Source organism: Bradyrhizobium jicamae (assembly GCF_001440395.1).
Taxonomy (GTDB): Bacteria; Pseudomonadota; Alphaproteobacteria; order Rhizobiales; family Xanthobacteraceae; genus Bradyrhizobium; species Bradyrhizobium jicamae.
Window position 1 is genome coordinate 1 of the sequence record NZ_LLXZ01000156.1, and the last position, 53,842, is coordinate 53,842.

At 62.2% G+C, this 53,842-nt stretch carries 57 protein-coding genes and 4 pseudogenes; 30 read left to right on the forward strand and 31 right to left on the reverse strand.

Translation table 11 applies throughout. The features are described from left to right. Positions 1–43 precede the first annotated feature (43 nt). From CQ12_RS25225 to CQ12_RS25230, 4 genes are all read right to left on the reverse strand, one after another. Positions 44–298 carry a LysR family transcriptional regulator gene (locus tag CQ12_RS25225; RefSeq protein ID WP_245310140.1) on the reverse strand — a complete coding sequence of 85 codons (255 nt, stop codon included), beginning with the start codon at positions 296–298 and terminating at the stop codon, positions 44–46. Further along, on the reverse strand, positions 220–492 hold the full coding sequence (locus CQ12_RS46660) for a hypothetical protein (RefSeq protein WP_245310145.1): 273 nt from the start codon (positions 490–492) through the stop codon (positions 220–222). Before CQ12_RS46660 ends, CQ12_RS25225 begins: the two co-directional genes overlap by 79 nt. Positions 493–851: 359 nt before the next feature. After that, the gene (locus CQ12_RS44180) at positions 852–995 is read right to left on the reverse strand and encodes a hypothetical protein (RefSeq protein ID WP_157088489.1); all 144 of its coding nucleotides are present in this window, start codon (positions 993–995) and stop codon (positions 852–854) included. A gap of 233 nt (positions 996–1,228) precedes the next feature. Further along, entirely contained in the window at positions 1,229–1,432 is a 204-nt protein-coding gene (locus tag CQ12_RS25230; protein WP_057838096.1) for a hypothetical protein, read from the reverse strand. A gap of 278 nt (positions 1,433–1,710) precedes the next feature. On the opposite strand from CQ12_RS25230, the gene CQ12_RS25235 reads away from it, so the two are divergent. Beyond that, on the forward strand, positions 1,711–1,950 hold the full coding sequence (locus CQ12_RS25235; protein WP_057838097.1) for a hypothetical protein: 240 nt from the start codon (positions 1,711–1,713) through the stop codon (positions 1,948–1,950). Positions 1,951–2,185: 235 nt separating this feature from the next. On the opposite strand, the pseudogene CQ12_RS25240 reads toward CQ12_RS25235, so the two are convergent. From CQ12_RS25240 to CQ12_RS46670, 5 genes and pseudogenes are all read right to left on the reverse strand, one after another. Further along, positions 2,186–2,646 (reverse strand): annotated as a pseudogene (locus tag CQ12_RS25240) (DUF2269 family protein). Further along, the gene (locus CQ12_RS47475) at positions 2,646–3,083 is read right to left on the reverse strand and encodes a DoxX-like family protein (RefSeq protein ID WP_347337445.1); all 438 of its coding nucleotides are present in this window, start codon (positions 3,081–3,083) and stop codon (positions 2,646–2,648) included. Before CQ12_RS47475 ends, CQ12_RS25240 begins: the two are co-directional and overlap by 1 nt. Beyond that, positions 3,002–3,919, reverse strand: a complete 918-nt coding sequence (locus CQ12_RS25245) for an NAD(P)H-binding protein (RefSeq protein ID WP_347337446.1) — start codon at positions 3,917–3,919, stop codon at positions 3,002–3,004. Before CQ12_RS25245 ends, CQ12_RS47475 begins: the two co-directional genes overlap by 82 nt. A gap of 3 nt (positions 3,920–3,922) precedes the next feature. Then, positions 3,923–4,261 (reverse strand): hypothetical protein, encoded by a 339-nt coding sequence (locus CQ12_RS46665; RefSeq protein ID WP_245310129.1) that lies wholly within the window; start codon positions 4,259–4,261, stop codon positions 3,923–3,925. Between the two features lie 8 nt (positions 4,262–4,269). Beyond that, positions 4,270–4,845, reverse strand: coding sequence for a hypothetical protein (locus CQ12_RS46670; RefSeq protein WP_245310130.1), 576 nt, complete (start codon positions 4,843–4,845; stop codon positions 4,270–4,272). A 433-nt stretch (positions 4,846–5,278) separates the two neighbouring features. On the opposite strand from CQ12_RS46670, the gene CQ12_RS25260 reads away from it, so the two are divergent. Then, on the forward strand, positions 5,279–6,547 hold the full coding sequence (locus tag CQ12_RS25260) for a DUF892 family protein (protein ID WP_057838008.1): 1,269 nt from the start codon (positions 5,279–5,281) through the stop codon (positions 6,545–6,547). Positions 6,548–7,514: 967 nt separating this feature from the next. On the opposite strand, the gene CQ12_RS25265 is transcribed toward CQ12_RS25260, so the two are convergent. The 5 genes and pseudogenes from CQ12_RS25265 to CQ12_RS46675 form a co-directional block, all read right to left on the reverse strand. Then, on the reverse strand, positions 7,515–7,745 hold the full coding sequence (locus CQ12_RS25265) for a hypothetical protein (protein WP_430642268.1): 231 nt from the start codon (positions 7,743–7,745) through the stop codon (positions 7,515–7,517). Positions 7,746–7,773: 28 nt separating this feature from the next. Further along, positions 7,774–8,094 (reverse strand): hypothetical protein, encoded by a 321-nt coding sequence (locus CQ12_RS25270; protein WP_057838009.1) that lies wholly within the window; start codon positions 8,092–8,094, stop codon positions 7,774–7,776. A 72-nt stretch (positions 8,095–8,166) separates the two neighbouring features. After that, entirely contained in the window at positions 8,167–8,625 is a 459-nt protein-coding gene (hspD, locus tag CQ12_RS25275) for a small heat shock protein HspD (RefSeq protein ID WP_057838010.1), read from the reverse strand. A gap of 934 nt (positions 8,626–9,559) precedes the next feature. Then, positions 9,560–9,697, reverse strand: a complete 138-nt coding sequence (locus tag CQ12_RS44185; protein WP_157088490.1) for a hypothetical protein — start codon at positions 9,695–9,697, stop codon at positions 9,560–9,562. A 296-nt stretch (positions 9,698–9,993) separates the two neighbouring features. Next, positions 9,994–10,147, reverse strand: a pseudogene (locus CQ12_RS46675) (dephospho-CoA kinase); the annotation flags it as partial. Between the two features lie 2 nt (positions 10,148–10,149). On the opposite strand from CQ12_RS46675, the pseudogene CQ12_RS42710 reads away from it, so the two are divergent. Beyond that, positions 10,150–10,376, forward strand: a pseudogene (locus tag CQ12_RS42710) (kinase/pyrophosphorylase); the annotation flags it as partial. A gap of 226 nt (positions 10,377–10,602) precedes the next feature. Beyond that, positions 10,603–10,833: a hypothetical protein gene (locus CQ12_RS25285; RefSeq protein ID WP_057838012.1), complete on the forward strand. Its 231-nt coding sequence runs from the start codon at positions 10,603–10,605 to the stop codon at positions 10,831–10,833. 143 nt (positions 10,834–10,976) lie between these two features. Here the strand turns inward: CQ12_RS25285 and CQ12_RS46680 are convergent, their stop codons facing one another. The 5 genes from CQ12_RS46680 to CQ12_RS25310 form a co-directional block, all read right to left on the reverse strand. Further along, positions 10,977–11,603, reverse strand: coding sequence for a DUF4142 domain-containing protein (locus CQ12_RS46680; protein WP_057838013.1), 627 nt, complete (start codon positions 11,601–11,603; stop codon positions 10,977–10,979). Between the two features lie 609 nt (positions 11,604–12,212). Continuing rightward, positions 12,213–12,590: a DUF6894 family protein gene (locus CQ12_RS47755; RefSeq protein WP_430642269.1), complete on the reverse strand. Its 378-nt coding sequence runs from the start codon at positions 12,588–12,590 to the stop codon at positions 12,213–12,215. Positions 12,591–13,581: 991 nt separating this feature from the next. Then, positions 13,582–15,348, reverse strand: coding sequence for an adenylate/guanylate cyclase domain-containing protein (locus CQ12_RS25300; protein WP_057838015.1), 1,767 nt, complete (start codon positions 15,346–15,348; stop codon positions 13,582–13,584). Positions 15,349–15,505: 157 nt separating this feature from the next. Continuing rightward, the gene (locus tag CQ12_RS25305; protein WP_057838016.1) at positions 15,506–15,976 is read right to left on the reverse strand and encodes a hypothetical protein; all 471 of its coding nucleotides are present in this window, start codon (positions 15,974–15,976) and stop codon (positions 15,506–15,508) included. A 67-nt stretch (positions 15,977–16,043) separates the two neighbouring features. Then, entirely contained in the window at positions 16,044–17,756 is a 1,713-nt protein-coding gene (locus CQ12_RS25310; protein ID WP_057838017.1) for an FAD-dependent oxidoreductase, read from the reverse strand. 182 nt (positions 17,757–17,938) lie between these two features. Between CQ12_RS25310 and CQ12_RS44190 the strand changes: the two genes are divergently transcribed. Then, a complete protein-coding gene (locus CQ12_RS44190) occupies positions 17,939–18,418 on the forward strand; it encodes a hypothetical protein (RefSeq protein WP_157088491.1) in 480 nt (159 codons plus the stop codon). 423 nt (positions 18,419–18,841) lie between these two features. On the opposite strand, the gene CQ12_RS25315 is transcribed toward CQ12_RS44190, so the two are convergent. Beyond that, complete coding sequence (locus CQ12_RS25315) at positions 18,842–19,333, reverse strand: hypothetical protein (protein ID WP_157088492.1); 492 nt, start codon at positions 19,331–19,333, stop codon at positions 18,842–18,844. Between the two features lie 240 nt (positions 19,334–19,573). Between CQ12_RS25315 and CQ12_RS25320 the strand changes: the two genes are divergently transcribed. The 4 genes from CQ12_RS25320 (at position 19,574) to CQ12_RS25335 (ending at position 22,881) form a co-directional block, all read left to right on the forward strand. Next, positions 19,574–20,635 (forward strand): amidohydrolase family protein, encoded by a 1,062-nt coding sequence (locus tag CQ12_RS25320; protein ID WP_057838018.1) that lies wholly within the window; start codon positions 19,574–19,576, stop codon positions 20,633–20,635. 18 nt (positions 20,636–20,653) lie between these two features. Then, positions 20,654–21,766, forward strand: a complete 1,113-nt coding sequence (locus CQ12_RS25325; RefSeq protein ID WP_057838019.1) for an amidohydrolase family protein — start codon at positions 20,654–20,656, stop codon at positions 21,764–21,766. 29 nt (positions 21,767–21,795) lie between these two features. Further along, complete coding sequence (locus CQ12_RS25330) at positions 21,796–22,209, forward strand: Rieske (2Fe-2S) protein (RefSeq protein ID WP_057838020.1); 414 nt, start codon at positions 21,796–21,798, stop codon at positions 22,207–22,209. A gap of 162 nt (positions 22,210–22,371) precedes the next feature. Continuing rightward, the gene (locus CQ12_RS25335) at positions 22,372–22,881 is read left to right on the forward strand and encodes a hypothetical protein (RefSeq protein ID WP_057838021.1); all 510 of its coding nucleotides are present in this window, start codon (positions 22,372–22,374) and stop codon (positions 22,879–22,881) included. Positions 22,882–22,969: 88 nt separating this feature from the next. Here CQ12_RS25335 and CQ12_RS25340 read toward each other — a convergent pair whose 3' ends face one another. Beyond that, complete coding sequence (locus CQ12_RS25340) at positions 22,970–23,578, reverse strand: TetR/AcrR family transcriptional regulator (RefSeq protein WP_083519479.1); 609 nt, start codon at positions 23,576–23,578, stop codon at positions 22,970–22,972. Positions 23,579–23,679: 101 nt separating this feature from the next. On the opposite strand from CQ12_RS25340, the gene CQ12_RS25345 reads away from it, so the two are divergent. From CQ12_RS25345 to CQ12_RS25375, 7 genes and pseudogenes are all read left to right on the forward strand, one after another. Continuing rightward, positions 23,680–24,375: a PspA/IM30 family protein gene (locus tag CQ12_RS25345; RefSeq protein ID WP_057838022.1), complete on the forward strand. Its 696-nt coding sequence runs from the start codon at positions 23,680–23,682 to the stop codon at positions 24,373–24,375. 44 nt (positions 24,376–24,419) lie between these two features. Further along, positions 24,420–24,695, forward strand: coding sequence for a YiaA/YiaB family inner membrane protein (locus CQ12_RS25350; protein ID WP_057838023.1), 276 nt, complete (start codon positions 24,420–24,422; stop codon positions 24,693–24,695). Between the two features lie 156 nt (positions 24,696–24,851). Next, positions 24,852–25,247: a hypothetical protein gene (locus CQ12_RS25355; protein ID WP_157088493.1), complete on the forward strand. Its 396-nt coding sequence runs from the start codon at positions 24,852–24,854 to the stop codon at positions 25,245–25,247. Positions 25,248–25,466: 219 nt separating this feature from the next. Next, positions 25,467–25,741 (forward strand): annotated as a pseudogene (locus tag CQ12_RS25360) (YiaA/YiaB family inner membrane protein). Positions 25,742–25,949: 208 nt separating this feature from the next. Next, positions 25,950–26,990 (forward strand): hypothetical protein, encoded by a 1,041-nt coding sequence (locus CQ12_RS25365; protein WP_057838025.1) that lies wholly within the window; start codon positions 25,950–25,952, stop codon positions 26,988–26,990. Then, positions 26,987–28,186, forward strand: coding sequence for a hypothetical protein (locus tag CQ12_RS25370; protein WP_057838026.1), 1,200 nt, complete (start codon positions 26,987–26,989; stop codon positions 28,184–28,186). Before CQ12_RS25365 ends, CQ12_RS25370 begins: the two co-directional genes overlap by 4 nt. A gap of 92 nt (positions 28,187–28,278) precedes the next feature. Then, on the forward strand, positions 28,279–28,485 hold the full coding sequence (locus tag CQ12_RS25375) for a hypothetical protein (RefSeq protein ID WP_057838027.1): 207 nt from the start codon (positions 28,279–28,281) through the stop codon (positions 28,483–28,485). Positions 28,486–28,620: 135 nt separating this feature from the next. Here the strand turns inward: CQ12_RS25375 and CQ12_RS25380 are convergent, their stop codons facing one another. Further along, entirely contained in the window at positions 28,621–29,472 is an 852-nt protein-coding gene (locus CQ12_RS25380; RefSeq protein ID WP_057838028.1) for an SDR family NAD(P)-dependent oxidoreductase, read from the reverse strand. A 194-nt stretch (positions 29,473–29,666) separates the two neighbouring features. On the opposite strand from CQ12_RS25380, the gene CQ12_RS25385 reads away from it, so the two are divergent. Further along, positions 29,667–31,163: an aldehyde dehydrogenase family protein gene (locus CQ12_RS25385; protein ID WP_057838029.1), complete on the forward strand. Its 1,497-nt coding sequence runs from the start codon at positions 29,667–29,669 to the stop codon at positions 31,161–31,163. A gap of 134 nt (positions 31,164–31,297) precedes the next feature. Here the strand turns inward: CQ12_RS25385 and CQ12_RS25390 are convergent, their stop codons facing one another. Beyond that, on the reverse strand, positions 31,298–31,678 hold the full coding sequence (locus CQ12_RS25390; protein WP_057838101.1) for a winged helix-turn-helix domain-containing protein: 381 nt from the start codon (positions 31,676–31,678) through the stop codon (positions 31,298–31,300). Positions 31,679–31,784: 106 nt separating this feature from the next. On the opposite strand from CQ12_RS25390, the gene CQ12_RS25395 reads away from it, so the two are divergent. From CQ12_RS25395 to CQ12_RS25405, 3 genes are all read left to right on the forward strand, one after another. Continuing rightward, positions 31,785–32,909, forward strand: a complete 1,125-nt coding sequence (locus CQ12_RS25395) for an alkene reductase (protein WP_057838030.1) — start codon at positions 31,785–31,787, stop codon at positions 32,907–32,909. A gap of 203 nt (positions 32,910–33,112) precedes the next feature. Then, positions 33,113–33,628, forward strand: coding sequence for a GFA family protein (locus tag CQ12_RS25400; protein WP_083519480.1), 516 nt, complete (start codon positions 33,113–33,115; stop codon positions 33,626–33,628). Between the two features lie 264 nt (positions 33,629–33,892). Then, a complete protein-coding gene (locus CQ12_RS25405) occupies positions 33,893–35,557 on the forward strand; it encodes a thiamine pyrophosphate-binding protein (RefSeq protein ID WP_057838031.1) in 1,665 nt (554 codons plus the stop codon). Between the two features lie 95 nt (positions 35,558–35,652). On the opposite strand, the gene CQ12_RS25410 is transcribed toward CQ12_RS25405, so the two are convergent. Next, positions 35,653–37,041 (reverse strand): LLM class flavin-dependent oxidoreductase, encoded by a 1,389-nt coding sequence (locus CQ12_RS25410; protein ID WP_057838103.1) that lies wholly within the window; start codon positions 37,039–37,041, stop codon positions 35,653–35,655. Positions 37,042–37,218: 177 nt separating this feature from the next. Here CQ12_RS25410 and CQ12_RS25415 point away from each other — a divergent pair, with 177 nt between their 5' ends. After that, positions 37,219–38,601 (forward strand): M20 family metallopeptidase, encoded by a 1,383-nt coding sequence (locus CQ12_RS25415; RefSeq protein WP_057838032.1) that lies wholly within the window; start codon positions 37,219–37,221, stop codon positions 38,599–38,601. A 94-nt stretch (positions 38,602–38,695) separates the two neighbouring features. On the opposite strand, the gene CQ12_RS25420 is transcribed toward CQ12_RS25415, so the two are convergent. From CQ12_RS25420 to CQ12_RS25440, 4 genes are all read right to left on the reverse strand, one after another. Next, positions 38,696–40,204 carry a tripartite tricarboxylate transporter permease gene (locus CQ12_RS25420; RefSeq protein ID WP_057838033.1) on the reverse strand — a complete coding sequence of 503 codons (1,509 nt, stop codon included), beginning with the start codon at positions 40,202–40,204 and terminating at the stop codon, positions 38,696–38,698. A 7-nt stretch (positions 40,205–40,211) separates the two neighbouring features. Then, positions 40,212–40,697, reverse strand: a complete 486-nt coding sequence (locus tag CQ12_RS25425) for a tripartite tricarboxylate transporter TctB family protein (RefSeq protein ID WP_057838034.1) — start codon at positions 40,695–40,697, stop codon at positions 40,212–40,214. A gap of 150 nt (positions 40,698–40,847) precedes the next feature. Then, a complete protein-coding gene (locus CQ12_RS25430; protein ID WP_057838035.1) occupies positions 40,848–41,828 on the reverse strand; it encodes a tripartite tricarboxylate transporter substrate binding protein in 981 nt (326 codons plus the stop codon). Between the two features lie 232 nt (positions 41,829–42,060). Beyond that, positions 42,061–43,311, reverse strand: a complete 1,251-nt coding sequence (locus CQ12_RS25440) for an FAD-dependent oxidoreductase (protein WP_063799817.1) — start codon at positions 43,309–43,311, stop codon at positions 42,061–42,063. Positions 43,312–43,732: 421 nt separating this feature from the next. Here CQ12_RS25440 and CQ12_RS25445 point away from each other — a divergent pair, with 421 nt between their 5' ends. The 6 genes from CQ12_RS25445 to CQ12_RS25470 all read left to right on the forward strand — a co-directional run bounded on the left by CQ12_RS25445 (position 43,733) and on the right by CQ12_RS25470 (position 49,081). After that, the gene (locus CQ12_RS25445) at positions 43,733–44,710 is read left to right on the forward strand and encodes a LysR family transcriptional regulator (protein ID WP_083519482.1); all 978 of its coding nucleotides are present in this window, start codon (positions 43,733–43,735) and stop codon (positions 44,708–44,710) included. A 103-nt stretch (positions 44,711–44,813) separates the two neighbouring features. Continuing rightward, the gene (locus CQ12_RS25450) at positions 44,814–45,665 is read left to right on the forward strand and encodes an amino acid ABC transporter substrate-binding protein (RefSeq protein WP_157088500.1); all 852 of its coding nucleotides are present in this window, start codon (positions 44,814–44,816) and stop codon (positions 45,663–45,665) included. A gap of 185 nt (positions 45,666–45,850) precedes the next feature. Beyond that, entirely contained in the window at positions 45,851–46,582 is a 732-nt protein-coding gene (locus CQ12_RS25455; RefSeq protein ID WP_057838039.1) for an amino acid ABC transporter permease, read from the forward strand. 2 nt (positions 46,583–46,584) lie between these two features. After that, the gene (locus tag CQ12_RS25460) at positions 46,585–47,277 is read left to right on the forward strand and encodes an amino acid ABC transporter permease (protein WP_057838104.1); all 693 of its coding nucleotides are present in this window, start codon (positions 46,585–46,587) and stop codon (positions 47,275–47,277) included. Positions 47,278–47,341: 64 nt separating this feature from the next. After that, positions 47,342–48,073 carry an amino acid ABC transporter ATP-binding protein gene (locus tag CQ12_RS25465; RefSeq protein WP_057838105.1) on the forward strand — a complete coding sequence of 244 codons (732 nt, stop codon included), beginning with the start codon at positions 47,342–47,344 and terminating at the stop codon, positions 48,071–48,073. Between the two features lie 150 nt (positions 48,074–48,223). Further along, complete coding sequence (locus CQ12_RS25470) at positions 48,224–49,081, forward strand: D-amino-acid transaminase (RefSeq protein ID WP_057838040.1); 858 nt, start codon at positions 48,224–48,226, stop codon at positions 49,079–49,081. 168 nt (positions 49,082–49,249) lie between these two features. On the opposite strand, the gene CQ12_RS25475 is transcribed toward CQ12_RS25470, so the two are convergent. Both CQ12_RS25475 and CQ12_RS25480 read right to left on the reverse strand, forming a co-directional pair. Continuing rightward, complete coding sequence (locus CQ12_RS25475) at positions 49,250–49,663, reverse strand: cupin domain-containing protein (RefSeq protein ID WP_057838041.1); 414 nt, start codon at positions 49,661–49,663, stop codon at positions 49,250–49,252. 16 nt (positions 49,664–49,679) lie between these two features. Then, positions 49,680–50,141, reverse strand: a complete 462-nt coding sequence (locus CQ12_RS25480; protein ID WP_057838042.1) for a carboxymuconolactone decarboxylase family protein — start codon at positions 50,139–50,141, stop codon at positions 49,680–49,682. Between the two features lie 173 nt (positions 50,142–50,314). On the opposite strand from CQ12_RS25480, the gene CQ12_RS25485 reads away from it, so the two are divergent. From CQ12_RS25485 to CQ12_RS25490, 3 genes are read left to right on the forward strand one after another with little or no spacing between them, the layout of a single operon-like run. Then, entirely contained in the window at positions 50,315–51,304 is a 990-nt protein-coding gene (locus tag CQ12_RS25485; RefSeq protein WP_157088494.1) for a tripartite tricarboxylate transporter substrate binding protein, read from the forward strand. 53 nt (positions 51,305–51,357) lie between these two features. After that, complete coding sequence (locus CQ12_RS45240; protein ID WP_198164260.1) at positions 51,358–51,507, forward strand: hypothetical protein; 150 nt, start codon at positions 51,358–51,360, stop codon at positions 51,505–51,507. Between the two features lie 27 nt (positions 51,508–51,534). Continuing rightward, positions 51,535–52,092 carry a helix-turn-helix transcriptional regulator gene (locus CQ12_RS25490; RefSeq protein ID WP_198164261.1) on the forward strand — a complete coding sequence of 186 codons (558 nt, stop codon included), beginning with the start codon at positions 51,535–51,537 and terminating at the stop codon, positions 52,090–52,092. Positions 52,093–52,161: 69 nt separating this feature from the next. Here the strand turns inward: CQ12_RS25490 and iaaH are convergent, their stop codons facing one another. After that, entirely contained in the window at positions 52,162–53,589 is a 1,428-nt protein-coding gene (iaaH, locus tag CQ12_RS25495) for an indoleacetamide hydrolase (protein ID WP_057838106.1), read from the reverse strand. Between the last annotated feature and the right edge of the window lie 253 nt (positions 53,590–53,842).

Consider the following 53,842-nt stretch of genomic DNA (forward strand, 5'->3'; position numbering starts at 1 on the left):
CGTATAGAATCCCACAGACAGCCGCCCAGCCTCGCCGCGTCCGTTAGACTTGGCTGTACGTAACCAGCGCATCCATTTGTTCGAGAATCGACCGCGCCGTACGGAGAAAATCCCGGCCCGCCGACGTGGCGCAGACGCCGCCGCTCGATCGCTCGAACACAATCACGCCTATTGATTCCTCGAGTTCCCGAATGCCGCGGCTCAGAGTTGACTGCTGCGTCAACAACGCTTCTGCAGCCCGCCGGAAGCTTCCATACTCAGCGGAAACAACCGCATATCGGAGGTGTTGAAGGGGGATCGTTGCCGATTGATCGCGGAGAGATAAATATCTGTGGTCTTGTTCGTCGGCCATTCGCGACCATGGTGCTCTGAGAATGCAGGAGCATCGATAAGATATTCGGAATCGGGTGTTTTAATCGGCAGGCTGTGTTTTTTGTTGGGCCGATCCGTGCCCTGCCGTCGGCGTCCGGCAGGCGATGACGGAGGCGCCATCCCGGCCGCGTGTCGCCCGGGTAGCGCACGCTTCTCTCAGATCGTCGGATAAGCGACTTCGCGTTATGCTGCGCGTGGCGAATGCACCTCGTCGCGCCCATAGCGACGGGTGACGTTGGCGGAGCACTTCGGCTTCAATTGAAGGTACATTCGTTAACTTCGCCACATCGCTCCATGCCTTCAAGTCCTCCTTGATGCGGTCGGTAAATTCGGCTGGCGAACTGCTTACCGCATCCGTTGCCAGGACCGCAGCTTTTCGAAGGATCGTTGATGCGAAGTCTGGACTGCCCTCAATACCAGATTAGCGGCAGGCGACGAAGTTGGTCAGCTTGGGGCCATGGGCGGAATCCTGATAAAGACTATCGTCCCTGGCCGCTCGTGGCACTGTTGCTGTCGTCGGCGGTCAGATTTCTAGTCACGCCCATGTCGTTGAGCCCTACCCAAAGACTCATCGAAATCAGCGCCGCGAACGTGAAGGCCATAATGGCATAGACCTTTTTCATGCGCATGAACCTAGATCACAAGCGATAATTGTGTGATGGACTGTTTATCGTCCGGAGGAGAGACGCTTCACCACTCGCGCGCCGCATCGAAGATCCGCCCGGCCGCTCGTCCATTAGTTGCTTCGTCCACTCGATAGCTTGCTCGTCCGTATAGCACGCAAACGCGCGGCACAGCGTGAATTGCCCGTCTGCACCGACAAAGTACGCCTGATACTTGACCACCCAAAACTCCGTTACTTGGTAGGCTGCAACGGTGGCGAGCGAAGCAATTCGCTCATATGAGTGGCAGTCTCGTTCTGTCTGATCCTGCTCATGACATGCCGCCTGTCGGGTCCGGACGGCAGCACCTTAGCTTGCTCGAGTAGTTGCGCTGTGTCTTGGGCAAGACGCTCCTCAAGGGATTGAGTTTGCTTGAAACGGCGACGCTTGATGATCATGCCCAGCTCCACTATTGGATGATGGCGGGAGCCTTCTTTGCTTCTCATCTCGGATGAATGCAGCGAGGCCCCGCGGTGATGGTTCGACGGTATCCAGCCATGCACGCCAGGTCCGTCCGGCAGGCGACTCAATCAAATAAATCTTAATGCGCGCAATGAGTTAGCAGCCGTTTATACGGCTTTAGCGGCTGAGCACCTTAAGCCTCCTAATTAGTTAGGAACGTTATTGATGCATTGTACTTCTAGTGAGTAAGTTTTTGCACACGCAGGAGAGGACAATGGGTGTGCTCAACCGAGAGATACGCCTTCAGATCATGTTGAAATCAGCCGAATTGAAGCTGGTCGACAATTGGCGATTCTTGAAGCGCATGCCGAGCCGCGCGTCAGCGGTGCGAGAATTACTCAAGCGTGGATTGGTGGCAGAGGGCTTCGAAGAGGCCGAAGAAGGCGCTCACTCAAAAGATTTCGGCTTAAGCTCGGAAGTAGCCAGGCCCAAAAACCGCTCTCGAGTAAATTAACGCCTCCCACAGCAGATCAGGCGCTTTGCCGTGATCCGCCGCACAGCTGTGTGGTCTGCCGCGGTATCGTTTCTTGCGGCGGAGACGGAGCCCCTTCCGGTGATTATGACGGATGCGCATTTGGTCGCAGGCGCAGGCTCTGGTCCGTAAAAGGTCAAAGCGGTAAGGCTGAGATTTATCGCACTTTTCCGGCTTGCGCCTCAAAGGCGACGAGACGGGTTTATGAGTACGCGCCCTAATCCCAGTATGGAATAGGTGGTCGGGCGATCATCAGCCAGAAGATTGCCAGCACCGCCGCGAACGCCGGAAATCCGAAAGCGAACCACCAGCGGAAAAGACGGTGGTACTCGGCAGGCAGCTTGGCGTTCGTCTCGACCGCACGAACGGCAAGATCACGCATCTGCATCTGCATCCACACCACTGGCAGCCAGAAGGCGCCGGTCACCACATAGAGTGCGATGGATGCTGCAATCCATCCGTCGCGAAGAGAATACCCGCTCGACCAGGCGAGCCAGGTGCCGGTGATCGGCTGAAGGGTCACGGCACTCGCTGTAAACAGGAAATCGGCCAGCACGACCGTCCGCTGCGCGGATCGCCGCGCAGATGCGCCACCAGCATGAAGAAGGCGATGCCCGCGCTCCCGAGCAGGACGGCGGCGCCGATGATATGTACCATCTTGAGAAGGAAGAAGAACATCAACGATCGTCCCGGATCGCCATGGCGACCAAATTGAGCATCAACACCGGCCAGATCTTCAGCATCGGTCCGAGCGGATCGGCCCACAGCCGCGGCACCAGTGTCGTGCCGATCACGACATAGGTCAGCGAGATGATCAGCGCTGCCCAGAGGCCATAGCGGCTCGCGGGACGCCAAAGAATGGCGAGGCCGATGACGATGTCGGCGAGGGCACCCGCGATCACGGTGAGCGCAGCGAATGTTTCTCCCAGTCCGCCTTCCCGGACATAGGACATGCCGATCTCCCAGCCTGGCCCCAGGGAGATGATGCCCGTGACGATCCAGAACAATCCCAAAACGCCAAATATTAACGGCTTCAGCGCGTATAGCTGCGCAAACCAGCGTTCCTGCACCGAGGCCGGCTCGCTGGCGAGCGCGGCTGCAAGATCGCGTGGCACGACGCCGGTCGCCTGACGCCAGGGTCCGGGATCGCCGGTCGCACCGCGCCGCATTTCCGCCTGCGCCGTCGAATTGACGGGCGTGCGCCAGCCGAGCCTTTGCGCCACGTCTCCTGCACGATAAACGCCAGGGCCGCCCACGCGGGCAGGTGCAGACGGTGGGCGGGTCGCCAGCGCAGCCAGCGGCGAAACAGCGCGACGGCATCGCTGAATGCCATCTGCCGCGGACCGGCGAGATCCAGCGCGATGCGTGAAGGCGCGCCCGGTTGCAGAAAGAATAGAACCGTTTCGACGACGTCGTCGAGATACACCGGTTGAATGGCCGCCGTGTCGGGCATGTCAGGCAGCGCTGGTAGTGACGCAAGCCCGCGCAACAGCGCGCTGCCACCATAGGCGGGCCGGCCCACCACGACGGAAGGCCGCAGCACGACCCAATCAAGATTCCGCGCCATCAAGGCGGCTTCGCCTTCCTGCTTTGTCCGGGAGAAATCGCTGCGCGCATCGCGGTCGGTGCCAATCGCCGAGAACAGGATCACGCGGCGGATACCAGCGCTTTCGCAGGCCGAATAGAGCGTCGCGCTACCGGCGACATGAACGCCTTGCATGTCCTGTCCCTGCAGGGCGCCCGCTGCATTGATGACGGCATCGACACCAGCAAGAATGCCCTTCCATCTCGAAGCATCGGTCGTCCGTGCCATATCGAACACGATGTGATGCGTACCAGGCGTAGCTGTGGGATGACGCGACACCAACACGCATTCATGCCCTTCGGCGGACAGCCTTGCACTAATCGCCGAGCCGATAAGGCCAGTGCGGCCAACGAGAAGGATACGCAACGACTACTCCTTCCTTCGGAGGCCGCGGTATCGCAGACCGCGGATCAATTCCTCGAGGTACCGCAGAACCTCGAACAGGGCAGTCAATGCCAGCATCGTTACAATGTAAGTCAGGGGTAGCGGCGATTGCTTGAGCCTGAATGAAAAGTCGGGCGTTCCATAGCCGAATAATGCTGCAAATGCCGGCCAGTGAAGCGCGATGACGAGCAACAATCCGGTTAAGGGAAGCATCTCGAGAACGCTGTGCACGTGCTGCTCGGTTGGCGAAACTTCACGCCTTGTCGACGCGTAGCTGACGTCCCAGATGGCCGTGGCTTCATGCAAGACCAAAAACACCATCATCACGAGAATCACACCCGAAGTGATTTCGAGGAAAATGCAGCCAGCACCGGAACGGCCATTTCGGCAAATTGGGCGAGATGCAGAACCGACTCTTTCCAGCCGCTGGTCTTTTCGATGTGGGTTGCGCGATGGCAGAGGTAATCGGAAAAGCCGGCGGCCAGCCAAAGCGGAAGGACAAAATACATCAACATCGCCCTCAGGACCTCCACGGGCCCCATGTCAGGTCTCCATGGCAAAATGCGCCGACGGATAAAGCGGGGTGGCTGCGATCGTTCCTTGAGACGGAACTGGTGCGCTCGGAGCAGGGCGGGCGTCAGGAACGTATGCAAGCGCTTTGCACTTGTCGTCGCGATCGAATTGAACTCAGGCCAGTCATGAAACCCGTGCAATTGTTGGCTTCCACTCTCGTGACCGGCAGCGTAGCCAGCGTCGTTTCGACTGCCACGCTCGCCGCCCTGGCGAAAATGGAAGGGAAAGGAGCCGCGCAACCTGTGAACTCGACCAGCCATTGGCTTCACGGCGAGAATGCCGCTGACGTTAGCGGGGTCGATGCTGCACATACCGGGGTAGGACTCGCCACCCATCACGCATCAGCCCTGTTCTGGGCACTGCCGTTTGAGACTTGGCTAGCGTCTCATCAGCCTCGGTCATCGATCGAACTGGTACGAGACGCTGCTGTCATGTCGGCGATCGCAGCGATCGTCGATTATGGCATAACCCCAAAACGACTGACTCCTGGCTGACGTTGTCCAAGAAATCGATGGTCGGGGCTTTTGCAGGCCTTGCGCTGGGTCTTGCTGCAGGAGCGCTCGTGTCGCGGAGGATTCGTCTGCAGGTCTGGTGTACCGATTGCTCTCGAAAATTTTCCCTCCATAGCGGCCCCAGCTTAAGTATCCGGCGTCGTAACTTTAGTCCGCGTCTGATTGAGAGACCCGGCAAAGTGCTCAGCCTAAGTTAGGAACCAAGCTCGCAGCCTGCAGTTCGGGAGTCATCACGCCCAACCCCCGAGGTCCCGTCATGTATCATCACGTCAAGAAACTAATGTTCACGGTTCGTGTCGACGAGCCGGACCCGCGTTTTGGCAATATGCTCCTTGAGCAGTTCGGCGGCGCCAATGGGGAGCTTGCTGCCGCGATGCAGTATTCGATACAGGGGCTCAATTGTGAGGATCCGGACCGCAAGGACCTGCTGATGGACATCGGCACCGAAGAACTGAGCCACCTCGAGGTGGTAGGCACGCTTGCGCGCATGCACCTCAAGCCTGCGAAGTTCGACCGCCAGGCAGCTGAAGCCGATCCGCTGATTGCAATCGCTGGAGGGGGCGGGGTGAATTTATTCAATTCGCAGGGTAATGCATGGACGGCCGACTACCTCAAGATAACCGGCGAGTTAGACGTCGACTTGCGCAGCAACATCGCCGCCGAGGCGCGTGCGAAGATAGTATACGAACGGTTGATTAATTTCTGCGACGACGCCGGCAGCAAGGATGCCTTGCAATTCCTCATGACCCGGGAAATCACCCACATGAAGGCGTTCTCGCTGGCGCTCCAAAGCATGAGCAAGCCCGCCTTCAGCATCGGTCGCATCGCTCCAACCCCGGGTCTGGTAGATCAGTTCTTCAATGATTCAACCGGGACTGGCGAACATGGCGAGATCGATACCCGCGGTCCCTGGAACGAGGGTAACGGCTGGGTATTCACCGATTCCCCGGCTATTCAGGCCGATCTCGGCGCCGCTGGCGTAATTGTGACGGAGAGCTCGCCGCCGACCGATGAGGCGGGCTTGAACGATCTGCTGATCGATGAACTACGCGACATACTTCATGCCGAAAAGCAACTGACCAAGGCCCTGCCAAAAATGGCTGAAGCGGCGCGGTTCGATCAGCTGCGCGAGCTGTTCGAGCAGCATTTGGTCGAGACTGAAAACCAGGTCGAGCGTATCAATGAATGCTTCGAATTGCTCGGCAAGACGGCCCGCCCGAAACCGTGCAAGGGGATGATGGGGCTGGTCGAGGAAGGTGAGGAGGTCATGGCCGAAGGCGAGGAAAAGGAAGACGCCGCGGCGGACCTCGCGCTGATCGGGGCGGCGCAGCGCGTAGAACATTATGAGATGTCGGCCTACACGACGGCAAAAAACCTCGCCCAGCAACTGCGCCACAGCGCAGTCGTCGCCTTGTTGTCAAAGTCACTGGCCGAAGAAGAGAATTCGGATCAGCTCCTGAATCAGGTGGCGCGATCGCTAATGTCGGTGGCGAAGATGCCGGCTGCTGTCGAGCAAGCGGAATAGGAAGCTGCTGCACTCGTTCTGTCTACGGGACTGAACGAGTGCTGGCCGCTTTGATGTATTGGAGCAAAACGCTCGAGAGCGTTGCTATGGGATCCTATGCGCAATGTGTGCACCCTGACCTCACGACAGCTAAGTCCCTCTTACGGGGCTAGGGCACGTGGATATGCCCTATACACGACGAAGCTCGCGGGGCGGACCACGTGTTCGCGGGCCAATGACCGCAGTTGTCGGAGGCGAAACGCGTCGGCTCTTTTTGACTAGCTGGCGTTGGCTGACTAGCTGACGTTGGCGGAATCGCGCCTGTTGGTCCGCGTAACTATTTCGGCAATCCCTTCTGCTGGCTTTGAGGCGTAGGTTGCCTGGCGATTTCCGGCATCGTATCCCGGCCTTGATCGCCATTATCGTCCCGGCCGCCCGAAGTAGCGTTGCCGCTGCCGCTGGCGTTATTTGTGGACCTGCCTCGCGCCGCCGGGTCTGCATTTGGATGAGCGGAGCTGGCAGCCGGATCTCCAGTAACCGAGCCACGGCCTGACGGATTTCCCTGCGCATAGACGCTCGCGCCGGACATCCTTGATGCAACGTGAGATGAGCCCCGACCGCAAACGGCAGTAAGCGGCCGAGATCCATCTCAATAGGGTGCATGCCCGTAAGGCATGCCGTTTGGAAACAAGAGGGGGGTGATTGGTTGCTAGGCGCATAGAGCTTAGCCCAATTTCAAGGAGGTCGAACGCCGCTTTCGCAAACTCTGTGCATACGTTCGACGGAGAAAGCAGGTTCTCTTTGCAGCCGGTTTACGCAGCTCGTTGCGCACCGCGTGACTGCCCCTTTAGATAGGTATCGCGCCTCGCTCTCCTCGTCCATGCGGTTTTGGAAGCGCTGGCGTTCCATCTCAGAGCTCGCCTAGTGCCGCAACTAGCCATATTGGTTCATAACATTCTCACGTCCGCGGATAACGAAAGCATCCAACTCAAACATGGCGGCTCTCTTGGTCGGTCTCCGCAGCTTCGCGACGTCCCGCAGGCAGGCTAAACGAAAACGTCTCTTGGGAAAGGGCATCTATGGAAGCCTGCTCCTCACCTAGCCGGCGCTCAATGTAGGCACGCTCAAGATCCGAAAGCCGAGTTGCGAGCAGCCTGCGGTACCGATGCACATTGTTGCGATGAGCCCGCAAGCGAGCCAAATTTTCGTCGATCATCATCGGTTTCTCCTGATAATCAATCCAAGCTTCAGGCGGCGATGGCACGTTCGATCGATCGCAACCGATTAGGCTTTCCGCCGGGAGGGTTACGAGGACCACCATCCAGTTCGCAAAGGGCCTCCATGATCTCGTCGATTGAGACGGGCCGCTTCAGTCCGGCAGGCGAGCGCATCGACGGGCAGGACGCCATCGCAGACGCGTCCGAAGCCCATGAGGCGAGAATCGCTCGCTTCTCGCCCGCCGTAAGGCCGGAATGGCGCAGAACATCCTTCGGATGCTCGAAGACAGTGCCGGGGTGAAGAATCGCGTTGAAGTCAAAGACGTTGTCGTCGGCGGTCGTCGGCCGCATTTTTCCCTCCTTTGATTGACGATAAAAGCAGGCAGCCGCGCGACGAATCGCGCGGCGCCGACGAAGCTAAGCCTAGGCGGCTTTGGCTTCCAGCTGCTTCTGTACGCTGTCCGCCGACACACCGTTGATCGCGATGCGGCGCGGCTTCATGGCTTCCGGGATTTCCCGTACCAGCTCAATCTTGAGAAGGCCGTTATCGAACCCGGCGCCCTTGACCTGCACGTAATCTGCGAGGCTGAACTGGCGCTTGAAGTGTCGGGTAGAGATACCCCGGTAAAGGAAGTCGCCCTCGGCGTTGTCGGATTTGCTGCCTTCGATGGTGACCACGTTCTGTTCGGCTGTGATCGAAATATCGTCGGGCGCGAAACCCGCGACCGCCAACGAGATCTGGTAGCGATCTTCGGCCAGCCGTTCGATGTTGTAGGGCGGGTAATTATCTTCACCCTCTCGCTTGGCCAGTTCTGCTAGGTCAAAGAGGCGGTCGAAACCGATGGTCGAGCGCCACAGGGGAGAGAAGTCATAAGTGCGCATAGCCAAATCCTCCAAAGAGCAAGATGGTTACGAGCGGCACCGGACGCGACCGGTGCCCGTCTCCTAGGTCCGGGCCCATCAGGCGCCCGAACGCCACCGTCCGGTGACGACAAAAAAATTAGCAAAGTCGTTTCTGGTTTCAAGGGGGCCCACAAAAATTTTCGGCTTAGGCGAAGCGCAAGTTCGGCTGCCATGGCGGTATCGGCGCCACCGGGCGCATGGCTCTTATGGCCCGCGACCGCGGCCCGGCTTACCCAATGCACGTCGTTGAGCCGAAGGGGTGAGACAGCGAAACGATCGATGCCCGCTTCGAAGCCTGGAACGGCAGTGGTCGCAGCGATTAAGTCCCCAGAGGAAGGCGGGAGCGCGACCGAGCGACCTCATCACCGATAGAAGCCAAGGGCCGGGCGGTGATGGAGGACTGGAAGGTGTTCTGGCTGTGAGTCGTCTACGGTCCGGGCACGCCGTCAAAGCGTGGTCGCGGAGAGGGTGCTAGGCGGCGCCGGTCATGATGAAGCACTGGATAGCAGATGTTGTGGCCTGCGCCGAGGGCGCCGAGGTCAGCGTGAATGCAGCGCGGAAGCTGAAGCAACACGGGATACCGCTGCGGAGCGAACCTGTCCTAGCTCTTGAAGGGGCAAATGGAACGCTTAAGAGGATCAAGTTTAAGAACGGGCCCAATCTGAATCGGGCAGGTCAGTTCTTCTCAACCGGTTGTCGTCAGAGGGCCTGTCTCAACGCCTTGGTTGCACGCGGGATGCAAAAGGCGGAGTCATTACAGACCCCGAGACCGAGGAAACCAGCGTCCCGGGCGTATCTCTCTTACGACTTAACCTCATCCTTCGGAAGTTAGCGCCAGATGCCGAGCACGTTAATCAGAAGGAGAATGACATTCTGGATAATGAGCGATGCATTGTTTTCCACTAGCCGTCAATCAACCAGGCGATGAGCCTACGATGAAAATAACAAAGCCGGTGACGGTAACGCGAGCATTCCAGTTAGCGGCCACGAGCGCTGCGGCGAGTACCGTCGTCGCCGCCGAAAATGTTCTCAAAATCGTGAGGTCTTCCATCCCGTTTCCCTCACAAGGTATGACGTCCGCGCGGCGGTCATGTTATTTGAAGCGCCAGGCTTCGAGAATCGTTTCCGTCGAGACGCATTTCACCTGCTGACGTAACCGGTTCTCATAGACATTCATCATTGCGTCGTGGGATTTCGCGATGCGTATTATCAGCGAAGGTAAGCAGTTCGCTCTCGCTGCATTCGAGATAGTGCTCTAGACACAGTTTCGATCGTCTAGCCGAGAAGTCACCGAGGGTGCTGGGGCGAGAGATTGGCCTGTGTTTATGCGCGAAAGCAAAGCCGAAGGTGAACGATTCCCTCGAGCTGCTTGATGGCGGCGGGATCGTGCACCACCTTGGCGGACAATTTAGCGCGGTCGACCTTGCCGCCCAAATGCCGCTTCGATCGCCGGCGCCGCTTCGCTTTCATAGATTTTGTGAACGGCGGCATCGGCGTCGTGCCAAGTGCAGGGACATCAACATCACGAGCCTCTCTATCATTGGCCGGTGATGCAATTGTTCGGGGCTTATCTCGGCGCGGCAACGACGGGCAACAGGGTAGGGGCCCAGCACGTTCTGAACGCGGAATATTTCAAGCGCATCGATGCGTTGAACTACATCATGATGCATGATGACGGACAGCATGTCGAAGGCCTGGAGGAGGCCGAAGTGGTCCTGGTCGGTGTGTCTCCCGCACCCCTAAGACGGAATCCTGATATTAGGGTACCAACTTCGTTGTGAGTTTAGTTCCGGCTGTTTCCCAAATGGTTGTACCAAGGGACAATGGACACCAACTGCTTCGGTTCAGCGCGAGGCGTTACAACCGACGCAAATCAAGCGGCCAGTCCTAAGATCGATTCTTAGGAACACTCAACACAGATTCGACTTCTATACTCGTATGTGAGGAGCCCGGAGCATGCGATTGGCTGAGGCCCTGGAGCGACTGCATACGGCCCGCCGGTTCGTTGCGCAGGGCGAAAAGGATCTGCGCTATCAACGCAAGCTGGTCGAAAGGTTAGAGCAGCGAGGCCGCAACTCTCTTATCGCGCTCGAGCTCCTTGAGAGAATCCAGGCCATGCAGGACGAGTACTTGGCGCATGAGGAACGAGTTTCTCATCAAGTGATGAGCATTCTGAGAGCTGAGTAAGGGCCGATCAATCCTCTCCAAGCTTGGCACCGGCTGGCGTGAAGGTTACGAAGGTACCAGACCCGTGCATTACCAGCAGCCACGCTCGATAGCGAGCTTCATGCCGGGCGCCATATTCGGCCGAGCTGCTGCTAATGAGGACGTTAGCGTAGATCGAGGGGGCTGTGCGCAGAGTGTGACCGGCTGAAGGCCGAGCAGGCTGGTCCGACCAAGGGGCGCGTACTCGGCGGCCGGAGTTGGTGATGCACGACCAACTGGTACGGCAACAAAGCTGAAAAGGCCCCAGCTATTAAGTCGGATAGCTGGGGCTGCCAGCCCCAAATCTTTCTTCCACCGGGCGCTTCGGACCAAAAACCGGAAGCCATAAACAGACTCCGCTGGCGGCGCTTGTTCCTCAGCAGTGCTCGTTCTCCTGGTGCTTCCTCAAAGATCGCTCGCGAGTATCCGAACGTGAAACGGCCCCAGCCTGTGGGGCAGAAAAGCTGGGGCCGTCGACACTGCGTCCTTGTGCCCGCTGAGCTGATCGCTGTCATAGCGCGAGCTAAGTCCGCACCCTTGAGCGATTTCAACTTGTCGATTTTGCTCTGTAGCGAGCCATCGAGCTCGGTCGGCAGCGTCACCTTTAGTTCCGCGTCCGAGACCATGGACTTCAAATCGTTTGTCGTCGTCTCGTGATCCTTACATAGCGACTTTTCGGCGGCGTTGCCTCGCTCCTCGGCAAGCTTGCTGGATTGGATTTCGAACATGTCACTGATGGCGGCCTGCTGCACCAAATCTTCCGTTGCCGGACTAATCCCAAGGGGTTGAGTTGATGCCGGTCTTCTCCCGCCCTCTCAATAACTGGGGCTGTCGCTCCAATGCACCAAGTCAGGGGGTGCCGATGACCGGCGCCTGTATCAGCGTCCTTGCCGTTCCCAAAAGGAAGGGTCCGCCGATTTCACGCTTCCGGACCATTTCGCTCCGTTTAACGGAGGATCACGAACAGCACGGCCGAGATCAGGAAGATCAGCCAGACGAGCGACATCACGAAGAAGACCTTGTCCCGCGCCATGGAACCGACGTTAGCAAGCCTCATGGCGAGCCATTGATGTAGATCAAGCTCGAAGCGCTGGGTGGAGGGATTTCAGTGGGTGTCGATCGGCGCTGAGCGTCTTACGGCCACAGCAAGCCCCGCTGTGGCCGTTTGATTGCCCACAAAATCAAGCCCGCCGAAAAGGCCCCAATTGGACAGCTGGGGCCGCCAATCCCGATTTTTCTTCCGGCAAGGTTCTTCGGGAGCAAAAATCGGAAGCTTTGAAGACTCCCCCAGCAGGCGGATGTTCCTAGTCGCTTGCCACTTTTCCCCGAATCGGCTTCGGTTGAAGAGGGCCGCCGGTATCCTAATAAGGAACGGCCCCAGCTTGTGAGGCAGAACGCTGGGCCCAATGCGCCAGGCGGCGGGTGTGGCGCCTAGGTAATTCGAGGAGCTTGGACTCGTTCCTAAAGTGGTATGGGCTTACGCCGCCTGAGGGCCTAATTCTTCTTGCGATTGCAAACGTGAACTTCACCTCAAGTACAGGGCAGTAATCGTCCCGCACCTCGATCGCCATCCGGTGGTGTCTGTTGCGATCGCTGGTCCTGCGGACTTCATCCCAGGCCACGCCCGCCAAGGATCGCGCGGCCTCTTCCTGTACGGCTTGCATATCTCTCAGCCACATTCCCTCTTCATCAACTGCAAGATCGTTCTCGTCTCGAATGTCAAAATAGTAGCGGGGCATGGCCGTCTTGCTGCTTACTTCTACCTTCCGTCCCTTTCGATCCGCTCGAGCAACGCTCGCGAATCGTCGATCGCGGCGAGCGCGGACTCGAGGGACGCGGAATTCTCCGCGGCCCTTCCAAATTAAGTCCAGGAACGCTTAATCCGAGCCGGCCCCTTTCATGAGTTCTGCTTCCAAGCTTGGTAGCGTTCAGGCGTGTGCTTATCCTTCTCCCGCAGGAAAGGGGCTAGGGAACAAACACGAGGGAAGACATTCGTCCGGCGCGAACGGGCATAAGCCGCCAACGAGACGGCCTTACCGTTGTTGGTCTAGGTGAAGCTTAGCCTTTTCGTCTTCCATATCCTTGATTAGCTCGTTGAGCCGATCAATCGTTGGCCGGTCGTTGATCGATGACACGACTCTGCGATAGCGCTCAATCTTCTTTTCTAGCCCTTGGCACTTGTCGCACATTCCATGTCCTGTCTGTCAGGCGTACAGCATGAACAACCTGTCCTTGCTAGAAGTGTGCAAAAGTGAACTTAGGCCTCTCTCGGTTCCAAATCCACCCACTGAGGGCGGAAACAGGCCAGTTGCATCACCGGGCGCGATCCCAAAATGCGGTGCTCCCGTGTGAAGGCTGATAAGGATCTGCGCCGCCGGGGAAATTAGCGTAGAAGCCAACTTCGACAGCCGCTGCCCGTCAACAGCACGTCAACAGCAAATAGCGTTTCGTTCCGATCTTGTTCTTACTCTGTCTGCTCATCTACGGGCCTTTTCGCTTTGATTTTGCGCGAGAATTTGCGCTCCGTACTACCTTGACATGGTAGGGGTCACAGGTTCGATCCCTGTCGTGCCCACCAGCCTTCACTTGCTTCGCAAGCTACGGCTCGGCAAGCCAGACTCTGTTCCATCATAGCGAAGCAAGCGAAGGCTGCCTCGCCGAAGCCATTCGGCGAAGGCGGGCTCGTGCCGCAAGCTACGTTCAAAATTATCATTTCGATCGCGGCCAAACTCACGCCGGTAGCCCCGCCTTGAGCAGCCCCGCCTCATGGCGCGCACGGTCGGCCGCCTGCTTGTAGTGCTGGGTGGCGAGATAGGCGGCCACCGAGAAGCCCGGCTCGAGCTTGACGACCTCGGCGGCATGGGCGGCAGCCGCAACGCCGTCGCCCATCTGCGCGAAGATGGCGGCGAGGAAGGCGTGATGGGTGAAGTCGGGCCGCGTGATCCGCGCGAACGCCTCGGCGGCCTCGGCAAATTTCTCCGCGCAATAATATGCGCGGCCGAGGTGGTTCCAGAAGCGTTCGGGGTGGAAGGGATTGAGGCGCATCGCCTTCCTGATCCAGTCGATCCCTTCCTCGGGCCGCCCCACCCAGGTCAGAAACTCACCCTGCTGCACCACGACGAGATCATAGTTGGGATTGAGCGTGAGTGCCCGCTCCTGATGGTAGGCCGCCCTGTCGTGATCGTCGCGCGTCAGGTTCACCGCGGCCAGGATGCGGTGAACGTCGCTGTCATTGTCATCGAGTGCGAGCGCGAGCTGCAGCTCGGCGGCCACCTGCTGGAAGGTGGCGTCGCGATTTTCGCACCATCCATAGGTCCAGGTCTGGCCCAGCACGCACGCCTTCCAGGCATGCGCGTGCGCATAATTCAGATCGAGCGCGATGGCGCGGTCGAGCAACGCCTGCGCCTCGGCATTGGCCTCGCGCTGCGAGCGGTGATGCAGCACCTTGGCGGCGAGCACGCACTCATAGGCCGCCATGTTGTCCGGTCGTTGACGCTTCGCGCGCTCCTGCGTGGCGGCCTCGACCCGGCCAGGAAGCGTACTGACGATGGCGCCGGTGACCTCGTCCTGAATCGCAAAGATATCCTCGAGCTTGCGGTCGTAGCGTTCGGCCCAGACGTGCCGGTCGGTCTGCGCGTCGATCAGCTGCACCGTGACGCGGACGCGATCGCCGACCTTGCGTACGCTGCCTTCGAGGACGTATTCGACGTCGAGCTCGCGCGCGACCTCCTGCACCTTCACCGCCTTGCCCTTGTGCACGAAGGCCGAATTGCGCGAGATGATGAGCAGGTCGTGGAAGCGCGACAGCTCGGTGATGATGTCCTCGGTGAGGCCATCCGCGAAGAATTCCTGTTCCGGATCGCCGCTCATGTTGACCAGCGGCAGCACGACGATGGACGGTTTTCGGGTCGTGGTCGTCGCCGCCGCGCCGTCCTTGCCGCTCACGGGCGCCTCGGCGGCATCCGGCTTCAGCCGGACCCGAAAGACGTGAATCGGACGGCTGATGTTCTTGACGGTCTGGTTGCCGATATCCACAAAGACGATATCGTCCAGTCGGTCGCCGAGCTGATCGCGCACGGCAGCCGAGACGCAAATTCCGCCGGGATCGGCGAGCACTTCGAGACGCGCCGCGACGTTGACGCCGTCGCCGAAGATATCGTTCTCCTCGATCAGCACGTCGCCGAGATTGATGCCGATGCGAAACTGGATCCATCGCGCCGGCAACACGTCGGCATTGCGTCGCGCCATCCGGCGCTGAATTTCTGCGGCGCACGATACCGCGTCGACGACGCTGTGAAACTCCACCAGCATGCCGTCGCCGGTGGTCTTGATGATGCGGCCCCGGTTCTTGGCGATCGACGGATCGATCAGCTCGAGCCGATGGGTCTTGAGGCGCGCGAGCGTACCCGCCTCGTCGACCTCCATCAGCCGGCTGTAGCCGACCATGTCGGCGGCAAGGACTGCAGCGAGCCTTCGCTCGGGTCCGGGCGCGTTCATTTTTTCCTCGCTGGCAGGCACTCTAGCAGATTTGCCGCGCCGGCCAAGGTTGGGCCCCTGGCGCCGGCTGCAAGCATCAGGAGTACCCATTCCAAATTGCAATGATGAGGTCTTAAAGGTGAGGGTGGTCTACGCGGACGCGAAGGGAGCGTGGATGCTAGTTCCTCAGCGTGTGGCTTATCCGGGTCACCACGTCGTCCCACTGGCGCTTCTCGGCGGCGGGATAATTGATCATGACGCAGTTCATGGCGCCGTTGCCGCGGTTGCAGCGGTTGTACCAGACGCGGTCCTTGCGAATGCTGGAGACGACAAAGAAGTCCGCCGTGATCCGCTTGTAGATGATGCCGGCCGGTGGGTTTTGCTTGGCGAGGAACATGGCTGGGGAGTCGTTGTCGGGATTGGGAACGGACTGCACCGTCAAATCCGCGCGGCGGTCTTCGGTGAAAAATCGCCGCCCGGTTCCGCCCTCAGGCGGTCCGGCGTCGCTGGTGAAGATCGAGACCGGCATGTCGACGCTGGTCCCGGTGCTCGCGATCACATATGGCCGCCATTCCGTGTTCGCGGCGACGGCGAGCGTTGGAACGAAACTCAAAGCAACGAGGGCAGCGTAAAAGTGCGGCGCAGGCATGGAACGATCTCCGGCTCGATTCGAGACAATCGAATCCATCGACGATCGTTCCAGCTTGCGGACATTTCTAGGGCGCAGCCGCGTCTGCGATATGTTTCCCCGCGATATATCCGAACGTCAGCGCGGGCCCCAGCGTGATCCCGGCGCCGGGATAGTTGCCGCCCATGATGCTCGCCATGTCGTTGCCGGCGGCATAGAGGCCGGCGATGGGCTGGCCGTCGGCATCGAGCGCGCGGGCATGCGCGTCGGTTTTGATGCCGGCATAGGTGCCGAGATCGCCGATCACCAGCTTGATGGCATAGAACGGACCGTCCTTGATCGGCGCGACGCACGGGTTCGGGCCGTGCAGTGCATCGCCCTGGTAGCGGTTATACGCGCGCGAGCCCTTGCCGAATGAAGGATCGCGGCCTTCCGCGGCTGACGTGTTGAACTCGGCGATGGTTGCCTCCAGCCCGTGGCGGTCGATGCCGGTACGGTCGGCGAGTTCGGCAAGCGTGGTGCCGCGCTTGAGATAGCCGGTGGCGAGATGATGGCGCAGCGGCATCGGAAACGGCGGCACGCATCCGAGGCCGTATTTTCGCAAGGCGTGGTGATCGCACAGGAGAAACGCCGTGATCTCGTCGCCGGGTTTTGCCGCCTTCACCATCGCCTGCACGAAATCGTGATAGGAGTTGCCCTCATTGGCAAAGCGCTTGCCGTTGCGCATCACGGCGATGACGCCGGGTTTGGCGCGGTCGATGAAATGCGGCATCACGCCCTTGGAGCCGTCCTTGCGTTCGGTGATCGACACCGGCACCCAGGCCGCAGCATTCGGCAGCGTGTCCTCGATGCGGCCGCCCGCCGTCTCTGCCAATCGCAATCCGTCGCCGGTGTTGCCGACGGGGCCGGGCGAGAAATGCGCGGTGCCGTCGCCCGCGTGCGGAAACATCGTCTTGCGCCGTGCGACGTCGTGCGGGAAGCCGCCGCACGCCAGCACGACGCCGCGTCTCGCATTGACGCGGATCAGCTTGCCGTGACGTTCGACGACCGCGCCGCGCACCGCGCCATCCTCGACGATCAGTTCGTGCACCGGCGACGACAGCCACAGTGGTATCTTCAGGTCGAACGCGGATTTCGCGAGCCGCCCCGCGAGCGCATTGCCGTTGGTCAGCGTCATGCCGCGGCCGTGGCGCATCACGTCCATCGCATGCTTCGACAGGCGCTTTGCTACGTAAATCGCCGAGGTCAGCGATTTGGTCGCGCGCATGAAATGGACGATGTCCTTGCCGGAGCCCAGCATCATGCCGAACACCGTGAGTTCGGGCAGGGGGCCGCCGATATCCTTGATGTGCTCGCCGAGTTCGCGGCCATTGAACGGCCGCGCCACCATCGAGCGGCCGCCCTGTGCGCCGCCGGGCGCTTCAGCGTGATAGTCCGGAAAGGTCAGCGGCATGTCGAACCGCACCGCCGTCTTGCTGGTGAAGAAATCGACGGCCTTCGGCCCTTCGCTCAGGAACGCGTCAACCCGCGCGGCATCGAAACTGTTGCCGGCCTCATGCCGCAGATAGGTTTTTGCCTGGTCTGGACCCTCCTCGATGCCCCACGCTTTCGCCAGCGAGGTACCGGGAATCCACAGCCAGCCGCCGGAGCGCGCGGTGGTGCCGCCAAAGCGCGGCTCCTTCTCGACGACGAGAACGTTGAGGCCGTGATGCCCGGCAGTGACCGCCGCCGACAGGCCGCCGCATCCCGAACCGACCACCAGCGCGTCGCATTCGTAAGTTTCCTGTTCGTTGCCTGCCACGCGATACGCCTCATTCTCGTTTCAACGCAGGCATTTGGGTGGGGATCGAGCGGCCTGTCAATCGCGCGGCTACTCCCTTCTCACACGGGATCCGGATGATCTAGATCAAAGTGGTGGCTCGGATGCGAAATAGGCTGGCAAACGGGGGCAGACATTTAAAACGAATTCAGGAGGGGAATGCCATGCACAGGTATGCATTAGCCTTGCTCATCGTTGCTTCTCCGTTTTCTGCATTCGCGGCCGAATTGCCAAAGGAAGGCAGCTTCGATTTCAATTCCTGCTGGTCCGGCGTTAGTAACGTGATCACGTTCTCCAAGACCCACACGGCAAACAGTTATGAAATGACGGGCACTACCCGCAGCAATCCTCCCGGAGGCATATTTGATAAGAGCACTTTTCGCTGCGTAGGGATGAATGCCTCGCTTGATGGGAAGATCACAGGGTCCAACGTATGTGAGTCAATCGATGTAGACGGCGAAAAGCGACTTACATCTTTTTCGACTGCGGATGGAAAGGTTACTAGGACGAATATTGCAGGAACTGGAAAATACGATGGCATGATCACAGAAGGCACCGTCGAGCTCCTCGGGCCGTTTCCGGTCATCAAGGAGGGAATGTTTCAGGGCTGCAATCATCAGACCGGCAAGTATAAGCTGAAGTAACACCAGCTTTGAGAGTTAGCCGTCGCTTGTGAATCCAAGCGGCGGCTTTCTTCGTTTCGCCTTGAGGATGTGACCGTCTTCGCCCGGCCTGCGACCGGGTGAGCCGCCCAACGGCAAAAGGGCCGCGCATCAGCGCGGCCCTCCGCCAGCCCCAAATTGCTCGGGGTGAAAACCCGCGCTGGGTAGACAACACTACAGTCGGTTCGTTGGGTTGAGGTAGCCCGTACGACTACGGTCGCGGACCCCAGGGCAGCGCATCATACGGAGCAGCAGGGATCGGGGAAGCGGGCGATCCTTTGGATGTCGTAGAGGAAATTTGGCCTCTAGCCCACGAACAAAGCATTATGCTTTGATTGGACATGGCAACAGACGCGGTCCTGACGCATCGGCTCTGGCAGAGCGCCGCCGAAGAAGAACCGGCCGCTAATTCCCCGTTTCGAACGTACAATCGGCGCCGCCGCCCGCCTTTTTCCTGATCTCGGCTGGATCCAGCGTGCAGTTCAGTTTCGAAATGCTTTCGAACACCGATCCGGCGGCGCCGTCGGGCGGCACGCCGGCCATGGCTTCGGTGGCGAAGATCTCGCTCGCGCGCCGTCCGGTGATGGTCTGCTTGGCGCCCTTGAAGGTCAGTTCGCAGGAGCGCGCGGTGATGTCGACATTGCTGACGCGGCAGACGATCTTGTCCGCGGTGACCGAAATCTTCTTGGCGTAGCGCCCGCCCGACTGTCCGACGAAGAGCGCCGAGACAGCTTCCCGTTCATCCGAGGTCAACAGCGGTGAATAGAGCGCCACCACGCCGGCGAGCGCCAGTGCGGCCTGTCCATTGGCTGTCGCGGGGGCGGCCGATGCGGTCGACGTGCCGCATGCGAGAAGCGAGACGGCGAGAGCCGCCAGCCTGCCGAATTTGATCTTCATTTTCTTCTTCCCCCAATCGCCGCGCCCATTGCGCGGACATTTGGATAGGGATGGCTTTGTCTGTCAATCGCGCGCCGTTCCCTTCTCCCACAAGGGGGAGAAGGGAAAGCGCGCCGTGCATCCAGGGCAGGGCGGCCCTCCCGTAAAGCGCTTGCGCGGCTCTGCCATCGGCGGCACAGTTGCGGGCGCGGCACGAAGACCGCCAAGAAACCGGCAAGAAACAGCATCCGAGGAACCTCCATGGCGGCCACGCGGATCGACTGCGATATCCATCCCGCGGTGGGCGGCACCCGCACCACGCTGCTGCCCTATCTGGACGATCACTGGAAAGAGCAGGTGGTCAGTCGCGCCATCGACGGCCTCGATCTCAATTCCTATCCGCCCAACATGCCGTTCAGCGGCCGCGCCGATTGGCGCTCGGCCAATGGCAAGCCGGGCAGCGACCTCAAGATGGTGCAGCGCGGCGCGTTCGACCAGCTCGGGTCGAGCCACGCCATCTGCAACGTCGTCTATGGCGCGCAGGCGGTGTTCGATTCCTACATGGCGGCGGGCTTCTGCAAGGCGATCAACGACTGGATCGCGGCCGAATGGCTGTCGAAGGATAAGCGGCTGAGCGCATCGATCGTCGTGCCGATGCAGGCGCCGGATCTGGCGGTGGAGGAAATCGAGCGCAGGGCCGGCGACAACCGCTTCGTCTCCGTGCTGGTGCTGGCGCAGGGCGAGACGCTGCTCGGACGCCGGCATTACTGGCCGGTGTGGCAGGCGGCCGCAAAGCACAGGCTGCCGGTCGCGATCCATGCCGGCAGCGCCTATCGCACCGCGCCGAGCTCGATCGGCTGGCCGTCCTATCGCTACGAATATTATCTCGCCGAAGCGCAGGCGTTTCAGGCCCAGCTCCTGAGCCTGATCTACGAGGGCGTGTTCGGCAAATTCCCCGATCTCAAGGTCGTGCTGATGGAGTCGGGCGTGAGCTGGCTGCCGGCCTTCATGTGGCGCGCCAACAAGACCTGGCGCGGCGTGCGCGTCGAGGTGCCCTGGGTCGAGCGCGAGCCGGCCGCGATCATTCGCGACCATGTCCGCGTCACCATGCAGCCGTTCGATGGCCCGCCGGATGCCGCAGGCGTTGCCGACGTCATCGAACAGATCGGCTCCGACAAGATGTTCCTGTTCGCATCCGACTATCCGCACTGGCAGTTCGACGGCGATGACCCGATGCCGCCGCATCTGCCTGAAAGCATTGCCTCGCGCATGTGTGCGGATAATCCGCTTGAGACCTTTCCGCGGCTGAAGCTCGCTGCGTAGTTTTGCAAGGAGGATCGCATGAGTGACGTCATCGACCGCCCCATCCTCGCCGAGGAAGTCGCCGCCCAGAGCCGGCTGCGCATCATCGATTGCGATGTGCATCCGAGCATTCACGCGCATGCCGACATCGAGCAGTTCCTTCCAAAGCGCTGGCAGGAGCATTTGCGCACCTATGGCAGCCATCTGCGCACGCCTTACATCGGCACCACGCCCTATCCGCGTTCCTCGCCGCTGATCGCGCGGCGCGACGCCTGGCCGCCGACCGGCGGGCCTCCGGGCTCCGATCTCGATTTCATGCGCAAGCAGCATCTCGATCCCCTCGATATCGAGTACGGCATCTTGCAGGTGCTCGATCTCTTCATCTTCTCGCAGCAGAATCTCGAATTCGGCGCTGCGATCCAGCGCGCCATCAACGACTGGCAGCTTGCGTTCTGGTCCGACCGCGACCCGCGGCTGAAAGCCTCGATCCTCGCCGGGCAGGACGACACGGCGTTCGCGATCGCCGAGATCGAGCGCTGCGCCAAAATCGGCCGCTATGTGCAGATCAATGTCTGCCCGCGCGCCAACGAGCCGCTCGGCCGCCGCCGCTATTGGCCGATCTATGCCCGCGCGCAGGAGCTTGGCCTGCCGCTTGGCATCCACGTCGGCGGCTATGGCGGCCATGCGCCGACCGGCGGCGGCTGGCCGTCCTATTATGTCGAGGAGCACCAGTCGAACGCGCACACCATGGCGGCGCAGCTTACCAGCCTCGTGCTCGAAGGCGTGCCCGAGCGCTTCCCGAATCTGAAGATCGTCTTCATCGAGGGCAGCTTCGGCTGGATCCCGTCGGCCACCTGGCGGATGGACCGGCACTTCGAGGCGTTCCGCAGCGAGGTGCCGCATCTCAAGCGGCGGCCCTCCGAATATGTGAAGGAGCATTTCTGGTTCACGACGCAGCCGATCGACGAGCCCGACGAGGCGAAACATCTGCGCTCGCTGATCGAATGGGTCGGCGTCGATCGCCTGCTGTTCTCGTCGGATTACCCGCATTGGGATTTCGACGATCCGCGCTATGCCTTCAAGACGCCGCTGACCGAGACCGAGCGCCGAAAGATCTTCAACGGCAATGCGCGTGCGCTCTACAGGCTCTGAGTAACGACAGGATCAAACGACAGGATCACATGGCCCGCCACATCGTCGCCCGAACGTCAGAGATTCCGCCCGGCGGCAACAAGGTGTTCGGTGTCGAGGGCCGCGACATCGTCGTGTTCCACGTCAATGGCGAGTTCTTCGCGCTGCTCAATCGCTGCCCGCATGAGGGTGCGCCGCTGGAGAAGGCCGCCTGCGTCGCACGGCTGACCTCGCCGGAGCCCGGCGTCTACCAGCGCTCGCGCGTCGGCGAGTTGTTGCGCTGCCCTTGGCACGGCTGGGAATTCGACATGCGCAACGGGCAGTCGTATTTCGATCCGAAGCGCGTGAAGGTGCGCTCGTATCCGGTGGCGGTCGAAAGCGGCGAGGAATTGCAGAAGGGACCGTACGTGGCCGAGACGTTCCCGGTGCATGTCGAGGACAGCTACGTCATCATCGAGACGTGATGGTCCGTAGGGTGGGCAAAGGCGCATTTGCGCCGTGCCCACCGTCGAACACTCCGCTCGTGATGGTGGGCACGCTTCCGCCTTCGCTCGTTGAGCTACGGCGGACAAGTCGCTCTGCCCACCCTACGATTCTGGGAGGCGAATTATGACCCATCGCATGTTGTGCCGGCCCCCCTGAAGGTTCTCGCCTGGCTCGTCGGCTTGCTGTGTCTGGCGGCGGCGGGAACTGACGTCGCGCATGCCTGCACCTGCGATTCAATCTCGCCTGCCCAAGGCTTTGCACGCACGCAATACGTCTTCATCGGCAAGGTGACGGAAGTGAAGGACCATACCTGGACCGTCGACGTCGATCGCGTCTGGAAGGGGGCCGACAAACTCGCCGCCCGCGTCAGGCTGCTGGACGTCTACAAGGACATGGATTGCGAGTTCTACTTCGAGCCGGGCCGCGACTACCTCTTCTTCGCGATCGTGGCGAAGAGCAGCCGCTACGTGTTCTATCAACCCGAGGTGTGCAATCTGACCAGCGCATTGCGCTCGAAGCGTGTCGCCGGCCCGCACGGCGAGGTCTGGCTGGAAGATTTGATCGTGGAGAATTACGGCCCGGGCGAGCCGCCGAGAGCCGAGGATCCATGGAAGCGCCTGCCGGAGCACGACCGCGATACTCGAGACTGACCGGTGGGCAAAGGCGCACTTGTGCCCACCATCTTTCCGCATTATCAGCTTGAATGGTGGGCACGCTGGCGCTTTGCCCACCCTACGACTAATCAGACTTCCCCGTCAGCCCGTCGACCATCGCGCGCACGATGGCTGCGATCTCTTCGCGTAGCGCCTCGACCGGCACCGCGATCAGCTTCTGTTCGAGCCCGAGCAGCACCATGCCGTGCACTGCGGAGAACAGGCTACGTGCCGTGACGCCCAACTCGGCCGGCGTTCGCTTCGGAAACAGCTCGGCGAGCGGGTGATAGATGTGGCGGAACAGATTCATCTGCTCGCTGATCGCCCATTCCGGCACCGGCTTGCCCGGCGCCATCCGATGCTCGAACAGCGCACGCCAGAGTTCGAGATTTTCGGCGGCGAAATCGCAATAGGCGACGGCGATGCGCACCAGCGTTTCGCGAGGCGAGGCGGGGCCGTCGCCTTCGGCTGATGTGAGCGCGGCGTCGAGCCGCGCCAGCGTGCGCGATCCCACCCGCAGGATCAGTTCGTCCACGTCCTCGACGAGATTGTAGACCGCGCCGTTGGCGACGCCGATGTCCCGGGCCAGATCGCGGGTTTTTAGACCGGCCAATCCGCCTGCGGCAATCCGTCGCTCCCCCGCCAGAATCAGGGATTCCCGATGAATGGCTCGTCTTTCCAATGCTTTAGACATCTTTCACCTAACTTGAGCAACGCTCAAAATAATTCTTGAGCAATGCTCACGATATGCTACAAGTGACTCATGAGCAGTGCTCATAACACAGGGAGCTACCGATGTTCAAAACTGTTTTGACGCTTTTCCGGGGCAGCGTGGCTGTTGCGGGGGAAGAACTGGAAGACCGCGCGGCGCTGCTCATTCTCGATCAGCAGATGCGCGATGCGGCGGCCGCCGTCGAACGTTCCAAGCGCTCGCTGGCGCTGGCAATCGCCGGCGACCAGCAGGAAGGCCGCCGCCTCGACGCCACCAATGCCCGGATCGCCGATCTCGAGGTTCGCGCCACTGCCGCGCTCGATGGCGGCCGGGAAGATCTCGCCCGCGAGGCGGCGCAGGCGATCGCCAACCTCGAAGCCGACCGCGATGCCGCGATGACCGCGCGCACGCTGTTCGCGACCGAAATCGCGCGCATGAAGCGCCAGGTCAGCACTGCCGAAGCGCGGATCACCGAGCTCGAGCGCGGCCGTCGCATCGCCCGTGCGGCCGAAGCGGTTCGCAATCTTCGCAGGGGCGGCATCGAAGCGGCACGTCCTTATGAATCCACGCTGCCGGAAGCGGAGAACACGCTGAAGCGCCTGCGCGAGCGGCAGATCGAGGCCCAGGCTGCCGCCGACGCTTTTATCGAACTCGACGCCGCCAGCGGTCCGCTGGCGACCGCCGAAAAGCTCGCCGAACAGGGCTTTGGCCCCCGGCTGAAATCAACCGCGGACGATGTGCTGGCGCGGCTGAACGCCAAACGCACGCAGGCTGCCTGACACTGAACCCGATCGATTAAAACCCATATCAACAGGAGATTATCATGAACCAGAATGTCCAACCCCACAGCGGTGCCTGGGTTACCTTCACCTACGCTTCGTTCTCTGCCTCGGCCTTCATGGTCGCCGTCGGCGTGTTCTTCCTGCCGCTCGATCTCTGGATCAAGGGCTATCTCGCGATGGGCATCGTGATGTTGGTGCAGACCTGCGTCACCCTGACCAAGACCGTGCGCGACATGCACGAGAGCGGCAAGCTGGTGAACCGCATCGAAGACGCCAAGGCCGAGCGGCTGCTGATGGAAGTCTTCAAGGCCGCTTGATCGGCCGCCTGATCTGCAAGCCCGCGTAACCTGTGACGCGGTGCTGGCGAGGGCGGACGGCAGGTGTCTTTCGCACCCGCCGTCCGTTCGCCGGCTTCCGCTCCAACCCCTGCAATTCGCCAATCGTGGTGACAGGCAAGGCAAAGGATGACTTCGATGAAAAGAGCGTTCGTATTCCTGGTGCTGGCTCCGGCGTCGGTGTTCTCGACGGTCGTGCTAACGTGGATAGCCGTCGTGGACACCAGATCTCTCGACTTCGCCTGCCTTTGCGGGGCGGTGCTGGCTATTCTCACTTTACCGACGTCGGCGATCACCGGGGCTATCGATGGATTTTTTGTTCGCGCCTGTCCGTTTCCTTCGCGGGCATGCCTGACCGCGATCGCCGGAGCGACGGTTGCCACGGCCGAGACCGCTGTGTTCAGTACTCTCCTTTCGCCAACGATAGTGGCGATGTTGGCGCTCGGCAGTGCCGTCGTTGCGGGCGCATGCTCGTTGCTGTCAAACGACTATAGCGGCCGGCAACGATATTTCGCCGAACCGATCAGCGCTTAGGGGCGGTTGACCTGGTTCCGCAGGTCGTCCGCAAGTTTGCATCGCCGCTAAATGCATCGTTTACCCTTTCACAACCTGAAGGTGCTCCGCTCATGGCTCATTAACTGACGCGGGCGCAGAAATGCCGGGCGGATAAGGTTGCGGCGTGGTATTGTGAAACGCGTGCAACCCGACCGGGACCGATATTTCATCGCATAATCTCATTTGCAGGATGGCACCATGAATCAGAATGCCCCGCATCACAGCAACGCCTGGGTTACTTTCACCTACGCTTCGTTCGGCGCTTCCGCCTTCCTGGTCGCGATCGGCGTCTACTTTCTCCCCGTCGACCTCTGGATCAAGGGCTACCTCGCGATGGGCATCGTGATGCTCATTCAGTCCTGCGTCACCCTGACCAAGACGGTGCGCGACGTGCATGAAAGCAGCCGGATGGTCAACCGCATCGAGACGCCAAGGCCGAGCGGCTGCTGATGGAAGTTTCCAAAGCGTCATAAATCAAGGCTTCGTAAATCCAGGCCGCGTTTCCTGTGGCGTGGTCCTGGCGAAGGCAGACGGCGGATGTTTGCGCATCCGCCGTTTGCGTATCTTGTGCGGCGGTCGACGTTCAACACATCGTTTACCTTGCTGCAGCCGCAACTCGCCGCAATCATGGGTCCTTAACGGGAAGGGCAGACAAGTCCGGCCCCGGTGCAGGCGAGTCGCATGGCGTTTTTCTGGAGCGATAATTCGGCGATACGTCGCGGTCTGGCGCAGGTCGGGTCCACCGCCGGGCGCCTGCGCGGCTACGCCGCCTTCTGGCTGAAGGCACTGCGTCAGCCCAACATCGATCTTGCCCTGCGCACCCATTCCGGGCTGGTCACGCGGATTGTCGAAGCCCCCGGCCTGTCACTTTCCGAAGTCGAGCTCGACGCGCTGGTATCGCAACTGCGCGTCGTCGCCGCCAAGACGCTGCCGAAGGAGAGCCTCACTTACGGCATATTCTCCGGCGACCGCGAACGGTTGTCACGCGCCATCGTGACGCTGATCTCCGAGGAAGCGACCGGGCGACCGATCGCCTTCAACGCGCTGTCGGTCATGGAGGTCGGGCTCGACGGCGAGCCGGTGGAGGTCACGCATCTCGGCCTCGTCATGGTCGATCCCGACGAACGGGGGCAGGGGCTCTCCTGGGTGCTCTACGGCCTGACGGCGCTGGTTCTCTTTGTCCGCGACGGCCTGCGTCCGAAATGGATCTCGAACGTCACCCAGGTGCCGTCGGTGGTCGGCATGGTCAGCCAGACCTTTTCCGATGTCTTTCCGTCGCCGCATCCGGACGCACGCCAGAGCTTTGCGCATCTGCAACTGGCGCGTGGCATCATGTCCCGTCATCGCGCCGTGTTCGGCGTGGGCGAGGAAGCCGGATTCGACGAGGCCCGGTTTGTCATCACCAATGCCTATACCGGTGGATCGGACGCGCTGAAGAAAACCTTCGAAGTCGCGCCGAAGCATCGCGACGAGCAATATAACGTCTGGTGTGCGCGCGAGCTCGATTACGGAAGGGGCGACGATGTCCTTCAGATTGGCCGCATCGATCTTGCCGGCGCCCGCCGCTACATCCAGCAGGATGTGCCGGCCGGTTCGCTGCCGGCGCTGCTCGCGGCTTCCGCGGTGCTGGCGTTGCAGCGGCTGATATTGCCGGTGGTCTACTGGTTCGACGATACGCGCCCGTTCGGCAGCTTGCGCCCATGGCTGGGGAACGGCCGATGACGCCGGGCATGATCGCCGATTCCATCGTCAATCTCTGCGGCGCGATCGGGCTCGGCGTCGCCATGGTCACGCTCCACCGGCGCGACCCCAAGGGCCCGCTGACGCGGCGGCTTTTGATTGCGCTGGGCATTATCGCGTCGCTGTTCCTGGTGCGCGGCACGGCGTGGTGGAGCGGCAGCGTGCTGCTCAATAATCTGTCGGCGATTCCGGCCGCGCTGATCCCGCTCGGCGGGTTGATCGTCACCGAAGGCATTTTGCGGCGTCATGCCCCGCGGCCGGTCAAGATCGCGATTCTGACCGGCGGCATCGTGCTCGGTCTTGCCGGTGCGGCCGGACTGGAGAGCCTCGCGATGCCCGCCGCGATGATGCTCGCGTTGTTCCAGCTCGGTGGCTTTGCCATCTGCGCCTGGCTGCTTGCGACGCGCGACCGGACCACGCTGATGGTATCAGAGAATAGCAGCATCGCTCGTCTCGCCGTCGGCGCTGTGCTCGTCATTCCCTTCATCATCACCGATTTCAGGGTGCTGCTGCCGGATATCCCGGTCAGGCTCGGGGCGCTGGGGGCGCTGCTCGTCGTGACCGCGATCCTGATCGCGGAACGCGGCGCGGAAACGCAGCGTCAGGCGCTGGCGATGACGGCACTGCGGCTGTCGAGTTCGGCGCTTCTCGGGATTGCCGCGGCGTTTGTCGCGCCGGATACCGATGCGGCGCAGATCATGCGATTTTGCGCCATTGCCATCGCAGGCGTTCTCACCATCGGGCTGATGGTGGACGCGTTGCGCGCCTACTTCGAAGCGCAGGTGCCCGGCGTTCTGAATTCCGTTGCGGCATCGCCGGCCCAAACGCGCGACGCGCTGATCGCGGAACTTGCGCGGCATCCGATTTTCGAGACCGCCCGACGTTATCGGGAAAGCGAACTCCTGGCCTACGATCCGCCGTTGCTGCGTAATTTCCTGTCGACCCGGCGGGTGCTGCGCCGTCCCGACGCGCCATGGGGCCTGACGTCGTCCGATCCCGCCGTCGAGCGCGTGGTGTCGCTGCTGGCAGCCAACAGCGCGACGCATCTCATCGTCCTCTCGCCCGATCCAGTTGACGTCATCGCGCTGGCGGTTCCCGTGATTTCGGCCGATCCGGCCACCGAAACCGCGCTGGCGCTGGTGCGGCGCCTGCTGGCGCTGACGCCGGAGACGACGTGACATTCGGTCACGAGATTTTTCACGCGCTACTTACGAAATGCATCGTGATTGTGATAAGACCGCGGCCGTAGCGTTCATGACGGGGCAGGCCGATGTCGAAGCAAGCGATGCGCGAGGAGGCGGAGCGCCTGATCCGCGAGACGATGGCCAAGAAGGCTATCGTCGTTAAGCAAGGCAACACCAGGATCGAGGCGGTCTGTGGCAAATGCGGCGCGCCGAACCGCGTTCAGGCGGAAAAGGGCGAAACCCGCGTCAAATACACCTGCAAGCAGTGTGGCGACAAGCAGGTGACGTTGTAGGTGATCTTGTAGGGTGGGCAAAGCGAAGCGTGCCCACCATTGCTTGCGGAGTGCGTGATGGTGGGCACGGCGCAAGCGCGCCTTTGCCCACCCTACGAACTGATCCACCCTCTCCCACAAGGGGGGAGGGGACAATCATTCCCCCTTCACGAACTTCGCGAACGCTTCCGCATGATCCGGGTGCCAGCGCGACAGCGCGGGGCGATTTTCGATGATGTCGCCGGCGGCCCACAGCATGCGCCGCTCGTCGAGTTGTCGCGGCACGTCGTTGTCCGGGCACAGGATGTAGAAGTCGCCGGCGTCGATGCGCGCGATCATGAAGTCGATCGTCTGCTCCGGCGTCCACGCTCCCGGCGGCTTCTCGGTGCGGCCGCGCGCGGTCAAGGCCGTGAAGACGTGACCGGGGATCATCAAATGCGCGCTGATCTGGCAGCCCGGCAGGTTGCGCAATTCGTGCTGCAGCGCTTCCGTCTGCGCCTTCACGCCGGCCTTCGAGACGTTGTAGGCGGGATTACCTGGCGGCGTCGTGATGCCCTGCTTGGAGCCGGTATTGATCACGAGGCCGGGGCGCCCGCGTTCGACCATGTGGGGCACGAAGGCCTGGGTGCCGTGAATGACGCCCCAGAGGTTGACGGCGAGAATTCGTTGCCAGTTCTCCAGCGGTCCAAAACTGTTGCTGTCGGGGCCGATGCCGGCATTGTTCATCAGGATGTCGGTACCGCCGAACCGCTTTTGCACGGCGGTTTCAAGTCCTGCGACGTCATCGAAGCGGCTGACGTCGACCGATGCCGTCATGATGTCCGCCGCGCCGCCCTTGGCGACAGACGCCAGTTTTGCCGCAGCCTCGGCGAGGCGCTCGGCGCCGATATCGGCGATACACACCTTCATCCCGAAGCCGGCGAACTGCATCGCGGCAGCGAGCCCGATGCCGGAGGCGCCCCCGGTGATCACGGCAACATGGTTTGGCGACATTGCGGGATGGGGCATCGTCATTCTCCTGATATATCTGAGGTATGGTTTCGCTGGGCGGATATCGTAGACTACCATGGACGAACGGGCATGGGAGGTCTTCGCGCCGGCCGCTTTCTCCGATCGTTCGGCCGCGCTACAGTTTCTTGCCAACGTTATAGACGAACGAATATAACGTTCCGGATTTCAACTAACTTCAAGGGAATGTAGACATGGCTGTCACCCAGGCAATTCCGATCACGCGCCATCCCTATGCGGACGGCTCCTACAAGAAGATGCTGATCGACGGCCAATGGGTCGATGCCGCCTCCGGCAAGCGGTTCGAGACGCACAACCCTGCGACCGGCGAGTTGCTCGCAACCGTCGCCGAGGGTGACGCGGAGGATATCAACCGGGCCGTGGCGGCGGCGCGCCGCGCCTTCGAGGGGCCGTGGAGCAAGGTCAAGCCGTATGAGCGGCAGGGCCTGTTGTTGAAGCTCGCCGATCTCGTCGAGAAGAACTTCGAGGAACTGTCGCAGCTCGACACGCTGGACATGGGCGCGCCGATCAGCCGCACCCGCGGCAACAAGCTGCGCGTGCTCGGCATGCTGCGTTATTACGCGGGGCAGGCAACGGCGCTGCACGGTGAAACCATCGAGAACTCGCTGCCCGGCGAAATCTTCTCCTATACGCTGAAGGAGCCGATCGGCGTCGTCGGCGCAATCATTCCCTGGAACGGGCCGCTCGGCGCGACCGTCTGGAAGATCGGTCCCGCGATCGCGACCGGATGCACCGTGGTGCTGAAGCCGGCCGAGGAAGCGCCGCTGACCTCGCTGCGGCTGGCCGAGCTCTGCATGGAAGCCGGCGTTCCGCCCGGCGTCGTCAATGTCGTGCCCGGCTATGGCGAGACCGCGGGCGCGACGCTCGCCTCGCATCCGGATGTCGACAAGGTCGCGTTCACTGGCTCGCACGTCACCGGACAGTCGATCATCCGCGCCTCCGCCGGCAATCTGAAGAGGGTCTCGCTCGAACTCGGCGGCAAGTCACCGGACATCGTGTTCGCCGATGCCGATCTCGACGCCGCGGTGCCGGGCGCGGCGATGGCGGTGTTCGCTAATTCGGGGCAGATCTGCAGCGCCGGGACGCGGCTGTTCGTCGAACAGAAGGTCTATGACGAGTTCGTCGGCCGCGTCGCCGAATTCGGCAAGAAGCTGCAGGTCGGCAACGGCATCGATCCGAATACCCAGATCGGGCCGCTGGTGTCGAAGGATCAGCTTGAGCGCGTCACCGGCTATCTCGACATCGGCCAGAAGGAGGGCGCCAAGGCGATGGTCGGCGGCGGCCGCCTGACCGAAGGCGCGCTCTCGAAGGGGTTCTTCGTGCAGCCGACCGTGTTCGCCAACGTGCAGGACAATATGCGGATCGCGCAGGAGGAAATCTTCGGGCCCGTGATCTCGGCGATCTCCTTCAAGGATACCGACGAACTGGTCAAGCGCGCCAATGCCACCACCTTCGGCCTCGGCAGCGGCGTCTGGACCACCAATGTCAGCAAGGCGCATCAGGTCGCGAAGGCGCTGCGCGCCGGCTCGGTCTGGGTGAACTGCTATCAGGCGATGGACCCGGCCGTGCCGTTCGGCGGCTACAAGATGAGCGGTTACGGCCGCGAGTCCGGCAAGCAGCACGTCGAGGAATATCTCAACGTCAAAGCGGTCTGGATCAAGACCGGTTAAGGCGGTGGATATCGAATTCGTCATTGCGAGCGTAGCGAAGCAATCCATCTCTCCGCTTGCGGAAGCATGGATTGCTTCGTCGTTTCGCTCCCTTGCGCAAACGCTTCGCGTTTGTCGCTGGCAATGACGATACCCTAGCGGGCGGCCTTCTTCGGCCGCCCGATCTCCTTGCACAGCGCTTCCAATTCCTTGCGCGCGGCGCTGGCGGCATTCCGTTCGATCTTGCGGTAGCGCGCGATCAACGACGTGCCGAACGGCGTCAGGACCGCGCCGCCGCCGTTCTTGCCGCCGGTTTGCCGCTCGACCGCGGCCTGCCGGCAGATCCGGTTGATCTCGTCGACCAGATCCCAGGCGCGCTTGTAGGACATATCCATCGCGCGGCCGGCGGCCGAGATCGAGCCGCAGGCCTCGATATTCTCCAACAGCTGAATTTTGCCGGGTCCGATGCGTGCCTCGTCGGCCAGGTCGATCCGGACGCTCAGCGAAGGTAGCGATCTGGCGTTCGTTTTCGGCATGGGCGACTTGCTCTCTTGCATCGCGTGGCGAGATTGCCACCGGAGCCTTTTACGAACAAGCTGAAGCGGTTACATATCCGTATCAACACGGGGTTCTGGAATAGACATGAAATATCCATCGCTGTTTTCGCCGCTCAAGGTCGGTCCCTATCAGCTCCAGCATCGCCTCGCGCTGGCGCCGCTGACGCGGATGCGGGCGGCAAAACCCTCGCTGGCGCCGCGGCCGCTGAATGCAGAGTATTACGCGCAGCGCGCGACGCCGGGCGGATTGCTGATCGCCGAAGCCTCGCCCGTGACGGCGACGGGTTTTGGTAGCCCCGGCGTGCCCGGCATCTATACGCAAGCGCAGATCGCAGGTTGGCGCGAGGTGGTCGATGCGGTTCACGCGAAGGGCGGAATTGTTTTCCTGCAGCTTTGGCATGTCGGGCGGGTCTCCCATTCCTCGTTCCAGCCTGATGGCGTGCTGCCGGTCGCGCCATCGGCGGTGCCGATCGCCGACCTGAAGACCGGAACAGCCGATGGCAAGGCGGTGCCCTACGAGACGCCGCGTGCGCTCGAGACGTCGGAGATTCCTGATATCATCGACGCCTATCGCCAGGCCGCAAAGAATGCGCTTGCGGCCGGCTTCGACGGCGTCGAGGTGCATGGTGCAAACGGCTATCTGATCGAGCAGTTTCTGCAGTCGCACACCAATCTGCGCACGGATCAATATGGCGGCTCCATACCGAACCGCGTGCGGTTCCTGATGGAGGTGACGCAGGCCGTGGTCGAGGTCTGGGGCGCCGATCGCGTCGGCGTGCGGCTGTCGCCGTATGGCGTTGCCAACGGCAGCGGCGAACCGGATCCGATGCCGCTTTACACCTATGCGGTCGAGCAGCTCAATCCGCTTGGGCTGGCCTATCTGCATTTCATCGAACCGCGCTCCTCAGGCGCCGGCCGCGCCGAGGTCAACCACCAGAACGTGCCGTCCGCAATGGTGCTGTTCCGCCCGATCTGGAAGGGCGTACTGATCACCGCCGGCGGATTTACGGGCGAGACCGCCGATGCGGCGATCCGGGATGGTCATGCCGATGCCGTCGCGTTCGGCCGCATCTTCATTTCGAATCCGGACCTGCCGCGGCGTTTGCAGCGCGGCTTCCCGCTGACCCCCTACAACCGCGCGACGTTCTATGGCGGCGACGTAGCGGGCTACACGGATTATCCGGAACACGACGAACTGGAGCAGGCGTGACGAGATCGTAGCCCGGATGAGCGCAGCGATATCCGGGGCCGGTATCAGCAGCGTTCCCGGATATCGCTTCGCTCATCCGGGCTACAAGTCAGGGAATCGTCATTGCGAGCGCAGCGAAGCAATCCATCTCTCAACACGCGGATAGATGGATTGCTTCGTCGCTTTGCTCATCGCAATGACGGGGTGTAGGAGCAGGACCGAAAATGTTTCCTGAACCGGAAGAGCTGGAAAAAAAGAAAACCAAGGCCGTCGCGCTCGGCAAGCCCGCCGCGGGCCAATGCCTGTGCGGCAAGGTCGGCTTCGAGATCGACGTGCCGGCGCGCTGGGCCTGGCACGATCATTCGCCGTCGAGCCGCCGCGCGCATGGCGCAGCGTATGCGACCTATGTCGGGAGCTGGCGGAAACGCTTCCGCATCACCAGGGGCAAGACCAGCCTCGCGCGGTTCGAAGACGAGGCCACCAAGACCGTACGCAGCTTTTGCTCGAACTGCGGCACGCCGATAGCCTATGAACGCCCGCGCTCGCCGCACATGGTCAACATTCCACGTGCGCTGTTCTCGGGGCGCACCGGCCGCCAGCCGCTCTATCACATCGCCATCGAGGAGCTGCAGGAATGGGCCTACACCGGCGAGCCGCTGGTGCCGCTGAAAGGATATCCCGGCGTGGTCTGGCAGCGCTCGAAAAAGAAGAAGCGCGCCGAACGTGAAGGGATGGTCTAGGACAGCATGAGATCAGGTCGGGCCGTGACGACCTGACCATCTCGTGCCTCCGACGCAAGCGGCCCGAGGGCTGCGAGCCGCGGCCCATTCTACTTTGCATGGGGTTGTTTTCGCGATTTTGTGTCCGGGTCCTCCGGTCACGGCGCCGGGACACGGAAAATGCGGGTGCAGAGCAGCCATGACCTCGCTCCATTGCACACAACCCTCAAGTTTGATCATCTGCCTCCACCCCGCACGTCCACGAAGCGGCGGGCGGGAGGAAAAATGAAGAACAAGATCACCGGCCGTTCCGCATTCCTTGCACTGCTGAAGGATGAGGGCGTCACGCATCTGTTCGGCAATCCCGGCACCACCGAATTGCCGATCATGCATGCGCTGAAGGACCACCCCGACCTCACCTATGTGATGGCGATGCAGGAAAGCCTTGTCGTCGCGATGGCCGACGGTTTCAGCCGCGCCTCAGGCAAGCTCGTCGCCTGCAACGTCCATGTCGCGCCCGGCCTCGGCAACGCCATGGGCTCGCTCTACAACGCCAGCTTCACCGGCACGCCCCTGATCCTCACCGCCGGCCAGCAGGAGCAGGGCCACGGCCTGACCGAGCCGGTGCTCTATGGCCCGCTGGTGCAGATGGCGCAGCCTTTGGTGAAATGGGCGGTGGAAGTGACGCGGCTGGAGGACCTGCCGCGGATCGTGCGCCGCGCCGCCAAGATCGCGACCACGCCGCCGACGGGGCCGGTATTCATCTCGCTGCCGGGCGATATCCTCAATTCCGAGGCCGGCATCGAGCTCGGCCGCTCGACCCGCATCGATACAAGCGTCAAGCCGTCGGAGGAGTCGCTGCAGGCGCTGACCGCGCGCGTCCTTAAGGCGGAGCGGCCGGTGATCATCGTCGGCGACGAGATCGTCAAGAGCGATGCATTGCGGGAGGCCGCCGAGTTGGCGGAAACGCTGGGCTGCCCGGCATATCAGTCTCCGACGCCCTACGGCGCGCATTTCCTCTCCGAAAGCCCGTGCTTCATGGGTGCGATCGCGCGCATCCAGAAGATCGCCCGCGAGACGCTCGCGCCCTACGACCTCATCATCGCGCTCGGCGGCGATCCGCTGCGGATGTCGGTCTACAGCGAGACCGATCCGCTGCCGGACGGGCTGTCGATCGTTCAGGTCGGACTGGTCGACCACGATCTCGCCAGGAATTACGGCGCGGACATCGCGTTGAAGGCCGACGTGAAGGAGACGCTGCGCGCGCTGGTGCCGGCATTGAAGACTGCCGGCGGCAGTGCGCTTCAGGCGCGTGCAAGCCGGGGACTTGACGCGCTCGCATCGAAGAACTGGGCGGCGCGGCGCAAGCCGCTCGTCGAACAGATTTCAAAGCATGCCACCACCTCGCCGATCGATCCGGACTGGCTGGCGCTGCAGGTGGTCGAGGCGATGCCTGACAACGCGATCCTGGTCGACGAAGGGCTGACGTCCTCGCGGCAGATGATCGCGCTGCGGCCGCATCGCGATCGCTATGGCTATCACGCGCTGGCCTCGGGCGGCATCGGCTGGGGATTGCCGGCGGCCGTCGGCGTCAGCCTCGCCAACCCGCAGCGGCCTGTCGTCTGTTACTCCGGCGACGGCAGCTCGATGTATTCGATCCAGTCGCTGTGGACTGCGGCGAACCACAAGCTGCCGCTGACGTTTGTGATCGTCAACAATGGCGGCTACCGCATCATCAAGCAGCGGCTGCTCGCCTTCCATGGCGACGATCATTACGTCGGCATGGACTTTGTCGATCCGCCGGTGGATTTTACCGGCGTTGCGAAGTCGCTGGGATTGGAAGCGACGAAGGTGACCGACCCCGGTCAGTTGAAGTCGGTATTGTCTTCAGCGTTCAGCCGCCCCGGCGCGAAGCTGATCGAGGTGGTGGTGAGCAATTCGGTGAATTGATTTCGATAACTTGTAGCCCGGATGAGCGAAGCGATATCCGGGGGCCGGTGCTAGAGGGGTCCCGGATGTCGCTGCGCTCATCCGGGCTACGCGCCTCATTCCGCCGCCGCTGCCTTCGGCCCAACACGATACCTCGCCGCCGGATGCTGCTCCGTCAGCCGCGCGCGTCCCTTGCCGAACAACTTCTCCCGCAACGTCCCCTCCGCATACTCGCTCTTGTACCGCCCGCGCCGGGTCAGCTCCGGCACCAACATGTCGGCGATGTCCTCGAAATCGCCGGGCGAGGTAGCGAAGGCGACGTTGAGGCCATCGACGTCGGTCTGCTCGAACCACGCCTCGATATCGTCGGCGACCTTCTCGGGCGTGCCGACCACCACGGGGCCGGCGCCGCCGATGCCGACATGCTCGACGACCTCGCGCACGGTCCAGACCCTGTCAGGATCGGCACGCGTGACATTATCAAGCGCGGTGCGGCCTGCATCGTTCTGGACGTGGCGCACCTGCTGCTCGAGATCGTAATTCGAGAAGTCGACACCCATCCAGCCCGACATGAGAGCCAGCGCACCTTCGGGCGCGATGTGCCTGCGGTAGTCGGCGTATTTCGCTTTCGCCTCGGCTTCGGTGCGGCCGAGAATGATCGTCATCATCGAGAACATCAGGATCTCGGCCGGGTTGCGCCCGATCTCCTTGGCGAGCGCGCGGATCGCCGCCACGCGCGGCCCGATGATCTTGGCCGACGGGCCGGACATGAACACGCATTCGGCGTGCTGGGCCGCGAACTGCCGCCCGCGCGGCGAGGTGCCGGCCTGGTACAGCACCGGCGTCCGCTGCGGCGACGGCTCGCTGAGATGAATGGCGTTGAGACGGTAGTTGGTCCCCTCATGCTGGATGCGATGCACCTTGGAAGGATCGGCAAAGATGCCGCGCGCACGGTCACGCAGCACGGCGCCGTCCTCCCAGCTTCCCTCCCAGAGCTTGTAGACCAGCTCCATATATTCATCCGCGATCTCGTAGCGGTCGTCATGCGCGGTCTGCTTGTCCTTGCCGGCGCCGCGGGCGGCGCTGTCGAGATAGCCGGTCACCACATTCCAGCCGACGCGGCCCTCGGTCAGATGATCGAGCGTCGACATGCGCCGCGCAAACGGGTAGGGCGGCTCGAATGAGAGATTGCTGGTGACGCCGAAGCCGAGATTCTGCGTCACCGCGGCCATCGCCGGGATCAGCATCAGGGGTTCGTTGGCCGGGGTCTGCGCAGCATTGCGCAGCGCGGCGTCCGGGCTGCTGCCGAACACGTCATAGACGCCGAGCACGTCGGCGAGAAACAGCCCGTCGAACCGGCCGCGCTCCAGCGTTTTCGCCAGATCGAGCCAATAGGGCAGGCGGTTGTAGCCGAGGGTGCGGTCGCGCGGGTGGGTCCAGAGCCCCGGCGATTGATGCGCCACGCAGTTCATGGCGAAGGCGTTGAGCCGGATTTGTTTTGTCATGACGCGAACCTCGAGTATGCGCGAGAGTTCCTCGCGCATTCGCCCGGTTAAACGCCGGGCTGTTGCACGAAATTGTTGCATCCTCGCTGCGTTTGGCAAGGCCCATTCGGCGCTTCCAGCGGGCGGCTTATCCCGATAGGTTGCGGCCCAACACGGCAACGAACAAAGGAAGAAAATATGGCTGACAGAGCCGACGCGGTGGCGCGGGCACGCGAGTATCTCCATTCCGGCGCGTTTCTCGCCGAACTCGGCCGCCGGGTTGGGTATAAGACCGAAAGCCAGAACCCCGGCCGCGAGGACGCGTTGCGCTCCTATCTCGTCGAGGACCTTCAGCCTGCTTTCGCTGCGCTCGACTTCTCCACCCGCCTGATCGAATCGCCTTCCGGCAGGGGTCCGTATCTGCTGGCGGATTACCGCGAGGATGCCTCGCTGCCGACGGTGCTTACCTATGGCCATGGCGATGTCGTCGACGGCATGGAAGGCGAGTGGCGCGACAATCTTGATCCCTGGAAGACCACGATCAAAGGCGAGCGCGTCTATGGCCGCGGCACCGCCGACAACAAGGGGCAGCACAGCATCAATCTGGCGGCTTTGCGCGCTGTGCGCGAGACCCGCGGCGGCAAGCTCGGCTTCAATGCCAAGTTCATCATCGAGACGGGCGAGGAGATCGGCTCGCCCGATCTGCGGCAGGTCTGCGAGGCCCATCGCGAGGAGCTGAAGGCCGATCTGTTCCTGGCGTCTGACGGGCCGCGGCTGTCGATAGAACGCCCGACCATTTTCCTCGGCTGCCGTGGCGGCAACCGCATTCATCTCGATGTCAATCTGCGTGAGGGCGGCAACCATTCCGGCAATTGGGGCGGCGTGCTCGCCAATCCCGCGACGATCCTTTGCAATGCCATCGCCAGCCTCGTCGACGGCAAGGGGCGGATGAAGCTCGATGCGCTGAAGCCGCCGCGGATCTCGAACGCCGTTCGCGCGGCGCTCGCTGACGTGAAGATCGAGCCGACCGCGGACGAGCCGGCGCTGGCACCCGACTGGGGCGAGGAGGGGCTGACGCCGGCCGAGCGGCTGTTCGCGTGGAATACGCTGGAGGTGCTGGCGATGTCGTCAGGCAGCATCGACAAGCCGGCCAACGCCATTCCCGGTCGCGCCAATGCCGTGCTGCAGCTTCGCTTTGTCGTCGGCACCAGATACGAAGAGGTCGTCGACGCCGTGCGCGCGCATCTGCATGCCAACGGCTTTCCGATGGTGCAGGTCAGCGGCACGCAGCGCTTCGCGGCTTCCCGCACCGATGTCGACAGCCCCTGGGTGAACTGGACCGCGAACTCGATCCTGAAGACGACAGGCAAGGCGCCGGCGATCCTGCCGAATTTCGGCGGCTCGCTGCCCAATGATGTTTTCGCCGAAGGGCTTGGGTTGCCGACGATCTGGGTGCCGCATTCCTATCCCGGCTGCTCGCAGCATGCGCCGGACGAGCACATTCTGCTGCCGGTGACGGAAGAGGCGCTCGCCATCATGGCGGGGATATTCTGGGACCTCGGCGAGAAGAAGGCGCTGTAGGTAACAAGGCGTAGCCCGGGTGAGCGTAGCGATACCCGGGAACAGTTTTCCCGCATATCGCTGCGCTCATGCGGGCTACAATTCGAGAGAGAACTCACACCCCCTCGTCCAGCGCGACCATCTCGCGCTTCCTGCGCAGCGCCGGCAGCAGCGGGCCGATCAGCAGCACGACCGCCAGCGCGAGGCAGGCGGCCGAGATCGGCCGCTCGATGAAGGTCATCAGATTGCCCTGCGAGAGGATCAGCGACTTGCGCAGATTGTTCTCCAGCATCGGCCCCAGCACGAAGGCCAGCACCAATGGCGCCGGCTCGTAGCCGAGCTTGCGCATGAAATAGCCGATCACGCCGAACGCGATCATCACATAGACGTCGAACACGTTATTGCCACTGCAATAGACGCCGATGATGGTGAACAGGATGATCAGCGGGAACAGGATGTTGTAGGGCAGTTTCAGGAGCTGCACCCACATGCCGATCATCGGCAGGTTCAGCACCAGCAGCATCAGGTTGCCGATATACATGCTGGCGACGATGCCCCAGAACAGGCCGGGGTTCTGCGTGATCATCAGTGGACCGGGCTGCAGCCCGTGAATGACGAAGGCGCCGAGCAATAGCGCCATCACCACGTTCGGCGGAATGCCGAGCGTCATCAGTGGAATGAAGGCGCCGCCTGCCGCAGCATTGTTGGCGGCCTCGGGTCCCGCCACGCCTTCGATGGCGCCGTTGCCGAAGCGCTCTGGCGTCTTGGAGAGCCGCTTCTCCAGCGCATAGGACCCGAAGGAGGCGACCACCGCGCCGCCGCCCGGCAAGATGCCGAGAAAGAATCCCATGATCGTGCCGCGCGACAGCGGGCCGGCGCTGGCCTTCCAGTCGGCTCGGCTCGGCAACAGATGTGTGATCCTGGCGTTGATGACGTCGCGTTTGATGAGCTGTTCGGTGTTGAGCAAGACCTCTGCGACGCCGAACAGGCCCATGACGACCGGCACCAGGCCGATGCCGTCGATCAGTTCGACCCGGCCGAAGGTCAGGCGCGGCTGCGCCGTGATGCTGTCGAGCCCGATCAGGCCGAGCACGATGCCGATGCAGGCCATCAGCAGCGCTTTCGCCATCGAGCCCTGCGTCAGGAACGTGAGCACCACGAGGCCGAGCACCATCAGGCTGAAATATTCGGCCGGACCGAAAGCGATCGCGACGCTGGCGAGCTTGGGCGCCACCAGCATCAGCGCGATCAGCGCGAAGGTGCCGGCGATGAACGAGCCGAATGCGGCGATCCCGAGTGCCGGACCGGCGCGGCCCTGTTTCGCCATCTGGTGCCCGTCGATGCAGGTAACGACGGAAGCGGCTTCGCCGGGAATATTGACCAGGATCGAGGTCGTCGAGCCGCCATACATCGAGCCGTAATAGATGCCGGCCATCATGATGATGCCGGATTCCGGCGTGCCCGACAGCGTGATCGGCAGCAACAGCGACATCGCCGAGATCGGACCGATGCCGGGCAGCACGCCGACCAGCGTGCCGATGAAGACGCCGATGAAGCAATAGAGCAGGTTGATCGGCAGAAGCGCGACGCCAAAACCGTGCGCGACGTTGAGGAGCGTTTCCATGGTGCGGTCAGCCGATTTCGAAGATGCCGGAAGGCAGTTGGATTAGCAGCAGGCGTTTGAGGATCCACCACATGCCGAGCGGGACCAGCACTGCGATCGGAATCGCGAGCTGCCAGCGCACCGGGTCGATCAGCCGCAACAGCAGCAGCATCAGCGGGATCGACGACAGCAGGAAGCCGAGCGGATTGAGTGCAAACGAAAATGCGGTGAGGCAGGCGATGACGATGACGGGCTTGGTCCAGCGGGTGTTTTGCCAGCGCGAGCCGAAGGTCGGTCCGCCCTCCGTGAGCGCAGCGATGATGATCGTCGCGGCGAACAGGCACATCAGGATGCCCGTATAGAACAGGACGTAGCCCGATCCCGGGTCGTTGATGGTGCCGAGCCTGAGCTTGAGCCCGGACCAGATCACGAAGCCGCCGAGTGCAAGCCCGATCAGCCCGCCCCACAGTTCGGAGTTGTTGAGGCGGAATTTGACGTTGGATTGATCACTCATTGACAAACTCTGTCAGTCGTTCCCCGGAGGCAGCGCAGCGCGAAGCGGAGCGCTGCAGAGCCGGGGTCCAATGTGTACGCGGATGCTGGTGGGTCCCGGCTCTGCGGAGCAGCGTTGCACGCTGCGCCGCGTCCAGGACATGGCGGGAGTTCAGTTCGTCTTCTTTGTCAGTCCGAGCTTGTCGATCACCTTGCGCTCAGACTCGGTCACTTCGACGACGAACTTCTTGTAGTCTTCCGTATTCTTGTAGTTCGGCACCATGTCGAATTTGGCGAGCGTGGCGATCACCGCGGGATCATCGAGCGCCTTCTTGAAGGCATCGTGCAGCTTGGCGACGATCTTCGGGTCCATGCCCTTCGGCCCGGCGATGCCGAACGGAGAATCGTAGACCATGGGATAGCCGAGCTCCTTCAGCGTCGGCACCTCAGGGTAGTTCGGCGAACGCGCCGAGGTCCACACCATCAGAAGCCGCAGCTTGCCGGCGTCGACCAGCGGTCGCCATCCGGTCGAATCCGCCTGCAGCATGGTGTGCTGTCCGAGCACTGCGGCGTTGGTTTCCGCGCCGCCCTTGAACGGCACCTGCGTCAGCTTGATGCCGGCCATGCCGGCGATCTGCTCCATGCCGATATGCAGCGAGGTGCCGGCGCCCGGCGTCGCATAGGTCACCTTGCCGGGATTCTGCTTGGCGTAGTCGATCACGTCCTGCCAGGTCTTGAATGGCGACTCGGCGCTGGTCGTGACACCGAACGTGTAGCCGGTGAGATGAACGATGTAGGTGAAGTCCTTGTCAGGATTCCAGGAGACCTCCTGCATCAAGGGCAGGCGGAACACGGTGATCGGAATCTGCGCGATGGTGTAGCCGTCCGGCTTGCCCGCCGCCGCCATGGTGGCCGGGCCGACGGTGCCGCCGCCACCGGCCTTGTTGTCGATGGCGATCGGCTGTCCGAGCACCTTGGATGCGCTTTCGGCAATCGCCCGCATCGAGATATCGGTCGAGCCGCCCGCCGGCCACGGGACGATCAGCGTGATCGGTTTGGTGGGATATTCCTGCGCGCCGGCGGCTGAAATCAGCATGCCGAGGGCGGCGACGGCGATCGTCAGACGATCAGGTCGAAACGCAAATCGAAACATATGCAACACTCCCCTGCGGCTTTCCCTTGATACCGGAGCCGCTTGTTTTCTTTCCCGGGGGCGATCTTCCCTGAATTCGTCCCGGAAGAAAAGCTTGTTGGCCGCGGCGGCTCGCGCCATCCGCACTGCAACAAGCTGGAAATGATGCATGCGACAATTGGTCTGCCGCGGCATCCCGGATTGCGGAATTTCGCGCAAGCGGACCGCCCCCCGGACGGTCGGTTCCGCTAGGTCAGGCGGCGCGGCGCAGGGCGAACGCGCTCGCCGCGGTGACCGAGCGCCTGCATTCGATCATATCAGCCGTCAGCCGCGCGCTGCCGCATGCCAGCGTCCAGCCGAGCATGCCGTGGCCCGAATTGATGAAGAGGCCTTGGAGCGGCGACCAGCCGATGATCGGGCGGCTGTCAGGTGTCATCGGACGAAGCCCGCACCAGGGCTCGATGTCGCCGGCTGCGTCGATCCCGAGCAACTCGGCCGAGGCGCGGCGCAGGATTTCGACGCGCCCTGCATCGATCGTGGTGCCGCGTTCGAGATCGGCGATGCCGGCAACCCGTATGGCGGTGCGGCCATCGCGCGCGAGCGGCGCAAATACCAGCTTGCGTTCCATATCCGTGACGCTGTGCCGAAGCACGCGCGCCTCCGGTGCCGGTAAAAGGGTGATGCTGTAGCCTTTGAGCGGATAGATCGGCAGATGGAATCCGCACGCCTTTGCAAAAGCGGCCGAGGCCGCGCCCATGCACAAAACGAAATGATCCGCCTGCACATGGCCCTTGTCCGTGTCGATGGCCACCAGCCGGCCGCCGGATCGAACCGGCCCGCGAACTTCTGTACCGAGCACCCATTCGACGTTGTGTTGTCGTTTCAGTCGGGTTGTGAGGCCTGCGCAAAATGCCGCGCAATCCCCGACTTGTTCGGAGGCCGTGAAGATGCCGCCCGCGAGCTCATCCGCATCAAGCCGGAGCGCAGGTTCGAGCGCCAGGCATTCGGCCGGCGTCAAGATTTGCTGCTCACCGGTCGCGACGATGGCGCGCCGCGCAACGTCGAATTCCCTCCGGCTTCGGAACACCACCAGCTTGCCGGCGGTTCGCAATCCGAATGAGAGCATCAGGCTTTGCGTCAGTCGCGTCAGTTCGCTCCGGCTCAAGGCGGCGAGCGCGAGTTGCGCTGCAATGGTCTCGCGCATTGCTGCCGGCCGGCAGGCGAGCAGGAAGCGCAGGCCCCAGGAAACCAACGCGGGATCGAGACCGGCGCGGATGCGCATCGGCGATTCCGACGACAGCAGCAGCGACGGCAGCTTCCTCAGGGTTGCCGGCGACGCCAGCGGCGCCACGAACGCGTAAGAGAGCTGGGCGCCATTGGCGGCGCTGGCATCTTTGGCGGTGGAAGCATGCCGGTCGACGATGACGACGTCGTGTCCGGCCTCGGCAAGGCACCATGCGGTCGTCAGTCCGATGACGCCGGCACCCAGTACACAGATTTTCATCTCTGGTCTCATGCTGATGATCGCCCGATCGAAACGCGCGAGGCCGATCGGGCGAAGGGTTGTCATTCACCAGATCTAAGGCGTCCGAACGCTACTATTGATGCCAAGTCTGCATGATGCAAAATTTGCATAACCTGCCGGCGGCGTGGCAGGCTAATGATGGCGAGGACATCGGCGGCGGATGCGGAACGGCTGACATGAGCGGGCAAGGAAGCAAGGAAATTGCCGCAGCGACGGCGGCGCGGCGGGGCGATGCAAAGCTTGCATTGGTCATGCTGCATCCCGATCCGCTACGTTTGCCGGCATGGGGCTTCACATTTCCTGTTCTGAACCAGTGCCGGTTGGCGTCCGCTTCCATGGACTGCCGGAGGGCGGCCATCGTGGCGTCCGCGCGGCGATCGCCCGCAAAGCGGGGAGCGTGATGGAGCTTCGCTGGCTGCAGGATTTTCTGATGGTGGCCGAGACCGGCAATTTCACCCGCGCGGCGGAAAGGCGGAATACGTCGCAGGCCGCCTTCAGCCGTCGCATCAAGTCACTTGAAGCCTGGCTCGGTTTCGACCTGATCGATCGCAGTGTCTACCCGACGCAACTCACCCCGCAGGGCGAGCGCTTTCGCGAGCATGCCGGCGAGCTGCTGCGGCAGATGCTCGACAGCCGTCTCGAGCTTGGCGGCAAGCCGCTTCACCGCAACGAGCATATTCGCATCGCGCTGCCGTTTGCGATGGCCACCGCGCGTCTGCCGCAATGGTGGCAGGCCTGGTCACAGGAGCGGCGCTTGAGCTGTTCGGTGGTCGTGGGCAACATCCACGACCTCGTCACGTCACTGGTCTCCAGCAATGTGGACCTGATGATCTGCTACCACCACGCGCAACAGCCGATCCATCTCGACCCGGACCGCTACGAGCGTGTGATCCTCGGCACGGAGTTCCTGCGGCCCTATGCGAGCGAGGCACTGGTGGCGAAGGGCGGCGCGTCGCTGCCGGGGCGGGCATCACATCCGGTGCCGCTTCTGATGTATTCGCCCGGCGTCTATTTCGCCCGGCTGGTCGATCTGATCCTGGAAAACGCCCCGATTACCGGCGTCCGGGTCATCGAAAGCGACATGTCGGACGTATTGTGCGGGATGGCGCTCGGCGGACGCGGCGTGGCTTGGTTAACGGAGGGCACCGCGGCGGCTTCAGGGCGGAAGCGGCTGGTGCCGATCGGCGGCGACAAATGGGCTTTGCCTTTATCCTTAGTCGCATTCCGCGATCGGATGAATAGCCAGCGGCCGCTAAATCTGTTTTGGTCCGAATTGTGCAGGTATAGTGCCGGGCACGCCGGGGGCGGTCTTGCCAAAGGTCTTGCCAAGGCAGGTTCGAGACCGCCGGCCAAACGGCCCGGCAAGTTGTTGAGTTAGGGTGGATGAGCCATCATCCGAAACCTTGTAGAGGAGAAGTTACGTGAAACACCGTCAGATTATCGGCTGTCTGCTCGCGGGTGCGCTGTGCGCCACCCCGGCTATGGCCCAGGAACTCACCGGGACGCTGAAGAACATCAAGGACACCGGCGCCATCACGCTCGGCTTCCGCGACTCGTCGATTCCGTTCTCCTACCTCGACGACAACCAGAAGCCGATCGGCTACGCCATGGACATCTGCCACAAGATCGTCGATGCCGTGAAGAAGGAGCTCAAGCTCGACAAGCTCGAGGTCAAGCTCAATCCGGTGACGTCGTCGACCCGTATCCCGCTGCTCGCCAACGGCACCATCGATCTCGAATGCGGCTCGACCACCAACAATGCCGAGCGTCAGAAGCAGATTTCCTACACCAACACCCACTTCCTGACCGCGAGCCGCTACGTCACCAAGAAGGCGAGCAAGATTAACGCGATCGATGATCTCAAGGGCAAGTCGGTGGTCTCCACCGCCGGCACCACCAACATAAAGCAGCTCACCGAAGCCAACGCGGCGCGCAGCCTCAACATCAACATCATCCCGGCCAAGGATCACGCCGAGGCGTTCCTGATGGTCGAGACCGACCGCGCGGTGGCCTTCGTGATGGACGACATCCTGCTGGCGAGCCTGGTTGCCGGCTCGAAAGCGCCGGATGATTACGTGATCTCCAAGGATGCATTCTCCAAGCCGGAGCCTTACGGCATCATGCTGCGCAAGGACGATCCGGCCTTCAAGAAGGTGGTCGATGCTGCAACCGCGGCGCTCTATACCGGCGGCGAGGGCCAGAAGATCTACGACAAGTGGTTCACGCAGAAGATCCCGCCGAAGGGGCTGAACCTCAACACGCCGATCAGCGCTGAACTCAAGAATGAATTCGCCAAGCCGTCGGACTCGCCGGATCCGGATTCGTATAAGTAAGAAGCAATCCTCATGGGGCGAGGCGGCGCGTTAGCGCCGTCTCGAACCGGGATGCCACAGTTGAGCTTCCAATTAGAAAAGTCCGGCCATTTTGCAGTGACGAATGGCCGGACTTTTGCATACGCGTTAGTGACTATCCGCGTTAGTGACCAAGGGCTTTGCCGGCGTTTTCCGTAGGGTGCTTCGTGAACTACAATTGGAACTGGCACATCTTCTTCGAGCCGAACCCGACCGGGGCCGGCACCTATCTCGACCTGCTGGTGTCGGGGCTGTGGCTGACCATCAAGACGGCGCTGCTGGCCTGGGTCATCGCACTGATCTTCGGCACGATCGTCGGCATCCTGCGTTCGTTGCCGTCAAAGGCCGCGTCCTGGGTCGGCTTTTGCTATGTCGAATTCTTCCGCAACATGCCGCTGCTGGTGCAGCTATTCCTCTGGTTCTTCGTGCTGCCCGAACTGCTACCGCGCGCCGCCGGGCTGTGGCTGAAGCAGCTTCCGAATGCGCCATTCTGGACGGCAGCGATCGGCGTCGGCCTGTTCATGTCGGCGCGCGTCGCGGTGCAGCTTGCCGCCGGCATTGCCTCATTGCCGCGCGGGCAGAAGCAGGCCGCGACCGCGCTCGGGCTGACGACCGCGCAGGGCTACCGCTACGTGCTATTGCCGATGGCGTTTCGCATCATCATGCCGCCGCTCACTTCCGAATTTCTCAACACCGTCAAGAACACCTCCGTCGCCATCACCATCGGCCTGATCGAACTGACTGGCCAGGCGCGGGCGATGCAGGAATTCTCGTTCCAGGTGTTCGAAGCCTTCACCGCCGCAACCGTGATGTATCTCGCGATCAACATCATCGTCGTCACCGGCATGCGCTTCCTCGAACGCAGCCTGGCGATCCCCGGCTACATCACGGGGAAATGACGATGTTCGGCAATCTCGATTTCGACGTCATCCGCCGCTCGCTGCCCTACCTGTTCCTCGACGGCATGAGCTTTACGCTGATGCTGACCGGGCTGTCGGCGCTGGGCGGCCTGATCTTCGGCACGCTGATCGCGCTGATGCGGCTGTCGAGCTACAAGCTGCTCGGCCGCATCGCCGGGCTTTATGTCGACTTCATGCGCTCGCTGCCGCTGGTGCTTGTCATCTTCTGGTTCTACTTCCTGGTGCCCTATATCGGGCAATGGCTGACCGGGGCGTCACGTCCCATTCGCGTCGGCGCGTTCACCTCGTCGCTCGTCACCTTCATCATGTTCGAGGCAGCGTATTTCTCCGAGATCATGCGCGCCGGTATCCAGTCCATTTCCAAAGGACAGCCGGCGGCGGCAAGCGCGCTCGGCCTGACCTACAGCCAGTCCATGCGCTACATCGTGCTGCCGCAGGCGTTCAGGAACATGCTGCCGGTGCTGCTGACGCAAACCATCGTGCTGTTTCAGGACACTTCGCTGGTCTACGTGCTGTCGATCCCGGACTTCCTCGGTGCCGCCAGCAAGGTGGCGCAGCGCGACGGGCGCCTGGTCGAGATGTACCTGTTCGCGGCGCTGGTCTATTTCGTGATTTCCTGTCTCGCGTCCTATGGCGTCCGGCGCCTGCAGGCACGCATTGCTATTGTTCGGTGACGAGCATGATCCGGAAAAGTGGAAACCGGTTTTCCGAAAAGATCATGCTCAAAAGGATAGCTTCATGATCGAAATCAGCCACGTCAATAAATGGTACGGGCCGAGCTTCCAGGTGCTGAAGGATTGCACCACCAGCGTCGCCAAGGGCGAGGTGGTGGTGGTCTGCGGCCCGTCGGGCTCGGGCAAGTCGACGCTGATCAAATGCGTCAACGCGCTGGAGCCGTTCCAGGAGGGCCAGATCATCCTCGACGGCATCAAGGTCAACGATCCCAAGACCGACCTGCCAAAACTGCGCGCGCGTGTCGGCATGGTGTTCCAGCACTTTGAATTGTTTCCGCATCTGCGCATCATCGAGAACCTGTGCCTGGCGCAGGAGAAGGTGCTGGGCCGTTCGCATGACGAGGCCGTCGCCAAGGGCGACAAGCTGCTCGAGCGCGTCGGCATGAAGGCGCATGCAAACAAATACCCGGCTGAACTCTCCGGCGGCCAGCAGCAGCGCGTGGCGATTGCCCGCGCGCTCGCCATGGACCCGATCGCGATGCTGTTCGACGAGCCGACCTCGGCGCTCGACCCGGAAATGATCAGCGAAGTGCTCGACGTGATGGTCGATCTCGCCCATGAGGGCATGACCATGATGGTCGTCACCCACGAAATGGGCTTTGCCAGCAAGGTCGCCAATCGCGTGATCTTCATGGACAAGGGCGAGATCGTCGAGGACGCGCAGAAGACCGATTTCTTCGGCAGTCCACGCAGCGAACGCGCGCAGAAGTTCTTGTCGAAGATTCTGTCGCATTGAGGGGCGGAGGCCCATCCGCGTCATTGCGAGCGCAGCGAAGCAATCCATAGCGCCACACGGGAAGCATGGATTGCTTCGTCGCTTCGCTCCTCGCAATGACGATTAGCTATAACTTCCGCCACGGCGGCATCGCTACGAGGAGATTCTACTTTGGAACAGATCGCTTACGTCAACGGCTCTTTCGTCCCTCTCTCAGAGGCGAAGGTCTCGATCCTCGACCGCGGATTCCTGTTTGCCGACGGCATCTATGAGGTCGCCGCCGTGCTCGACGGCAAGCTGATCGACAATGCCTCGCATCTGGCGCGGCTGGAGCGCTCGGTCGGCGAGATCGAGCTGGCGCTGCCGGAAACGACCGCGCGCATCCAGGAGATCCAGCAGGAGCTGGTCAAGCGCAACAATCTCGTCAACGGCATGGTCTATCTGGAGGTGACGCGCGGCGCCGACACCGGGCGCGATTTTGCGTTTCCCAAGGGCGTCAAGCCGACGCTGATCATGTTCACCTCAACCAAGGACATCGTCAACGCGCCCTCGGCCAAGACCGGCATCAACGTGATCACGGTGCCAGACCTGCGTTGGACCCGCCGCGACATCAAGAGCGTGGCGCTGCTGGCGCAGGTGCTGGCCAAGCAGACGGCGGCTGCGGCCGGCGCCGGCGAGGCCTGGATGATCGAGGACGGCAAGGTGACCGAGGGCGGCTCGTCCTCCTGCTTCATCCTCACGCAGGACGACGTGATCGTGACGCGGCAGAATGGCAGCGAAATCCTGCCCGGCTGCACCCGCAAGGCCGTGGTTGCGCTCGCCGAAGAGCGCCAGCTCCGCGTCGAGGAGCGGGCGTTTTCGGTCGAGGAGGCGCTGGCCGCTAAAGAAGCCTTCATCACCAGCGCCAGCCTGTTCGTGCAGGCGGTGGTGTCGATCGACGGCAAGAAGGTCGCTGACGGCAAGCCCGGCCCGATGACCAACCGGCTGCGCGAGATCTATGTCGAATTCGCCAAGGCAACGGCGGTTTAGCGAAGTGTCGTCGCCCGCCTTGTGCGCAATTGCGCACGGGGGCGGGCGACCCAGTATCCCAGAGCAGGTGCGCTTGGGCCGAGAAGCCGCGGCGTACTGGATGCCCCGCCTGAAGCGGGGCATGACAGCGGAGTGTGTGGTGCGCGTGGTTCGCCACCACACCACCCCTCACTTCTTCCCGAACGTCGTCAGTTGCGCGCCGTCATCGGCGACGAAAATCGCGAGCAGGCTTGCCGGCTCCGTCGTGCTGGCATTCTCGCTGACGAGATGCTCGCTGCCGGGCGGCTCGAAGAAGGCCTCGCCGGCCTTGTAGACCCTGGCCGGTCCGGTCGCCGAATTCTCCGAGCGGATGCTGCCCGTCAGCACATAGGCCATCACGCTGCCGGCGTGATGATGACTGGCCGACTTGCCGCCGGGCGCGTAGTTCACCAATACGGTGGTCAGGCTCTTGCCGGGAGCGTTCGGCAGTTTTTCCGAACGCACGGGCGTCACCTTGGCGTCTTCGGCCTGCGCGGCCGGCATGGTGCCCGTGACCAGCGCGAGCAGGGTGATTGCCATCATGCCGCAAATCGAACGTGTCATGTCAGTCTCCCCTGTTTCATGCCACCGCCGCTTTCGCCTTCACCGGGTGAACCGCGCGGAACGAAATCGCGATCCTGTTCCAGGCATTGATGGCCCCGATCAGCACGGTGAGGTTGACCATCTCCGTCTCAGAGAAATGCGCGCGGAGTTCTTCGTAGAGGTCGTCAGGGGCGTGCGTCTCGGCGATCAGCGTCACCGCGTCGGTCCACGCCAGCGCGGCGCGTTCGCGGTCGGTATAGAGCGGCGATTCATGCCAGGCGCTCAGGAGGTAAAGGCGCTGTTCAGTCTCGCCGAGCTTGCGAGCATCCTGGGTGTGCATGTTGATGCAATAGGCGCAGCCGTTGATCTGGGAGGCGCGCGTCATGACCAGTTCGATCAGCGACTTTTCGAGCCCTGAGGCGACGATCTGGGCTTCCACTGCGACGAGCGCTTTGATGGTTTCGGGCGCGGCCTGGTAATAATTCATCCGGGGCTTCATGTTCGTTCTCCTCTCTGGACGCTTTCAATTTGAACGATTGCCCAAGTCTATCCCGATCGGGACGATAGTCACGGTCTGGATCGGTGCTGTCGGATACAATAAAGTGATCCGAAGAAAAGCAGGGGAGACGACGGATGTTTGCGCGCGAGCGGGTGTCGGCGGGAAGCCGTGCGATGCCACTGTCTGCGGTCGATCGATGCCGCATTGCCTTCCTGTTCGCGCTCGCCGCGCTATTGCTGCCGCTGCTGAGCCATACGGCATTCGCCGCCTATCCAGAGCGCGTCATCAAGATCATCGTGCCCTTTGCGCCGGGCGGCGGCACCGACGCCATCGCGCGCGTGCTGGCGCAGGAGATGGCAAAGGATCTCGGCGCCAGCATCATCATCGAGAACAAGCCGGGCGCTGGCACCATCATCGGCGCGCAGGCGGTCGCGTCCGCCGAAGCCGACGGCTACACGCTGCTGATGGGATCATTTGCCCATGCGGTCAACCCGAGCCTGTACGCCAAACTGCCCTTCGATCCGAACAAGGACTTTGCGCCGGTCGCGTTCATCGCGCGTTCCCCCAATATCGTCGTCGTCAATCCGAAGTCGTCGTTTCGTTCCGTCGCCGATCTGATCGCGGCGGCGAAAGCTGAGCCCGACAAGATCTCCTACGGCACGTTCGGCACCGGTACCTCGGCGCATCTGGCCGGCGAAATGTTCAAGCGCATGGCCGGCGTCAATATGACGATGGTGCCCTACAAGGGATCCGCGCCTGCGATCACCGATCTGATCGGCGGGCAGACCCAGGTGATGTTCACGACGGTGGCAAGCGCCGCATCCCTGATCGAGGGCGGCCAGTTGCGCGCGCTGGCGGTGACGACTGCAGAACGCTCGCCTGCGTTTCCGCAATTGCCGACGGTCGCCGAGACCGGTCTTGCCGGCTTTGAGGCGGAAACCTGGTACGGCCTGTTTGCGCCGGCGAAAACGCCGCCTGAGATCATTGATCGCCTCAACCGATCGGCGGCGAAAGCGGTGCAGGCCGACGCTTTCAAGAAACTCAGCGTCAACGAGGGTCTCGTCCTGATCGCGACGCCGCCGGAGGAGTTCGGCCGCTACTACCGCAGCGAGGTGGAGCGCTGGCGCAAGGTGATCGAGCAGGCCGGTATCAAGGCCGAGTAGGGCGGCCCGAAGCCGGTTCCCCCCGGCCGCGGTTCCCCGCTAGGATACCCCGCATGTATGTGAGCGCTTCCGAGAGCCGGGTGCTGGCGCGCATCTTCGGGCTGTTGTCCGAGGACCTCAGCGAGCACGACGTGCGCGAGGCGGTCGGCCATCATTTGCTCGAATTGCTGGAAGCCGACCACTACGCCTCCTTCGTCTGGTAGGATGCGACCGGCCGTTTCGAAAAGGCCGTGTACCTGAACATGGACCCGGCCAACATCGCGGCCTACGATCGCTATTTTCAGCAGTGCGATCCGATCACGTTGAAGCTGCAGGCCCGTCGCGAGGCGACGCTGGTAACGCAGGTGATGCCGCAGCGCGATCTGATGCGGACCGAGTTCTTCAACGATTTTCTCGCCCGCGACGGACTGCATTGGGGCGTCAATGCCTATAGCTTCGCCGGCGGCCGCAACATCGGCGACATCAGGATCTGGCGTGGTCGGCGGCGCGAGAATTTCGACGGCCGTACCCTGGAGCTGTTGCGGCTGATCGAGCCGGCTTTCACCGGTGCGCTGGTCCGCGCGGCCGGCGGGGCAGCGGCCGTTGTGGTGGACGGCTCACCGATCCTCAAACTTTCGGTGCGCGAGTTCGAGATCGCGCGGATGATATCGGACGATCTCAGCGACAAGGAGATCGCGCACCGGCTGCAGGTCGAGGTCTCGACCGTTCGCACCCATATCGAGCGCATCTTCGCCAAGCTCGGCGTCCGCCGCCGCAGCGGCGTCGCCAGCCTGTTTGCACGGCATTAGGGCAGACCCATTGTACTTTGCATGGGGTTGTTTTCGATATTTTGTGTCGGGCGCCGCGGCGAGCGCCGGCTAGCGCGACGGCGGCGGCAGCCGACCGAACAGCTTTTCCATCGCCATACCGATCGCGAGCAACTTGCGATCGCTCCCCGCGGGTCCATCGAGCTCGAGACCGACGGGCAGCTTGCTCGATGCGCCCAGTGCGATCGGCAGCTGGATGCCGGGAACGCCGGCATTGCTGCCGGGATCGGTGTTCTGGATGAACAGCAGGAAATTCGCGAGGCTCGACGAGTCGGGATTGGAGGCGATCGCGACCTTCGGCACCGTCGGGAAGGCGATGGCGTCGAGCTTGTTCCTGGCGAACGTATCACGATAGAGCGCCTGCAGCGCAGGCCGCGCGGTCTTCATGGCGGCCTCATAGGCCGGCTTGGCGTCCGTGACCGTGTTGTTCGGTCCCGGCAGCTTGCGCGGAATCACCAGCCCGTCATAAGTGCCTTTCACGTCGGGGCTCGCGATCTCTTTGGCGAGATTCTCGATGCTGACGCCAGAGCCGCTCTTCTTGAGATAGGCGACCATGTCGTCATAGGCCTCGTACAGCGCGAGCGGAAATCCGACCTGGCCGTTGAGTTCGGCAAGCTTCGGCATCTCGATATCGACCACCGTCACGCCGCTCGCCTTGAGTTTTTCCAGTGCCGCCTTGAATGCGGCCTCGGTATCGGCGTCGAGATTGGCCAGCATCGATTTGTCGACGCCGATGCGCATTTGCTTCAGCTCTGCGGGCGTGATCGCGCCGCCGCCAGCGATGACGCGATCGAGTATCGCGACATCGGCGATTGTCGATGCCATCGGGCCGGCAGTATCGCGGGTGTGAGAAATCGGCGCGATGCCGGCTTGCGGATAGCGACCGACAGTCGGACGCAGCGCGGCGCAGCCGTTCAGCGCGCAGGGGACCCTGACCGATCCGCCGGTGTCGGTGCCGAGGCCCGCGGTAACGATCCGCGCGCCGACCGCGGCGCCCGTGCCCGATGACGAACCACCGGCAATCCTTGTCGTGTCATAGGCGCTGCGTACCCCGGACTCCGAGCCGGTCTTGAATGCGGCGTTGTAACCGGAGATGCCGAAGGCAAGCTCATGCATGTTGGTCTTGCCGACGATGATGGCGCCCGCCGCACGCAGCTTTGCCGCCACCGGCGCATCCTTCTTCGGCACGAAATTCTTCAACGCCGGCGTTCCAGCCGTGCTGGGGAGGCCGGCCACCTCGATATTGTCCTTGATGACGATGGGGACGCCGCCGAGCGGCTTACAGGAGCCCTTCTTGCGGCCGGCGTCGAACGCCTCGGCGGCCTTCATCGCACCGGCCTCGTCCAGCGTGATGAAGGCGTTGAGATCGGTCTTCGCCTTGGCCCGCGCGATCACTGCTGCGGTCAGCGCCTTGCTGGTGATCTTGCCGGCGCAGAGATCGGCGGCGGCTTGGGTTGCCGTCAGTTGGTCCAGGTCGATCGCCTGGGATGCCGCTGGAGATGCCGCGGCAAGGGCGAGGCCGGCAAGCGCCGAGCCGAGCAGAGTGGAACTGCGAGCCATGATGATCCTCCGTGCGAATGAGTCCCGTCCGGATGAATTTTACCTGCTACTCGTCCCCGCGCCTGTCCTCATTTCTGAGGACGTCGGGACCGCGCTGCTCGTCATGCCCGGGCTTGTCCCGGGCATCCACGTCTTCTTCGTCGGCGATAAAGACGTGGATGGGGGGGGGGAG

Bases quoted from the DNA above. Each gene is read 5' to 3' on its own strand.
- CQ12_RS25375 (WP_057838027.1), top strand. From the start codon at position 28,279: ATGTCGAAGCAAGCGATGCGCGAGGAGGCGGAGCGCCTGATCCGCGAG.
- CQ12_RS46665 (WP_245310129.1), bottom strand. From the start codon at position 4,261: ATGATGGTGTTTTTGGTCTTGCATGAAGCCACGGCCATCTGGGACGTC.
- CQ12_RS25285 (WP_057838012.1), top strand. From the start codon at position 10,603: ATGCGATTGGCTGAGGCCCTGGAGCGACTGCATACGGCCCGCCGGTTC.
- CQ12_RS25300 (WP_057838015.1), bottom strand. From the start codon at position 15,348: ATGAACGCGCCCGGACCCGAGCGAAGGCTCGCTGCAGTCCTTGCCGCC.
- CQ12_RS25320 (WP_057838018.1), top strand. From the start codon at position 19,574: ATGGCGGCCACGCGGATCGACTGCGATATCCATCCCGCGGTGGGCGGC.
- CQ12_RS25365 (WP_057838025.1), top strand. From the start codon at position 25,950: ATGGCGTTTTTCTGGAGCGATAATTCGGCGATACGTCGCGGTCTGGCG.
- CQ12_RS25260 (WP_057838008.1), top strand. From the start codon at position 5,279: ATGTATCATCACGTCAAGAAACTAATGTTCACGGTTCGTGTCGACGAG.
- CQ12_RS25350 (WP_057838023.1), top strand. From the start codon at position 24,420: ATGAACCAGAATGTCCAACCCCACAGCGGTGCCTGGGTTACCTTCACC.
- CQ12_RS47755 (WP_430642269.1), bottom strand. From the start codon at position 12,590: ATGCCCCGCTACTATTTTGACATTCGAGACGAGAACGATCTTGCAGTT.
- CQ12_RS25265 (WP_430642268.1), bottom strand. From the start codon at position 7,745: ATGATGATCGACGAAAATTTGGCTCGCTTGCGGGCTCATCGCAACAAT.
- CQ12_RS25385 (WP_057838029.1), top strand. From the start codon at position 29,667: ATGGCTGTCACCCAGGCAATTCCGATCACGCGCCATCCCTATGCGGAC.
- CQ12_RS45240 (WP_198164260.1), top strand. From the start codon at position 51,358: ATGTATGTGAGCGCTTCCGAGAGCCGGGTGCTGGCGCGCATCTTCGGG.
- CQ12_RS25440 (WP_063799817.1), bottom strand. From the start codon at position 43,311: ATGAAAATCTGTGTACTGGGTGCCGGCGTCATCGGACTGACGACCGCA.
- CQ12_RS25405 (WP_057838031.1), top strand. From the start codon at position 33,893: ATGAAGAACAAGATCACCGGCCGTTCCGCATTCCTTGCACTGCTGAAG.
- CQ12_RS25485 (WP_157088494.1), top strand. From the start codon at position 50,315: ATGCCACTGTCTGCGGTCGATCGATGCCGCATTGCCTTCCTGTTCGCG.
- CQ12_RS44185 (WP_157088490.1), bottom strand. From the start codon at position 9,697: ATGGAAGACCTCACGATTTTGAGAACATTTTCGGCGGCGACGACGGTA.
- CQ12_RS25450 (WP_157088500.1), top strand. From the start codon at position 44,814: ATGGCCCAGGAACTCACCGGGACGCTGAAGAACATCAAGGACACCGGC.
- CQ12_RS46670 (WP_245310130.1), bottom strand. From the start codon at position 4,845: ATGGGTGGCGAGTCCTACCCCGGTATGTGCAGCATCGACCCCGCTAAC.
- CQ12_RS25305 (WP_057838016.1), bottom strand. From the start codon at position 15,976: ATGCCTGCGCCGCACTTTTACGCTGCCCTCGTTGCTTTGAGTTTCGTT.
- CQ12_RS46660 (WP_245310145.1), bottom strand. From the start codon at position 492: ATGGCGCCTCCGTCATCGCCTGCCGGACGCCGACGGCAGGGCACGGAT.
- CQ12_RS25410 (WP_057838103.1), bottom strand. From the start codon at position 37,041: ATGACAAAACAAATCCGGCTCAACGCCTTCGCCATGAACTGCGTGGCG.
- CQ12_RS25345 (WP_057838022.1), top strand. From the start codon at position 23,680: ATGTTCAAAACTGTTTTGACGCTTTTCCGGGGCAGCGTGGCTGTTGCG.
- CQ12_RS25380 (WP_057838028.1), bottom strand. From the start codon at position 29,472: ATGCCCCATCCCGCAATGTCGCCAAACCATGTTGCCGTGATCACCGGG.
- CQ12_RS25235 (WP_057838097.1), top strand. From the start codon at position 1,711: ATGGGTGTGCTCAACCGAGAGATACGCCTTCAGATCATGTTGAAATCA.
- CQ12_RS25395 (WP_057838030.1), top strand. From the start codon at position 31,785: ATGAAATATCCATCGCTGTTTTCGCCGCTCAAGGTCGGTCCCTATCAG.
- CQ12_RS25330 (WP_057838020.1), top strand. From the start codon at position 21,796: ATGGCCCGCCACATCGTCGCCCGAACGTCAGAGATTCCGCCCGGCGGC.
- CQ12_RS25325 (WP_057838019.1), top strand. From the start codon at position 20,654: ATGAGTGACGTCATCGACCGCCCCATCCTCGCCGAGGAAGTCGCCGCC.
- CQ12_RS25420 (WP_057838033.1), bottom strand. From the start codon at position 40,204: ATGGAAACGCTCCTCAACGTCGCGCACGGTTTTGGCGTCGCGCTTCTG.
- CQ12_RS25315 (WP_157088492.1), bottom strand. From the start codon at position 19,333: ATGAAGATCAAATTCGGCAGGCTGGCGGCTCTCGCCGTCTCGCTTCTC.
- hspD (WP_057838010.1), bottom strand. From the start codon at position 8,625: ATGCGCACTTATGACTTCTCTCCCCTGTGGCGCTCGACCATCGGTTTC.
- CQ12_RS25390 (WP_057838101.1), bottom strand. From the start codon at position 31,678: ATGCCGAAAACGAACGCCAGATCGCTACCTTCGCTGAGCGTCCGGATC.
- CQ12_RS25370 (WP_057838026.1), top strand. From the start codon at position 26,987: ATGACGCCGGGCATGATCGCCGATTCCATCGTCAATCTCTGCGGCGCG.
- CQ12_RS25430 (WP_057838035.1), bottom strand. From the start codon at position 41,828: ATGTTTCGATTTGCGTTTCGACCTGATCGTCTGACGATCGCCGTCGCC.
- CQ12_RS44180 (WP_157088489.1), bottom strand. From the start codon at position 995: ATGAAAAAGGTCTATGCCATTATGGCCTTCACGTTCGCGGCGCTGATT.
- CQ12_RS25425 (WP_057838034.1), bottom strand. From the start codon at position 40,697: ATGAGTGATCAATCCAACGTCAAATTCCGCCTCAACAACTCCGAACTG.
- CQ12_RS25230 (WP_057838096.1), bottom strand. From the start codon at position 1,432: ATGATCATCAAGCGTCGCCGTTTCAAGCAAACTCAATCCCTTGAGGAG.
- CQ12_RS25465 (WP_057838105.1), top strand. From the start codon at position 47,342: ATGATCGAAATCAGCCACGTCAATAAATGGTACGGGCCGAGCTTCCAG.
- CQ12_RS25415 (WP_057838032.1), top strand. From the start codon at position 37,219: ATGGCTGACAGAGCCGACGCGGTGGCGCGGGCACGCGAGTATCTCCAT.
- CQ12_RS25270 (WP_057838009.1), bottom strand. From the start codon at position 8,094: ATGCGGCCGACGACCGCCGACGACAACGTCTTTGACTTCAACGCGATT.
- CQ12_RS44190 (WP_157088491.1), top strand. From the start codon at position 17,939: ATGCACAGGTATGCATTAGCCTTGCTCATCGTTGCTTCTCCGTTTTCT.
- CQ12_RS25445 (WP_083519482.1), top strand. From the start codon at position 43,733: ATGGAGCTTCGCTGGCTGCAGGATTTTCTGATGGTGGCCGAGACCGGC.
- CQ12_RS25400 (WP_083519480.1), top strand. From the start codon at position 33,113: ATGTTTCCTGAACCGGAAGAGCTGGAAAAAAAGAAAACCAAGGCCGTC.
- CQ12_RS25475 (WP_057838041.1), bottom strand. From the start codon at position 49,663: ATGACACGTTCGATTTGCGGCATGATGGCAATCACCCTGCTCGCGCTG.
- CQ12_RS25460 (WP_057838104.1), top strand. From the start codon at position 46,585: ATGTTCGGCAATCTCGATTTCGACGTCATCCGCCGCTCGCTGCCCTAC.
- CQ12_RS25480 (WP_057838042.1), bottom strand. From the start codon at position 50,141: ATGAAGCCCCGGATGAATTATTACCAGGCCGCGCCCGAAACCATCAAA.
- CQ12_RS25355 (WP_157088493.1), top strand. From the start codon at position 24,852: ATGAAAAGAGCGTTCGTATTCCTGGTGCTGGCTCCGGCGTCGGTGTTC.
- CQ12_RS25340 (WP_083519479.1), bottom strand. From the start codon at position 23,578: ATGTCTAAAGCATTGGAAAGACGAGCCATTCATCGGGAATCCCTGATT.